General features: G+C 57.3%; 53 protein-coding genes and 1 pseudogene (2 of these 54 running past the window's edge). 35 read left to right on the top strand and 19 right to left on the bottom strand.

What is annotated here, in order from left to right:
• Window positions 1-1,345 carry the 3' portion of an aldehyde dehydrogenase family protein gene (locus tag DWA01_RS08510; protein WP_114285412.1) on the top strand. 143 nt of this gene lie to the left of the window's left edge, so only the last 1,345 of its 1,488 coding nucleotides appear in the window; its start codon lies beyond the left edge, outside the window; it ends in the stop codon at window positions 1,343-1,345.
• A 122-nt stretch (window positions 1,346-1,467) separates the two neighbouring features.
• Here the strand turns inward: DWA01_RS08510 and DWA01_RS08505 are convergent, their stop codons facing one another.
• Window positions 1,468-2,364: a LysR substrate-binding domain-containing protein gene (locus DWA01_RS08505; protein WP_114285411.1), complete on the bottom strand. Its 897-nt coding sequence runs from the start codon at window positions 2,362-2,364 to the stop codon at window positions 1,468-1,470.
• A gap of 136 nt (window positions 2,365-2,500) precedes the next feature.
• Here DWA01_RS08505 and DWA01_RS08500 point away from each other — a divergent pair, with 136 nt between their 5' ends.
• Together DWA01_RS08500 and DWA01_RS08495 are read left to right on the top strand one after the other, a co-directional pair.
• Window positions 2,501-3,478: an NAD(P)-dependent oxidoreductase gene (locus DWA01_RS08500; RefSeq protein ID WP_114285410.1), complete on the top strand. Its 978-nt coding sequence runs from the start codon at window positions 2,501-2,503 to the stop codon at window positions 3,476-3,478.
• A 304-nt stretch (window positions 3,479-3,782) separates the two neighbouring features.
• Window positions 3,783-4,991 carry a mandelate racemase/muconate lactonizing enzyme family protein gene (locus DWA01_RS08495; protein ID WP_114285409.1) on the top strand — a complete coding sequence of 403 codons (1,209 nt, stop codon included), beginning with the start codon at window positions 3,783-3,785 and terminating at the stop codon, window positions 4,989-4,991.
• Window positions 4,992-5,351: 360 nt separating this feature from the next.
• Here the strand turns inward: DWA01_RS08495 and DWA01_RS08490 are convergent, their stop codons facing one another.
• Together DWA01_RS08490 and DWA01_RS08485 are read right to left on the bottom strand one after the other, a co-directional pair.
• Complete coding sequence (locus DWA01_RS08490; RefSeq protein WP_114285408.1) at window positions 5,352-6,041, bottom strand: GntR family transcriptional regulator; 690 nt, start codon at window positions 6,039-6,041, stop codon at window positions 5,352-5,354.
• Window positions 6,042-6,047: 6 nt separating this feature from the next.
• The gene (locus tag DWA01_RS08485; RefSeq protein ID WP_235008478.1) at window positions 6,048-8,951 is read right to left on the bottom strand and encodes an FAD-binding and (Fe-S)-binding domain-containing protein; all 2,904 of its coding nucleotides are present in this window, start codon (window positions 8,949-8,951) and stop codon (window positions 6,048-6,050) included.
• Between the two features lie 144 nt (window positions 8,952-9,095).
• Between DWA01_RS08485 and DWA01_RS08480 the strand changes: the two genes are divergently transcribed.
• From DWA01_RS08480 to DWA01_RS08420, 14 genes are all read left to right on the top strand, one after another.
• Complete coding sequence (locus DWA01_RS08480) at window positions 9,096-10,283, top strand: pyridoxal-phosphate-dependent aminotransferase family protein (RefSeq protein ID WP_114285429.1); 1,188 nt, start codon at window positions 9,096-9,098, stop codon at window positions 10,281-10,283.
• Window positions 10,284-10,323: 40 nt separating this feature from the next.
• Entirely contained in the window at window positions 10,324-11,307 is a 984-nt protein-coding gene (locus DWA01_RS08475; RefSeq protein ID WP_114285407.1) for a TRAP transporter substrate-binding protein, read from the top strand.
• Between the two features lie 126 nt (window positions 11,308-11,433).
• Window positions 11,434-12,000 carry a TRAP transporter small permease gene (locus tag DWA01_RS08470; protein WP_235008477.1) on the top strand — a complete coding sequence of 189 codons (567 nt, stop codon included), beginning with the start codon at window positions 11,434-11,436 and terminating at the stop codon, window positions 11,998-12,000.
• Window positions 12,000-13,280 carry a TRAP transporter large permease gene (locus tag DWA01_RS08465; protein ID WP_114285405.1) on the top strand — a complete coding sequence of 427 codons (1,281 nt, stop codon included), beginning with the start codon at window positions 12,000-12,002 and terminating at the stop codon, window positions 13,278-13,280. The genes DWA01_RS08470 and DWA01_RS08465 overlap by 1 nt, the downstream gene beginning before the upstream one ends.
• Window positions 13,277-14,062 (top strand): enoyl-CoA hydratase/isomerase family protein, encoded by a 786-nt coding sequence (locus DWA01_RS08460; RefSeq protein WP_114285404.1) that lies wholly within the window; start codon window positions 13,277-13,279, stop codon window positions 14,060-14,062. The genes DWA01_RS08465 and DWA01_RS08460 overlap by 4 nt, the downstream gene beginning before the upstream one ends.
• 63 nt (window positions 14,063-14,125) lie before the next feature.
• Window positions 14,126-14,551: a GlcG/HbpS family heme-binding protein gene (locus DWA01_RS08455; RefSeq protein WP_114285403.1), complete on the top strand. Its 426-nt coding sequence runs from the start codon at window positions 14,126-14,128 to the stop codon at window positions 14,549-14,551.
• 194 nt (window positions 14,552-14,745) lie between these two features.
• On the top strand, window positions 14,746-15,669 hold the full coding sequence (locus DWA01_RS08450; protein WP_114285402.1) for a LysR family transcriptional regulator: 924 nt from the start codon (window positions 14,746-14,748) through the stop codon (window positions 15,667-15,669).
• 274 nt (window positions 15,670-15,943) lie between these two features.
• Window positions 15,944-16,048: a twin-arginine translocation signal domain-containing protein gene (locus DWA01_RS23495; RefSeq protein WP_235008476.1), complete on the top strand. Its 105-nt coding sequence runs from the start codon at window positions 15,944-15,946 to the stop codon at window positions 16,046-16,048.
• A gap of 3 nt (window positions 16,049-16,051) precedes the next feature.
• Entirely contained in the window at window positions 16,052-17,038 is a 987-nt protein-coding gene (locus DWA01_RS08445; RefSeq protein ID WP_235008475.1) for a TRAP transporter substrate-binding protein, read from the top strand.
• An 83-nt stretch (window positions 17,039-17,121) separates the two neighbouring features.
• Window positions 17,122-17,673 (top strand): TRAP transporter small permease subunit, encoded by a 552-nt coding sequence (locus tag DWA01_RS08440; RefSeq protein WP_114285401.1) that lies wholly within the window; start codon window positions 17,122-17,124, stop codon window positions 17,671-17,673.
• A 61-nt stretch (window positions 17,674-17,734) separates the two neighbouring features.
• Complete coding sequence (locus DWA01_RS08435) at window positions 17,735-19,099, top strand: TRAP transporter large permease (RefSeq protein ID WP_114285400.1); 1,365 nt, start codon at window positions 17,735-17,737, stop codon at window positions 19,097-19,099.
• Window positions 19,096-20,436, top strand: coding sequence for an amidase (locus DWA01_RS08430; RefSeq protein ID WP_114285399.1), 1,341 nt, complete (start codon window positions 19,096-19,098; stop codon window positions 20,434-20,436). Before DWA01_RS08435 ends, DWA01_RS08430 begins: the two co-directional genes overlap by 4 nt.
• A gap of 18 nt (window positions 20,437-20,454) precedes the next feature.
• Window positions 20,455-20,649, top strand: a complete 195-nt coding sequence (locus tag DWA01_RS08425) for a hypothetical protein (RefSeq protein ID WP_114285398.1) — start codon at window positions 20,455-20,457, stop codon at window positions 20,647-20,649.
• Window positions 20,646-21,608, top strand: a complete 963-nt coding sequence (locus DWA01_RS08420; RefSeq protein ID WP_114285397.1) for a 2-hydroxyacid dehydrogenase — start codon at window positions 20,646-20,648, stop codon at window positions 21,606-21,608. The genes DWA01_RS08425 and DWA01_RS08420 overlap by 4 nt, the downstream gene beginning before the upstream one ends.
• A gap of 182 nt (window positions 21,609-21,790) precedes the next feature.
• Here the strand turns inward: DWA01_RS08420 and DWA01_RS08415 are convergent, their stop codons facing one another.
• Complete coding sequence (locus DWA01_RS08415; RefSeq protein ID WP_160115983.1) at window positions 21,791-22,654, bottom strand: NmrA family NAD(P)-binding protein; 864 nt, start codon at window positions 22,652-22,654, stop codon at window positions 21,791-21,793.
• 163 nt (window positions 22,655-22,817) lie between these two features.
• On the opposite strand from DWA01_RS08415, the gene DWA01_RS08410 reads away from it, so the two are divergent.
• The gene (locus DWA01_RS08410) at window positions 22,818-23,714 is read left to right on the top strand and encodes a LysR family transcriptional regulator (protein WP_114285395.1); all 897 of its coding nucleotides are present in this window, start codon (window positions 22,818-22,820) and stop codon (window positions 23,712-23,714) included.
• Window positions 23,715-23,986: 272 nt separating this feature from the next.
• Entirely contained in the window at window positions 23,987-24,895 is a 909-nt protein-coding gene (locus DWA01_RS08405; protein ID WP_235008474.1) for a DMT family transporter, read from the top strand.
• 69 nt (window positions 24,896-24,964) lie between these two features.
• Here the strand turns inward: DWA01_RS08405 and DWA01_RS08400 are convergent, their stop codons facing one another.
• Window positions 24,965-26,095, bottom strand: coding sequence for a Gfo/Idh/MocA family protein (locus DWA01_RS08400; protein WP_114285394.1), 1,131 nt, complete (start codon window positions 26,093-26,095; stop codon window positions 24,965-24,967).
• A 10-nt stretch (window positions 26,096-26,105) separates the two neighbouring features.
• Window positions 26,106-26,816 (bottom strand): GntR family transcriptional regulator, encoded by a 711-nt coding sequence (locus tag DWA01_RS08395; RefSeq protein ID WP_114285393.1) that lies wholly within the window; start codon window positions 26,814-26,816, stop codon window positions 26,106-26,108.
• Between the two features lie 101 nt (window positions 26,817-26,917).
• On the opposite strand from DWA01_RS08395, the gene DWA01_RS08390 reads away from it, so the two are divergent.
• Genes DWA01_RS08390 through DWA01_RS08365 form a run of 6 tightly spaced genes read left to right on the top strand, consistent with a single transcriptional unit; the run spans window position 26,918 to window position 32,492 of the window.
• The gene (locus DWA01_RS08390) at window positions 26,918-28,072 is read left to right on the top strand and encodes an LLM class flavin-dependent oxidoreductase (protein ID WP_114285392.1); all 1,155 of its coding nucleotides are present in this window, start codon (window positions 26,918-26,920) and stop codon (window positions 28,070-28,072) included.
• The gene (locus DWA01_RS08385) at window positions 28,072-28,962 is read left to right on the top strand and encodes an aldo/keto reductase (protein WP_114285391.1); all 891 of its coding nucleotides are present in this window, start codon (window positions 28,072-28,074) and stop codon (window positions 28,960-28,962) included. Before DWA01_RS08390 ends, DWA01_RS08385 begins: the two co-directional genes overlap by 1 nt.
• Window positions 28,962-29,477: a flavin reductase family protein gene (locus DWA01_RS08380; RefSeq protein ID WP_114285390.1), complete on the top strand. Its 516-nt coding sequence runs from the start codon at window positions 28,962-28,964 to the stop codon at window positions 29,475-29,477. The genes DWA01_RS08385 and DWA01_RS08380 overlap by 1 nt, the downstream gene beginning before the upstream one ends.
• Window positions 29,478-29,524: 47 nt before the next feature.
• Window positions 29,525-30,118, top strand: coding sequence for a TRAP transporter small permease (locus DWA01_RS08375; protein ID WP_114285389.1), 594 nt, complete (start codon window positions 29,525-29,527; stop codon window positions 30,116-30,118).
• A complete protein-coding gene (locus DWA01_RS08370; protein WP_114285388.1) occupies window positions 30,118-31,407 on the top strand; it encodes a TRAP transporter large permease in 1,290 nt (429 codons plus the stop codon). Before DWA01_RS08375 ends, DWA01_RS08370 begins: the two co-directional genes overlap by 1 nt.
• Window positions 31,408-31,433: 26 nt before the next feature.
• Window positions 31,434-32,492 (top strand): TRAP transporter substrate-binding protein, encoded by a 1,059-nt coding sequence (locus tag DWA01_RS08365; RefSeq protein ID WP_114285387.1) that lies wholly within the window; start codon window positions 31,434-31,436, stop codon window positions 32,490-32,492.
• A gap of 101 nt (window positions 32,493-32,593) precedes the next feature.
• Here DWA01_RS08365 and DWA01_RS08360 read toward each other — a convergent pair whose 3' ends face one another.
• The gene (locus tag DWA01_RS08360) at window positions 32,594-33,064 is read right to left on the bottom strand and encodes a tetratricopeptide repeat protein (protein ID WP_114285386.1); all 471 of its coding nucleotides are present in this window, start codon (window positions 33,062-33,064) and stop codon (window positions 32,594-32,596) included.
• A gap of 30 nt (window positions 33,065-33,094) precedes the next feature.
• Here DWA01_RS08360 and DWA01_RS08355 point away from each other — a divergent pair, with 30 nt between their 5' ends.
• Window positions 33,095-34,387 (top strand): cytochrome-c peroxidase, encoded by a 1,293-nt coding sequence (locus tag DWA01_RS08355; protein ID WP_114285385.1) that lies wholly within the window; start codon window positions 33,095-33,097, stop codon window positions 34,385-34,387.
• Window positions 34,388-34,467: 80 nt separating this feature from the next.
• Here the strand turns inward: DWA01_RS08355 and DWA01_RS08350 are convergent, their stop codons facing one another.
• The gene (locus DWA01_RS08350) at window positions 34,468-36,834 is read right to left on the bottom strand and encodes a PIG-L family deacetylase (RefSeq protein WP_114285384.1); all 2,367 of its coding nucleotides are present in this window, start codon (window positions 36,832-36,834) and stop codon (window positions 34,468-34,470) included.
• A gap of 26 nt (window positions 36,835-36,860) precedes the next feature.
• On the bottom strand, window positions 36,861-38,030 hold the full coding sequence (locus tag DWA01_RS08345; protein WP_114285383.1) for an ROK family transcriptional regulator: 1,170 nt from the start codon (window positions 38,028-38,030) through the stop codon (window positions 36,861-36,863).
• A gap of 128 nt (window positions 38,031-38,158) precedes the next feature.
• Between DWA01_RS08345 and DWA01_RS08340 the strand changes: the two genes are divergently transcribed.
• The 6 genes from DWA01_RS08340 (at window position 38,159) to DWA01_RS08315 (ending at window position 44,690) form a co-directional block, all read left to right on the top strand.
• The gene (locus tag DWA01_RS08340) at window positions 38,159-39,424 is read left to right on the top strand and encodes an extracellular solute-binding protein (RefSeq protein WP_235008473.1); all 1,266 of its coding nucleotides are present in this window, start codon (window positions 38,159-38,161) and stop codon (window positions 39,422-39,424) included.
• Window positions 39,425-39,495: 71 nt separating this feature from the next.
• The gene (locus DWA01_RS08335) at window positions 39,496-40,389 is read left to right on the top strand and encodes a carbohydrate ABC transporter permease (protein ID WP_114285382.1); all 894 of its coding nucleotides are present in this window, start codon (window positions 39,496-39,498) and stop codon (window positions 40,387-40,389) included.
• Between the two features lies 1 nt (window position 40,390).
• Window positions 40,391-41,269 carry a carbohydrate ABC transporter permease gene (locus DWA01_RS08330; protein ID WP_114285381.1) on the top strand — a complete coding sequence of 293 codons (879 nt, stop codon included), beginning with the start codon at window positions 40,391-40,393 and terminating at the stop codon, window positions 41,267-41,269.
• Window positions 41,266-42,750 carry an argininosuccinate lyase gene (gene argH, locus DWA01_RS08325; protein WP_114285380.1) on the top strand — a complete coding sequence of 495 codons (1,485 nt, stop codon included), beginning with the start codon at window positions 41,266-41,268 and terminating at the stop codon, window positions 42,748-42,750. The genes DWA01_RS08330 and argH overlap by 4 nt, the downstream gene beginning before the upstream one ends.
• A 3-nt stretch (window positions 42,751-42,753) precedes the next feature.
• The gene (locus DWA01_RS08320; RefSeq protein ID WP_114285379.1) at window positions 42,754-43,809 is read left to right on the top strand and encodes an ABC transporter ATP-binding protein; all 1,056 of its coding nucleotides are present in this window, start codon (window positions 42,754-42,756) and stop codon (window positions 43,807-43,809) included.
• Window positions 43,806-44,690 (top strand): carbohydrate kinase family protein, encoded by an 885-nt coding sequence (locus DWA01_RS08315; protein ID WP_114285378.1) that lies wholly within the window; start codon window positions 43,806-43,808, stop codon window positions 44,688-44,690. The genes DWA01_RS08320 and DWA01_RS08315 overlap by 4 nt, the downstream gene beginning before the upstream one ends.
• A gap of 119 nt (window positions 44,691-44,809) precedes the next feature.
• On the opposite strand, the gene DWA01_RS08310 is transcribed toward DWA01_RS08315, so the two are convergent.
• Entirely contained in the window at window positions 44,810-45,991 is a 1,182-nt protein-coding gene (locus tag DWA01_RS08310) for a phytanoyl-CoA dioxygenase family protein (RefSeq protein WP_114285377.1), read from the bottom strand.
• A gap of 13 nt (window positions 45,992-46,004) precedes the next feature.
• Here DWA01_RS08310 and DWA01_RS23940 point away from each other — a divergent pair.
• Window positions 46,005-46,154 (top strand): annotated as a pseudogene (locus tag DWA01_RS23940) (helix-turn-helix domain-containing protein); the annotation flags it as partial.
• A 237-nt stretch (window positions 46,155-46,391) separates the two neighbouring features.
• On the top strand, window positions 46,392-47,099 hold the full coding sequence (locus DWA01_RS08305; RefSeq protein WP_235008480.1) for a substrate-binding domain-containing protein: 708 nt from the start codon (window positions 46,392-46,394) through the stop codon (window positions 47,097-47,099).
• 237 nt (window positions 47,100-47,336) lie between these two features.
• On the opposite strand, the gene DWA01_RS08300 is transcribed toward DWA01_RS08305, so the two are convergent.
• The 4 genes from DWA01_RS08300 to DWA01_RS08285 are packed head-to-tail and all read right to left on the bottom strand — an operon-like array spanning window position 47,337 to window position 51,594.
• On the bottom strand, window positions 47,337-48,083 hold the full coding sequence (locus DWA01_RS08300) for a maleate cis-trans isomerase family protein (RefSeq protein WP_114285375.1): 747 nt from the start codon (window positions 48,081-48,083) through the stop codon (window positions 47,337-47,339).
• Window positions 48,084-48,094: 11 nt separating this feature from the next.
• Complete coding sequence (locus DWA01_RS08295; protein ID WP_114285426.1) at window positions 48,095-49,261, bottom strand: M24 family metallopeptidase; 1,167 nt, start codon at window positions 49,259-49,261, stop codon at window positions 48,095-48,097.
• Complete coding sequence (locus DWA01_RS08290; protein WP_114285374.1) at window positions 49,254-50,444, bottom strand: diaminopropionate ammonia-lyase; 1,191 nt, start codon at window positions 50,442-50,444, stop codon at window positions 49,254-49,256. Before DWA01_RS08290 ends, DWA01_RS08295 begins: the two co-directional genes overlap by 8 nt.
• Before the next feature lie 4 nt (window positions 50,445-50,448).
• The gene (locus DWA01_RS08285) at window positions 50,449-51,594 is read right to left on the bottom strand and encodes an amidohydrolase (protein ID WP_114285373.1); all 1,146 of its coding nucleotides are present in this window, start codon (window positions 51,592-51,594) and stop codon (window positions 50,449-50,451) included.
• Between the two features lie 121 nt (window positions 51,595-51,715).
• Here DWA01_RS08285 and DWA01_RS08280 point away from each other — a divergent pair, with 121 nt between their 5' ends.
• A complete protein-coding gene (locus DWA01_RS08280; RefSeq protein WP_114285425.1) occupies window positions 51,716-52,165 on the top strand; it encodes an Lrp/AsnC family transcriptional regulator in 450 nt (149 codons plus the stop codon).
• A 131-nt stretch (window positions 52,166-52,296) separates the two neighbouring features.
• On the opposite strand, the gene phoB is transcribed toward DWA01_RS08280, so the two are convergent.
• The 5 genes from phoB to pstC form a co-directional block, all read right to left on the bottom strand.
• Window positions 52,297-52,992 (bottom strand): phosphate regulon transcriptional regulator PhoB, encoded by a 696-nt coding sequence (gene phoB, locus DWA01_RS08275; RefSeq protein ID WP_114285372.1) that lies wholly within the window; start codon window positions 52,990-52,992, stop codon window positions 52,297-52,299.
• A gap of 69 nt (window positions 52,993-53,061) precedes the next feature.
• Window positions 53,062-53,733 carry a phosphate signaling complex protein PhoU gene (gene phoU / locus DWA01_RS08270; protein ID WP_114285371.1) on the bottom strand — a complete coding sequence of 224 codons (672 nt, stop codon included), beginning with the start codon at window positions 53,731-53,733 and terminating at the stop codon, window positions 53,062-53,064.
• Between the two features lie 8 nt (window positions 53,734-53,741).
• Window positions 53,742-54,503 carry a phosphate ABC transporter ATP-binding protein PstB gene (pstB, locus tag DWA01_RS08265; protein WP_114285370.1) on the bottom strand — a complete coding sequence of 254 codons (762 nt, stop codon included), beginning with the start codon at window positions 54,501-54,503 and terminating at the stop codon, window positions 53,742-53,744.
• 2 nt (window positions 54,504-54,505) lie between these two features.
• Window positions 54,506-55,765: a phosphate ABC transporter permease PstA gene (pstA, locus tag DWA01_RS08260; protein ID WP_114285369.1), complete on the bottom strand. Its 1,260-nt coding sequence runs from the start codon at window positions 55,763-55,765 to the stop codon at window positions 54,506-54,508.
• Window positions 55,758-56,373, bottom strand: the 3' portion of a protein-coding gene (gene pstC, locus DWA01_RS08255; RefSeq protein ID WP_114285368.1) for a phosphate ABC transporter permease subunit PstC. It continues 335 nt past the right edge of the window; 616 of the gene's 951 nt are visible here — the last part of the coding sequence; the start codon falls outside the window, past its right edge — the gene reads right to left on this strand; it ends in the stop codon at window positions 55,758-55,760. The genes pstA and pstC overlap by 8 nt, the downstream gene beginning before the upstream one ends.

Genomic DNA, 56,373 nt, shown 5'->3' with positions numbered 1-56,373 from the left:
CTTTGGCGAGTTTGCGCTGGGAACTGCGGCTGATATGGACAAGGCCATCGGCGTTGCGGAGAAAGGCGCGGCGCACTGGCGCGGCGTCAAACCAGCAGAACGTTGCCGTATCCTGAACGAGGTGGCGCGGGTCCTGCGGGCCAATGCAGAGCGGCTGGCGTTTCTGGAATGTGTGGATTCCGGCAAAACCCTTGCCGAAGCCGAAGGTGATGTGGCCGGTTCCGCGCGGCTGTTTGAATATTATGCCGGTGCTGCAGACAAGCTGGACGGGCGTTCCGTCAATCTGGGGTCCTCGCATACTGCGTTTACCATGCGCGAACCTGTGGGTGTGACCGGCCACATCATTCCGTGGAACTATCCGACCTCCACTTTTGCACGTGGTGTAGCCCCGGCACTGGCGGCGGGCTGTTCTGTGGTGGCGAAACCAGCGGAAACCACCCCCTATACAGCATTGGTCATGGCGGCGCTGTTGTCAGAAGCCGGCGTGCCGGATGGGGTGGTCAATGTGGTTACAGGACTGGGGAGCCAGGCCGGCGCCGCGATGGTCTCTGATCCGCGGGTCAAACAACTGACATTTACCGGCTCGGTCGGCACCGGAGTCGCTGTCGCTCAGGCCGCGGCACCGAATGTGACGCGGCTGACGCTTGAACTGGGCGGAAAATCCCCGCTGATCGCCTTTGAAGACTGCGATGTAGCTGCCGCGATAGATGGGGCGTTCTGGGCAATCTTTTCCAATGCGGGACAAATCTGTTCCGCCGGTTCGCGGTTGCTGGTGCACCGGAACATCCGCGATGAAGTGCTTGAGGGCCTGGTTGCCAGGGCGCGGGCCATTCAGGTTGGCCACGGGCTGCGTAATCCCGACATGGGCGCGATCAATTCGGACCTGCATCTTGCACGTATTCAGTCCCATCTGGACTCTGCCAAAGCGCGCGGATGCGATATCCTGACCGGCGGCAATGCCACCACCGATCCCGCAACGGGCAAGGGCTGGTTCTTTGAGCCCACAATCATCGCCGATCTTGCGTCTGACGACCCGGCTGTGCAGCAGGAAATTTTTGGTCCCGTTCTCTCAGTACAGGTCTTTGACAGTGAAGAAGATGCGGTCCGGTTGGCGAATGGCACCGAATTTGGTCTGGTCGCCGGCGTCTATACAAGAGATGTCGGACGCGCGATGCGGATGGCCTCTGCCCTTGATTGCGGCCAGGTGACCATCAATGACTATTGGGCGGGTGGCGTTGAACTGCCCTTTGGCGGCAACGGGAAATCCGGATATGGCCGTGAAAAAGGCTGGGAAGGGCTGGATGCTTATACCAAAGTCAAGAGCATCACCCTCAGCAACACGTGATTGCCGCTCAACGCGTTCGAAGCACCGTCGCTGGCTCCGGAATGCTCCGGGGCCAGCTATAATTCCGGCACAGATAAAGCAGTGCGGTAATACTTCCCGTGAAGTATCTGATATTGATTTATTTAACTGGTTTGCTTTGTTTCTTTTAACCGGACGCGCAGCCAGGACTTAAAAAGCTCAACCTCGGGCTTCACCGGGCCGCGGCCAATCACATCGGTGATGTAATGCGCCTGTGGAAACGCAATCGGGGGGCCGGCGATCGCCACCGGACAACCGCGCCTCACGGCGCTTTGTGCAAAACGGGTCAAAAATGTTGCATAGCCACCATCGGCCGCGACCAGTTCAAAAGCGGCGGCGGTGGTATCAACCCAACAGCGGATATTGGCCTCTTTTATCTGCACCCCCCGCGCAGACAGATATCGCTCCCAATTGTCTTCATAGCCCAGAATATGGATCAGATTTCCACCAGGAAGATCCGCCGGCGATTTGATGTTCTCCGCTGCAGAACGCGCACAGACTGGCACAATGGTTTCCTCTGAAAGCTTTTCAATATTCATGCCGGGCCAGTCGCCGTAGCCCAGCCGCAGGTCGATATCCACATCTTCATCCGCAATTGAGTCCGCCCAGATCCGCGAAATGAGCCGGATGTTAATTGCCGGGTGTTTGTCGAGGAAATCCGGCAACAAGGGCGCGAGCCACAGGGTCACCGTGGAGATCGGCGCTTTGACCGTAATCGTGTGTTTGGTTGTGGATCCGAACAGGCCGGTGGTTGACATATTGATATCATCCAGCGCCCTGCGGACGGAGCCGACATAGGCTTCGCCCATTTCGCTCAGCGCCAGCCGGCGTGGCTGACGCAGGAACAGTTTGCAGCCCAGGCTCGCTTCGAGTGATTTGATATGAAGACTGACGGCGGTCTGGGTCAGCCCTAGTTCGCGGCCGGCTGCGGTGAAGTTAAGCAGGCGGGCAGCAGATTCAAATGTGCGCAGCCAGGTCAGATTTGGGAGACGATGTTTCATCGGGTTAGGCCATAATATTTTTGACCATTAAGCAATAGTTTTATCGTTTTTCTTTTCGAGCTCTACGCGCCAAACTTAGCAATTATCATACCGGAGGAAACACCGGCGGAGCAAAACGGACACGGGGGATAATCACATGAAAATCGGATTTATCGGGCTTGGCAATGTCGGCGCCAAACTGGCCGGATCAGTTTTACGCAATGGTTATGACTTGACTGTCCGTGATCTGGACCGCAAGGCCGCACAACCGTTTTTGGACAGGGGCGCAGAGTGGGCTGACAGCCCGAAAAAAATGGCTGAGGCCTGTGACATGATCATCACCTGCCTGCCGTCTCCAGCAGCATGTTCCGCGGTGATGGAAGCCGGAGACGGCCTGCTGACGGGCCTGTCTGCGGGCAAAATCTGGGCAGAAATGTCCACCACAGACGAAAGCGAGGTCCGCCGTATCGCAGCCAGGGTCCGCGCCACAGGGGCGGAGGCGATTGATTGCCCGGTCTCGGGCGGATGCCACCGCGCGGCCACCGGAAACATCTCAATTTTTGCGGGTTGTAACCGCGAAACGTTTGACCGCGCACTGCCAGTGCTCAAAGCCATGGGGCGACGCATCCTGCACACCGGCGACGTCGGCAGCGCATCGGTTCTGAAAGTTGTGACCAACTATCTGGCGACCGCCAATCTGGTGACGCTGAGTGAAGCCCTGGTGACCTCCAAGGCCGCCGGAATGGATCTGAACACCACATTTGAAGCCATCCGCATCTCGTCAGGCAATTCTTTTGTCCATGAAACCGAAAGCCAGGTGATCCTGAACGGGTCTCGCGACATTAATTTCACCATGGACCTTGTGGTCAAAGACATCACCCTGTTTCAGGAGGTGGCTGACCGTGCAGGTGTGCCGCTGGAAGTCTCGCCGGTGCTGAAATCTATCTTTGAAGATGGCGAAAAACGTTACGGGTCGCGTGAATTGTCTCCCAACATCATCCGCCGTCTGGAAGAAGCAACCAATCTCGACATTCTCGCCCCCGGGTTTCCGGATGAGATGCAGGATGATGAGGTCGAAGAGCCGGGCTATGAAGTCATACCGCCCGGTTCTGCCCACGCAGGCGCGGCCCGATAGCGGCCGTAACCGGAGCTGGAGATCCGTATGATAATCCCTTCAAAAGTGGCGCACTTGACCCGGATCATCCGTGCGCTGGCGAGGGCTCAACCGGTAGCCGGGTCTCAACTGGCGGAGCAGGTGGGCGGGGCCAGGGCTGTTGCCCGGTGCTTTCGTCATATGGCGCATGACGACGCCAGAAAATTTGTGACAAACGCCGGTCGGGTGCTCTTTTCGTGCGTACATCCATCTGACATGATCCACCGAACCAGGGGGCGACGCGGATGATCCGGCGCGCCACTTCAGGAACAACAGGGAAGTTGCTATGAAACTTCAATCCATTGAGACATTTGTTGTCGGCAACCCACCGCCGCGCCACGGCGGGCGCTATTTTATATTTGTGAAACTGCAGACGGCCTGCGGCATTACCGGCCTGGGTGAAATCTATGGCGCGACCTTCGGGGCGCATCTGATGGCGGAAATGGCCAAAGATACCTTCGCACGCTATTTTGCCGGAAATGATCCGCATCACATCGAGAAAATGTGGCGCATGACCTATGGCGGCGGTTTTACCCAGCGCCCTGACGTCACCGTCGCGGGCATTTTTAGTGGTCTGGAAATGGCGTGCTGGGATATCATTGGCAAAGCCGCTGACAAACCCGTTTATGAGCTGATGGGGGGTAAGGTTTCTGACCGCTTGCGCAGCTATACCTATCTCTATCCGGCCGAGGGCGATGTTTATCCCGACCCGACACGTCCCAATGTCTATAATGATCCCGACATGGCGGCCGAGGCTGCGTTGCAGGTGGTGGAACAGGGTTTCACCGCCGTCAAATTTGATCCGGCCGGACCCTACACGATTTTTGACGGACACCAGCCCCGGATGGAAGATCTGGACCGTTGCGAGCTGTTTTGCAAACGGATCCGCGAAGCCGTCGGCACGCGCGCTGATTTGCTCATCGGCACCCATGGTCAATTCACCGTCTCTGGTGCCAAGCGGCTGGCACGCCGGCTGGAAAAATACGATCCGCTCTGGTTTGAAGAGCCGGTGCCGCCGGAAAACCCAGCCGATATGGCGCAGGTTGCCAGCTTCACCTCGATTCCTGTCGCCACCGGGGAGCGGCTGTGCACCAAACACGAATTTGCCCGCGTCCTTGAAGCCGGTGCTGCGTCCATCCTTCAAATGAACCTGGGCCGGGTAGGGGGTCTGCTGGAAGCCAAAAAAATCGCCTCCATGGCGGAAACGCGGTCCGTACAGATCGCACCGCACCTTTATTGCGGACCCATTGTCGCCGCTGCGAATATTCAGATCGCAACCTGCAGTCCCAATTTCCTGATCCTTGAATCTATCGGAAAATTTGACGGGCCCTGGGGATCTTTTCTTAAAACGCAAATCCGGTGGGAGGACGGTTATGCCATTCCGCCGTCCGCGCCGGGGCTGGGCATTGAGCTTAATGAGGATGTGGTGCGTGCACACCCTTATACGGACGATGCACTGCACCTGGACATGTCGCACCAACATGTAACACCTTGAACCAAGCTGGTGACAAACGCGGGCGTCTGGAGAGCCGCTGAATTTTCAGCCGTGACAGTCGCCCGGTGATCTTGTCGACTGCAGGCAGGTGTCCCCTTCTGCGGTTCGTGCATCAGACGTCGGTTTTCTGTGCTGAAGTCTTTAAAACGGGGGCAGTTCTCTCGCTACGACGTCAAAATAAAATCGCATATCGCCGCCGGTCTCGCTGTGGTGATTTTTGATTACTGCACCTGACCGGGAACCAGTTCGGAAATCTCAGCAATAGCCGGAAGAGCGGGCAAAGAGGTCGTGCAATTCAGGTCAAAACTTCCGGATTCTTATTTCCGGTGCAGCCATGAGCGGTCATGTGCAGCTGATTGTTCACAGCTCCTGGTCGGTTTGCGTCGTGCTCAGCCATCGAAGCACCGAGTCTTGTTTGTTTTTCATGTGTTCCACCAACACTGCACTCAGGCTTTGACCGTCGCGGGCTTCCAGGGTCTTGATGATCTGTTCATGCTCGCTGACGGCATTTGCCCAACGTTCTTCGGACATGTTGGCAATATAGCGCGCCCGTTGCATACGCGCTGACAGGGTCTGACAGGATTTGGTCAGGGTGTCGTTTCTGGCGGCCAGAAGAATGGCGCGATGTATTTTCTGGTTGCTTTCGAAATACGCCGCAAGATCGCGCGCACGATAGCTTTGCAGCATATCCTCATGGAGCGCGCGCACCTCGCGGATTTCAGCATCAGTGATGTATTTGCAGGCCAGCTCGCCTGACAAGGCCTCCAGCACGCCGAGGATCGGAAAGACTTCTTTGACCTCGTTTGTCGTGACTGTGGTGACCCAGGCGCCCCGGTTGGGCTCCAGCCGCACCAGGCCTTCGGACGCCAACACTTTAAGCGCTTCACGCATTGGCGTGCGCGATACCTGAAACCTCTCGCACAGATCCTTTTCAGGCACTTTGCGTCCGGGCACCAGCTGGCTGTCAATGATCAGAGGCCGTATACGCTCCACCAGTTCCAGGTGAAGAGATTTTCTTTCGATCATATTCGCTTCGGTTTTTTCCATCATATCGCTTCAAAGGTCCTGCATCAGAGCCATTTCCAAAAGACGTGCCACGTGGATCGCTTCGCGCTCGGTAGTATCGCCGATCTGGTGCCGGCAAGATGTGCCGTCAGCGACGATTATTGCGTCTGCATTAGCGCCGCGGACAGCTGGCAGCAACTCAAGTTCGCCCATTTTCAGAGATGTTTCGTAAGTTTCGGCACCATAGCCAAAAGAACCCGCCATACCACAACAACTCGTTTCAATTTTCTCGACCACCGTATCCGGCAACAGATCCAGAACCTGTTCAATCGCCGGCATCACCCCCATCGCCTTTTGGTGGCAATGACCATGTAAAATCACTTTATTCGCCGGAGATTTCAAGGGGAGGTTAAAAGCTGGATTATCCTTCTGATCGGCGATGTATTCCTCAAACATACGCGCATGTCTGGCCAGTTGCTCGGTTTCTTTGCCCGGCAGCAGCGCCGGGATTTCATCGCGCAGTGTCAGCAGGCAGCTTGGTTCAAGCCCGATGATTGGCAAGCCTTGTTCCACATAGGGCATCAAAGCCTCCACCAGTCGCTGTGCCTCGGCCCTGGCCTCCTTGACCAGGCCCACAGACAGAAATGTGCGCCCGCAACACAAGGGGCGCCCGCCATCTGCGGGCTTTGCGATCTGCAGAGAGACCCCCGCCGTCTGCAAAACCCGGATCGCCGAGCGCAGGTTTTCTGGCTCAAAATAGCGGTTGAAGCTGTCTGCAAACAGCACGGCCTGCGGTGCAGAACTCTGGCGCAACTCCCGGTTTTTAAAAGGTTTAGCGCTCCATATCGGCAGATCCCGTTGCGCGGTGAACCCGGTGCCTTTTTCCAGCACCCGGGCCAGACCAGGGATCCGGTTGCGCAGGTTCATTAAAAACGGAACCCGGGAGGCAAAACTCGCATAACGCGGCAAATAACCGACCAGCCGGTCATGCAGGCCAATGCCATTTTTCTGTGCCCGTGCGGACAGAACCTCGATTTTCATGCGTGCCATGTCGACACCGGTCGGGCACTCATGTTTGCAGCCTTTGCACGACACACACAGTTTCATGGTTTCCGCCATGTCATCCGAGCTCAGTGCATCAACGCCTAACTGCCCGGATATGGCCAGACGCAACGTGTTGGCGCGCCCCCGGGTGAGATCTTTTTCTTTGCGCGTGACGCGAAATGAGGGGCACATAACGCCGCCCTTCAATTTGCGACAGGCGCCATTGTTGTTGCACATCTCAACCGCGCCCTGAAAACCTCCGCCGCCGCCGGTCCAGGCGGACCAGTCCAGTTCGGTTTTCATATCGGCAACAGCATAGTCCGGCCCATAGCGAAACAGCCGCCGGTCGTCCATTTTCGGGGGAGAGACGATTTTGCCGGGGTTAAAGAGGTCTTTTGGGTCAAAGTGTTGTTTTACCTCACCAAAACTGGCAACCATGCGGGCGCCAAACATTTTTCCGTGAAACTCTGAACGGACAATACCGTCGCCATGCTCCCCGGAATGGGACCCTTTGTAACGTGCCACCAGGTCAAAACACTCTTCGGCGATCGCCCGCATGGTTTTCACGTCCTGGTCCAGTTTGAGGTTCAGAACCGGGCGCACATGCAAACACCCCACCGAGGCATGTGCGTACCATGTGCCCCTGGTGCCATGTTTTTCAAAAATTTCGGTCAAACCAGAGGTGTATTCGGCCAGGTCCGGCAGTTCCACCGCGCAGTCTTCCACAAAGGACACCGGTTTTCCGGCGGCTTTCATCGACATCATGATATTGAGGCCGGACTTGCGAAGTTCCGCGATTTGATTTTGCAATACCGGGTCACTTACCGGGGTTACGCCGCCCCATTTGTCTCCAGTGGCGGACCATGAGTATCCCAGATCACCCATCATCTCATCCAGTTGGCGCAGTTTCAGAGCGTTTTGCGCCGCGTCTTCCTCCGCAAACTCAACCAGTAAAAGCGCCTGGGGATCGCCAGTCACGAAAGTCTCAATGGTCTTGCGAAACATCGGGATGTCCCGCGCCAGAGAAATCATGGTCGAATCCACCAGTTCAACGCCCAGCGGTTTCAGCGTGACAAGATGCTGTGCCGCCTCCATCGCCTGATAGAATGTGGGGAAATGACAAACGCCCATGACTTTGTCTGAGATCAAGGGCCAGAGTTTGAGTTCGATAGCGGTGGAGTAGGCCAGTGTGCCCTCAGATCCGACCAGCAAATGCGCCAGATTGTTGGGCGCCGCGTCAGGGACCAGCGCGTCAATATTATAGCCACCGACCCGGCGCATGACCTTGGGAAACCGCGCATCAATCTCGTCTTTTTCGCGCGCACCCAGCGCAAACAAGTCCTTGGACAATTGGCTGTACTGTTGGTTTTGATCCTTTTGCGCCAGGCCAAAGCGATGCTGGCTGCCATCCGCCAGAAACGCGTCAATCGACAGCACATTGTCACGCATCATCCCATAACGCAGCGAGCGGCCACCGCAGGAATTGTTGCCCGCCATGCCGCCTATGGTCGCGCGGGACGCTGTTGACACATCGACCGGAAACCAAAGCCCATGGGGCTTTAACGCCCGGTTCAAGTCGTCCAGCACAATACCCGGACGCACCAAACATCTTTTGCCTTCAACATCCAACTCCAGGATTTCGTTGAAATACTGGGTATTATCCAGAACCAGTGCGGTGTTCACTGTCTGGCCGCACTGGGAAGTCCCACCGCCACGCGCAAGGATCGAAACGCCTTGTTCACGCGCAATATCGATGGCGGCGCTGATGTCGTCTTCGGATTTCGGCGACAGTACTCCGAGTGGCATCATTTGGTAAATGGAAGCGTCGGTCGCATATCTGCCGCGTGAATACGGATCAAACAACAGGTCGCCCTGAACACGTTTGGAAAGGATTTGAGCAAGGTCTGACAATTTTTCGCCCTGTTGATGATGTATCGGAATTTTTTGTTGACTTAATTATGAATTCAAAATTACATCTCCACAATGGTAAAGTTCAGCTGGTCTCCTTCAGTGGCCGGCAGAGCGAAGAAATATAAAGACCAAGAGGATATTTTTATGAGACGTGCCGGACTTCATTTCCTGCAAATCCCGGGCCCGAGCGCGGTACCTGACCGCATATTAAAGGCGATATCGCGGCAGACCATCGACCACAGGGGACCCGATTTTGCAGAGGTTGGACTGCGGGCGCTGACTGGTCTGAAAACGATCTTTAAGACCAGCGAGCATGTGGTGATTTATCCTGCGTCAGGAACCGGCGCCTGGGAAGCGGCTCTGGTGAACGTATTGTCCCCGGGCGACCGTGTCCTGATGTCTGAGACCGGCCATTTTGCCACCCTGTGGAAAACGATTGCGGAGAAACTCGGGCTCAAGGCAGAGTTTATTGCCGGTGACTGGCGCGGCGGTGCTGATCCCGACCTGATTGAGGCCCGTCTGTCTGAAGACACCGAGCACAAGATCAAAGCCGTCTGTGTTGTCCACAACGAAACCTCGACAGGGTCAGTGTCACCGATCGCCGCGGTCCGCAAAGCAATCGACGCTGCCAATCACCCGGCGCTGCTCATGGTCGATACAATTTCTGGCCTGGCATCGCTGGATTACCGCCATGACGAATGGGGGGTGGATGTAACCATTTCCGGCTCGCAAAAGGGGCTGATGCTGCCACCGGGCCTGTCGTTTAACGCCATCAGTGCCAAAGCAATGGCGGCGAACAAGTCCGCGAAACTGCAAAGGTCCTATTGGGACTGGGCGGATATGGTCGGCCCCAATGAAAAGGGCTATTTTCCCTATACGCCAAGCACAAACCTACTTTATGGCCTGAACGAAGCCGTGGATATGCTGCACGAAGAAGGGCTCGGAAACGTCTTTGCACGCCATGCGCGCCACGGCAAAGCCACCCGCGCCGCCGTGCGGGCCTGGGGGTTGGATGTGCTCTGCGCAAAACAGGGCCAGGAAAGCGGTGTGTTGACCGCCGTGGTCATGCCTGAGGGCCACAGCGCCGACAACTTCCGGTCTGTGACATTGCAGCATTTTAACATTTCACTGGGCAACGGGTTGTCAAAAGTTGCCGACAAAGTCTTTCGCATCGGCCATTTGGGCGACTTCAATGACCTGATGCTGCTGGCCACTCTGGCCGGCGTCGAAATGGGCCTGAAAAGGGCCAATATCCCCCACAACGCTGGGGGCGTGAGCGCAGCCATGGAACTGCTTCACCAGGTAGATCAGTCGCAGGTTCAGGCAGAGTGAGGCGTATTTAACAAAGTAAATCCACTGGGAGGAAATAAGCATGAAATTTATAAAAACACTGCTCACCGCGACCGCATTGGCAGGGCTTGCCAGCGGCGCCTATGCCGGGTCCGATCTGAAACTGAAATTTGGCCATGTGGGCGCGCCAGGTTCCTTGTTCGAAGCAAGCGTGGACTATTTTGCCCAATGCGCCAACGCGTCGCTTGAGGGCCAGGTGGATGTTCAGACCTTTGGATCCTCGCAGCTTGGCAAGGACAAAGAACTGCTGCAGAAGCTCAAACTGGGCCAGGTCGACTTTGCGCTGCCATCGTCAGTAATGTCGTCAGTCGACGATGTTTTTGGCATTTTTGAAATGCCCTATATCATCTCGGACCGCGACCATATGCGCCGGGTGCAGGGCGCGTTGATGCCTGAGTTTCAGGCCGCCGCCGAAGCGAAGGGCTATTTCATTCTGGGCCTGGCTGAAAACGGGTTCCGCAATATCACCAACAATACCCGGCCCATCAACGTGCCGGCCGATTTGCAGGGGATTAAACTGCGCACACCGAACGGGGTATGGCGCCTGAAAATGTTCCAGGAATACGGTGCGAACCCGACACCAATGGCGTTCTCGGACGTGTTCACAGCTTTGCAGACCGGTGTGATTGATGGTCAGGAGAATCCTTATGCGCAAATCGCATCGGCGAAATTCCAGGAAGTGCAGACCTATCTTTCGATCACCCGGCATGTCTACACACCTGCCTATATTCTTGCGTCCAAAAAGTATTTTTCCAAGCTGCCAGCGGACGTTCAGGCGGGTTTGATCGACTGCGCGGGGGAAACTCAGGACTTCACATACGAGAAAGCGGCCCAGCTTGAAGAGGAGTTGCTGGACGTGATCAAAGCGGCGGGTGTCCAGGTGAATGAGGCGGATAAAGCGGCCTTCATTGAGGCCTCTGCGCCGATTTACAAAGCCTTTGCGGACGAAGTTGAAGGCGGTCAGGAAATGATCGACCTTGTGCTCGGTCTGGCCGACGCCAGCTGAATTACTTTGGGTGGCAAGTCGCACTTGCCACCCGATTTTACCGCCCTTTGACCTGATTTCGACGCGTTGGGTTCAAACGGAATTTTCAGATATTTGATACAACATCTTCGAAAAGACAGGCCCAACATGGAACGACACTCAATGTCCTTGCTGCCCCGTATAGTCGGTGTGCTGGGTAAGATCCTCGAATGGATAACCATATCACTTATGGTGCTTTTGACCCTGACCGTAACGCTCGCCGTCATTGCGCGGCTCATGGGGCAAAGTTTTTCCTGGTATGATGAGGTGGCGGCAATCATGCTGGCCTGGATTACCTATTACGGCTCTGCACTTGCGGCCCTGAACCGCCGCCATATTGGCTTTGACACGGTGATGCTGGCACTGCCGGTTAAGTACCGCATGGCGGCATTGCTTTTGGGCGAAGCCATTGTACTGGTCTTTTTTATCCTGATGGCCCGCGCCGGATTTCAGGTGCTTGAAGTGCTGGCCGGTGACCGGCTTATTTCGCTGACCTGGGTGCCGGTTCAGCTGACCCAATCCGTCATTCCCATCGGCGCTTTGCTTTTTATTCTGTGTCAGATCCTCAGCCTGCCTGACTACTGGAAGATGTCCCGTGCCGGGATATCGCTGGAACATGCTGAAATTGAAGAAGAAGTCGAAGCCGAGCTTGAAAAAAACAAGGATCTTGTCTGATGCTTATGGCTGCTATTTTCGTCGCGCTTCTGCTGATGATCTCTATTAATGTTCCAATTGCAGTGGCGCTGGCAATGGCTGGTGTAATCGGCCTGCTGGCGACCGAAGGCACCGACAGTCTGGTGACCATTGCGCTGGATATGTACGACGGATCCACCAAGTTCTCACTCATCGCAATTCCGATGTTTGTGCTGGCTGGCGCCATTATGAACGCCGGTGGCATCACTGACCGGCTGATCAATTTCGTGACCTCTCTGATTGGCTTCATTCGTGGTGGTCTGGCGATGGTCAACATCGGTGTTTCGTTGTTTTTTGCCGAGATATCCGGTTCTGCCGTGGCCGATGTCGCTGCCATGGGCTCGATCCTGATCCCACAGATGAAAAAGCGCGGTTACAGCAAAGAGTTTTCCGCCGCAGTGACGTCATCGTCCGCCTCTCTGGCCATCATTATCCCGCCCTCCATTCCGATGATCCTCTATGCGGCCTCGGCCAACACCTCGGTTGAGCAACTGTTTGTCGCCGGGGTGGTGCCGGGTCTCATGGGGGCAGGCGGTCTCATGGGCGTCGCTTATTTCTTTGCGCGACGTTATAATTTTCCGACTGAAGACGCGTTCAATATCCCGCGGATACGCGAGACCTTTGTGGATGCGCTGCCGGCTTTTACCCTGCCGGTGATCATCCTGGGCGGAATATTCGGCGGGTTTGTGACCGCCACCGAAGCCGCAGGGCTTGCCGTTCTGGCCGCTGTTGTTGTCTCCGCCTGGTATCGCAACATCAACTGGAAGCACCTGAGAACAGCGATGCTGGACGGCGGCATGCAAACAGCGGTGGTGATGTTGCTGGTTGCGGCATCTGTTCTCATGGGTGGGTTTCTGACCCGGGCCCAGATCCCGCAGCAACTGGCCGAAAGCATTCTTTCGATCACGACGCAGCAATGGGCAATCCTTCTGATCCTGAATTTCTTCTTTCTGATCATTGGATTTTTCCTGCATTCCGCCGCCGCTATTATTCTGGTGATCCCGATTGTAATCCCACTGATCAACGCTGCAGGCATCGACCCGGTGCATTTTGGTCTGGTTGTCACGCTGAACCTTGCCATCGGGCAGCAGACGCCCCCTGTGGCCTCTGTTCTGATCACGGCTTGTTCGGTGGCACGCGCCAATATCTGGGAAGTCTCCAAGGTCAATATATGGTTTGTCGGCGTGCTTCTGTTTGTGTTGATGATCTCTACCTATGTGCCTGCAGTGCCGATGTTCCTGGTGGAGTATTTTTACCGATGACAGGCAACTTAGGCGACTTAAACAGTGAAATGCGAAACGGGATACTCTGGATCACATTTGAACGTCCGGAGGCCCGGAATGCGCTGACATTTGAGATGTATAACGCGCTTGCGGAACTCTGTAGCGGAGTGAAAACCGACGGATCAGTGAAGGCTGTTGTTATCTCAGGCGCGGGCGGCAAAGCGTTTGCGGCAGGCACCGACATGACGCAGTTTCGCGGGTTTAAAACCGCGCAGGACGCGCTGGAGTATGAGGCGCAGATTGACCATGTTCTTGACGCGGTGGAGCGCTGTCCGCTGCCCACCATTGCAGCGATCAATGGCGCTTGTACCGGTGGCGGCGCGTCAATCGCGGCCGCCTGTGATCTGCGTATCGCTTCAGTCAGTCTGAAATTCGGCTTTCCAATCGCCCGGACCCTGGGAAATTGCCTGGCAGCCGGCAATCTCGCCCGTCTGTCGGAGCTGATCGGGGCAGGGCGGGTGCGCGAAATGATTTTTACTGCCCGGCTTATTGGCGCGGATGAAGCGCTGGCCACGGGTCTGGTCAGTGAAGTGCTGACTGATGAGCCGGCTCTGTTGTCCCGCGCCGCAGAACTGGCCGCCCATGTTGGCGCCATGGCGCCTTTGACCCTGCGCGCAACAAAAGAGGCCATGCGCCGCAACCGGGCGGCGCTTAAGGTCGAATATGCGGATCTGATAACCTCTTGTTGCATGAGCGCAGACTTCCGCATCGGCATGGAGGCTTTTCTGGCCAAAACGCAACCGGAGTGGACCGGAAAATGAGATTTTTGTCCGGTGACTTGTCGCACATGCGTGTCATCCGAACCCCCTGAAGGAGGAGCACCCTTGGAACTGGATTTACAGACGGCGCAGAGCATCATTTCGCAGGCCCTGGCCTGGCGCAAGAAAACGGCTATGAAACCACTGACTGTGGCCGTGCTGGACAAGGGCGGGTTTTTGATAGCGCTTGCTCGCGAAGACGGTGTCAGCAATTTGCGCCCGGAAATTGCCCAGGGAAAAGCACGCGGGGCCATCGGCATGGGCCTGGGCTCACGCGCGCTTTTCAACCGGGCGCAAACGGAACCTGGTTTCATTCAGGCAATGAACAGCATCGCAGCCGGGTCGCTGGTGCCGGCCCCTGGCGGCGTTCTGGTCAAATCAGGAGGCAAGATCATTGGGGCTGTCGGGATCACCGGTGACACCTCTGACAATGACGAAGCTTGTGCAGTAGCTGCTATTGAAGCGCTCGGTTTCACCGCCGATGGCGGTTGATTTCAGCGACCGGAAATAACCTGTTTGGTCGCGAAAGTGCCCAGGCGGGCTGAAGGCTCTTCAGCCCGGGTCCGGAGTGCGCAGGCCTGAACTTAGAAGCGCACAGGACAGGGCGCAATTTATCAAATTACTTTACGTGACACCCATACAAACGTTTTTAAGCAGATCTCTTATTTGGCAGAAAAGAGTCAATTGTGAAAAAAACAGACCCATATTCCATCGATTTTGCTGCCTTGCGTACTTTACGGGCCGTATATGAGTGCCGTTCTTTTTCATTAGCGGCCGAGCGACTTGATCTTGGCCAGTCGACCATCAGCTATACCATTGACCGCCTGCGCACCGTGTTTGGCGATCCGTTATTTGTGCGTCAGGGCAGCGGCATCGTGGCCACTGACCGCTGTATTTCGATTGTCGGCGCAGCGGGTGGGATGCTTGAGGAGTTTACCGGGTTAATTGAGCCGCCCGTCTTTGACCCAGCCACCTCAACTGCCAGCGTCAGCATTGCCAGCAATTACTATGAACGTGCGACCTTATTGCCATTGTTGCTCAAAACTCTGCGCCAGAAAGCTCCTGGCATTCATCTCAATATGGTGCAGTCCCTGACCGAGGGGGAACAAAGTCTCAGACGCGGCGACAGCGACATATTGCTGAGTCCGATGACCATCAAGGAGAGTGGTTTTTTCAAACGAAGCCTGTTCACCGACCACTATGTCTGCATCATGTGCAAGCAAAATCCTTTGGCAAGCCAGACCATGACTGAACAGCGTTATGTTAATGCCAATCACGCGCTGGTGACTTACGGTGACAACTGGCGGTCTTTCTATCTTGTTGAATTAGAAGGAAAAGGTCTGGAATTGAACAGATCGATAAGCATACCAAGCCCTGCAGATATCGGTATGTTGCTGGCCGGAACGGATATGATTTCGACCGTTCCAAGCAGAATTGCTGACAAATTGAGTGGCGATATTATCAGTGTGGCATGTCCGTTCCCGGCCCCGTTTAACCTGGATATGTACTGGACATCACGCACACATGAGTCGGCCATGTTGGTGTGGTTGCGCAAGCAGATTGCCCGCAATGCAGCGGAGCTGGCGAGTCAGCAACAAATCAGCATCTAAATTCCAGATCGTCATTATCAGTTTCGTCGAGTTGATCGATGTTGTCCGCCTGAGTTAGGTTTTCAGCACGGATGTTGGGGAGGACCGTCCAGGGCAGCTGATCAATATTCAGCAGTGAAATATTACCAATTATTAATATTCGGATTTTTGAGGACCTGGGGGCTCACGCTGATCTGAGGGGGAACTTTTGACGGGACTGAAAATCCCCCGCCATCGGGACCATAAACCTCTGACACCCAAGACATAATGTCTGTTAATTCCATGGGAGGAACACATGACAATACCTTTGAACCGCAGAAATTTCTTGCGCGGCAGCGCGGCGATTGGCGCCGCTTCTCTGGCAACACCAGCGCTTGCGGCAAATCACACCACAACATAGAAAATGCAGGCGGCCTGGGGCGGCGGTATTTTCCTTGAAAACGCCCAGTCCTATGTGGACCGCGTTCACGCTATGGCCGGCAATGCGCTTAAGATCGATCTGTTGAGCGTCGACTCTGTTGTCAAGACATCCCAGATGCAGGACGCGGTTCACCGCGGTGTTCTGGATGCGGCCCATTACGTGCCGGCCTACTGGTACTCCAAATCCAAGGCCGCTTCGCTGTTTGGCACCGGACCTTGTTATGGCTGGTCCTCGCAGGAAGTTCTGGGCTGGGTCAACTACGGCGGTGGCCAGGAGTTGTTTGACGAATTGATGGCCACCCTGGGCCTGAATGTTGTGTCCTTTTTCAACTCACCGATGCCGGCGCAGCCGCTTGGCTGGTTCAAAGAGCAAATCAAGGACGTGTCCCAGTTGAAAGGTCTGAAATACCGGACCGTTGGTCTGGCTGCAGACGTTCTTCTGGAAATGGGCATGTCAGTTGTGCAACTTCCCGGCGGTGAGATTCAGCCAGCAATGAAGTCCGGTCTGATCGATGCAGCCGAGTTCAACAACCCGACTTCGGACCGTGACTTTGGGATGCAGGATGTGTCCAAGGACTATCATCTTGCTTCGTTCCACCAGTCGCAGGAATTCTTCGAGATCACCTTCAACAAGAAGAAATACGAGGCTCTGCCGGAGGAACTTCAGGCGATTCTGAAATTCGCCTCAGAGGCCGAGAATTCCAACTTCTACTGGAACAATACCAAACGGTACGCCGATGATCTGACCACCCTGCGCGATGAACAGGGCGTCAGAGTTCACCGGACACCGGACAATGTCATGACGGCCCAGCTTTTCGCCTGGGATGTGGTGGTTGACCGCATTTCCGCAGAGGACGATTTCTTTGCCCGCGTGATCGAAAGCCAGAAGGTCTATGCCAAGAATGTCATGGGCTATCTGAACCTGAACCAGCCGGATTACAAGCTGGCTTACAACCACTATTTCGGTTGATCCGGGACAACGACTGAGCAGGCGTGAGGGCCCATCTGTGTGGGCCCTCATCTATGTGACACCAGCAACGAAACGGAGCAGACGTGACAAAATTCGTACATGCAATCGAAGGGCTGAGCCTGTGGGTGGGACGTGCCTTTGGCTGGTGTATCCTGATCCTGACCCTGTCGGTCGCCTATGAAGTGTTCGTGCGCTACGTGTTAAATTCGCCGACGGTCTGGGCCTTTGACATGATGGTGCAGATGTATGGCGCCCTGTTTCTGATGGCGGGCCCTTATGCCCTGGCCCAGGACACTCATGTGCGCGGCGACGTGCTGTACCGGCTGTTTTCAGTCCGTTGGCAGGCGCGGGTGGATTTCACCCTCTATCTGCTCTTCTTCTTTCCCGGCATGATGGCTCTGTTTTGGTACGGCTGGGAAATCGCCTCTGACAGCTGGCGTTATAAAGAAGTGAGCTGGAACAGCCCGGCGCGGATCCAGATCTATTTCTTTAAAACCCTGATCCCGCTGGCGGGTGCTCTGATGTTGCTTCAGGGCCTGGCCGAGTTGATACGGTGTTGGAAAGCGATGCGGACCGGGGTCTGGCTGGAGCGTCTTGATGACGTGAAAGAGACCGAAGACCTGTTGATGGAATAGCACCAGCCCGCCCGCAAAACCGGCGGACGACGGACCAAAGCGCTCTCAGAAAGAAATTAATATGACAAACCCTGAAGTCGCCATTTTTATGCTTGGCTTGTTTATCGTGCTGGTAATGCTTGGCTTTCCCATCGCTTTTACCCTGATCGCCATGGGCGTAGGGTTTGGGTATTACGCTTATTATCAGGGCGGTATCGAGACCTTCTCTGATCTCTTCAGCAACAACATATTCTATCTCCTGAACCAGAATACTTATTCGGTGATGGAAAATGATACGCTCGTCGCGATCCCGCTGTTCCTGTTCATGGGCTACGTGGTCGAGCGCGCCAATATCGTAAACCGGCTGTTTTATTCACTTTACATGGCGGCGCGCAATTTACCGGGATCGCTGGCCATTGCGGCTTTGCTGACCTGTGCGGTGTTTTCTACGGCTTCGGGCATAGTCGGCGCGGTGGTGACACTGATGGGGCTGCTGGCCTATCCGGCGATGGCAAGCGCCAATTATAACCGCAGTTTTGCCTCAGGCGTTATCTGTGCCGGCGGCACACTGGGGATTCTGATCCCGCCTTCAATCATGCTGATCGTTTATTCCGCGATCGGCAACCTGTCGCCCCTGCGGCTCTATGCGGCGGCGGTGTTTCCGGGGATGTTGCTGGCATCGCTGTATATCGTCTACGTGATCGTGCGGGTGTTGATAACGCCGTCACTGGCGCCCAAGCCAAACCTGGAAGACATACCACCAGCCAAAAAGATCTACCTCGACCTTCTGGTCTCTTTTGTGCCGTTGACCGTTCTTATTGCGCTGGTGCTGGGATCCATTCTAGGCGGCCTGGCCACCCCGGCCGAAGCGGCAGCGATGGGGGCCATGGGCGGCATGGTTCTGGCGGTGATCTACCGATCATTTTCTTGGACCAAACTTAAGGAAAGCGTGTTCCTGACTGCCAAGGCCACGGCGATGGTGTGCTGGCTGTTTGTCGGCTCCTGGACCTTCGCCTCTGTGTTCTCTTATCTGGGTGGTGAATCGCTGATCTCGGAGTGGGTTATTGGCATGGATCTGGAACCCTGGCAGTTTCTGGTCCTGGCGCAGCTGATCATCTTCTTCCTGGGCTGGCCGCTGGAATGGTCGGAAATCCTGATCATCTTCGTGCCGATTTTCCTGCCGCTGCTGGAACCGTTCGGCGTCAACCCCTACTTCTTTGCCATGTTGGTGGCGCTGAACCTGCAAACCTCTTTTCTGACACCTCCGATGGCGATGTCGGCCTATTACCTGAAAGGGGTGTTGAAGAAGCAGATCGAACTGGTAGAGATTTTCAGGGGGATCATGCCCTACCTGGGGATTGTGATCCTGACCATGGTATTGATGTATCAGTTCCCGGGCATCGCCCTGTGGTTGCCTGACTACCTGTTCGGAGTATACGTGCCATGAAGAACGCGCCTCATCTTTTGTCCGCCACTGACGCGGCCCGTGAAATTCGTGAAGGGCGGTTAAGTTCTGTCGATCTGGTGGGCGCTTGCCTCGCGCAGATCGACAAGACCGAGCCCGGGCTGGGTGCCTGGGCCTGGCTGGACCGCGAAGGCGCGCTCGCGCAGGCGGCCCGGATGGACGATATCCGCCGCTCAGGCCGTGCCATCGGCGCTTTGCACGGGGTGCCTGTGGGGTTGAAAGACATCATCGACACAAGAAACATGCCCACCCAGCGTGGCACGCCAATTTTTGCCGGCCGCCAGCCCGCGGCAGATGCGGCAATTGTTGAGCGCCTGGTCGAAGCAGGTGCGGTGATGCTTGGCAAGACGGTCACCACTGAACTGGCATTTCTTCACCCCAGCGAGACCCGCAATCCGCACAATGCCGATCACAGCCCCGGCGGCTCCTCCAGTGGCTCGGCGGCGGCGGTGGCCGCGCATCAGGTGCCGCTGGCAATTGGTACCCAGACCAACGGGTCGGTGATCCGGCCGGCTTCCTTCTGCGGCGTCTACGGGTTTAAACCAAGCCGCGGCATGATCTCGCGGCGGGGCATATTGCAAACCTCCGTGTCGCTGGACCAGGTCGGCTGTTTTGCCCGCAGCCTGGAAGATGCAGCGCTGCTGTCTGACGTGATCAGCGGCTATGACCCGACTGACCCGCTCTGCTTTGCCCGGCCACGCCCCTCCGCACATGACGGCTGCGGCCAGCAAGTGCCAGTCGAGCCCGATTTCGCCTGGTTCAATCTGCCGTTCAACGACCGGCTGACAGAAGCAACACAAGAGGGGCTCTCTGCCGTCAAGGAAACTCTGGGCACACATCTGCTGCGCCTGGACCCGGCGGCGCAACTGGCGGATCTGGTGGCGGTGCAGGGGACCATCCACGAATTTGAAATCTGTCAGCATCTCGCTGCGACATTTGACGCCCATTGGGATCAGATCAGCCCCACGCTGCAGCCCATCGTCACCCGTGGCCGTCAGATCAGCCAGGCGCAATACGAGGACGCAATGGCGGTCAAAACTTCGGCGGAGGCCTTTTTTGCCGAATTTTTCCAGGAATTTGATGCAATTATTGCCCCGGCCGCCGCTGGGGAGGCACCGCTGTTTGGCACCGGCACCGGTGATCCGATATTCTGCACCTTGTGGACGCTGGCCGGTCTGCCCAGCGTCACCATTCCGCTTCTGGTTGGCGAAACCGGGCTGCCGGTCGGGGTGCAGCTGATCGGGCCCGCTGAGCGCGATGATCAGCTGATGCGCACTGCCGCATGGTTTCAAACACATGTTGCGGCTGCGGCCGCCTGAATCAGGAAAGACTGACAGATGTCATATTTAACAAAACTCATTGTGGGGCTGATCGGCACCGGAATTATGGTCACCTTCATTAGTGGGCTGTCCTACAGTATCTCGACCGGGTTCGCCGGGTTTTCGGGCGGGCTGCCCTTCATGATTATCGCGATAGCTGTGCTGAGCCTGGTGGTCTATGACTTCTGGGACGAATGCGTGCGCCGCAAATGAGTGCGAAACCCAGCCTTTGGATCAGCCGCAAACTGTCGGACGCAACGATTAAGCGGGCGCGACGCGATTATGAGGTGATCCTGAATGAGGCCGACGGTCTGAGCAGTGATGCGGACATCGTCGCGATGAGCGCCAGGGTCGATGCGGTTATTCCCTGCCACTCGGAACATTTCAGCGCAGATGTTGCTGCGCGCCTCGACCCCCGGCTGAAAATCATCGCCAACCATTCGGTTGGGGTCGACCATTGCGACCTGCCAGCGCTGGCGGCGCGTGGCATTGCAGTGACCAATACGCCCGATGTGCTTTCTGATGCCACTGCGGAGATTGCGATGTTGCTGATGCTGGGAGCGGCCAGACGTGCGATTGAGGGCGACACGCTGGTGCGCGCGGGCAACTGGGATGTCTGGAGCCCGTCTTTCATGGTTGGCAAACAGGTGACAGGGGCCCGTCTCGGCATCATTGGTATGGGCCGTGTGGGGCAGGCCTTTGCCCGCAAGGCGCGTGGGTTTGACATGGAGGTGCATTATTACAATCGCAGCGAGTTGAGCCCTGAGCAAGCCGGAGGCGCGACGTATCACGCTTCGGTAGAAAGCCTGTTGCACGTGGCCGATTTCCTCTCGCTGCACTGCCCGGCCACACCCGAGACCACGGGGCTGATGAATGGCGGACGGTTTGCACTTTTGCCCAAGGGCGCGGTGATGGTCAACACGGCCCGTGGTGCACTGGTTGACGAGGGGGCCCTGATTGCCGCCCTTGAAAGCGGTCAGATTGCAGCGGCGGGTCTGGACTGTTTTGAAACCGAGCCAGGCGGCAACCCGGTTTTGGCGCAGTATCAGAACGTCTTCATGCTGCCTCATATCGGCAGCGCCACCACACAAACCCGTGACGCCATGGGGTTCCGGGCGCTGGACAACCTGGACGCTTTTTTTGCCGGGCAACGCCCCAGAGACTTGCTATGACATAGTGGGCTAAAGGGGGGCGCGGCCAACAACTTTCTGTTGTTTGCTGTGGGCCGCGTCCGCACAATCACTTTGAATCTTTGCCACGTTAAATATGTGTGCCTTGCCCGCGCAGTGCCGTCCCTCCGTGTCCGCAATAAGGGCACTGGGCAGTGCTGGAATTGCCAGACCAAGGCCGTGTTTTACATGCTGGGCGCAAAGTCGGCGGCAAACTGATCGATGCTGATCGCTTTCACGCCGGTGATCTGCTCAAAATCCGGGCTTACCGGATGTTCGCCCACGTCAACCCAGCGTTTGAACAGGGTCATGACAGTGTCGATGGTCCAGTCTGGCAGGCCCGCTGCAGACAAGCCCGCTTTCTGATCCTCATAGGACAGGCTGACATAGCTGATCTGCTGGTCCAGCGCTTTTGAAAATGACGTCGCAACATCGTAAAAGCTGATCGTGTCCGGGCCGGTGATATAGTGGATCCGGTTGTTGAAGTCGTCCGACGTCAGGCACAGATATGCTGCCAGTGCGATGTCGCGCGTGTCGACCATCGGGATGCGCGTTTCCCCGAGGTATTGCGCAAACATCTTCTGGTCCTGCATAAAGGCCGCATGCATCTGCGGGATATTTTGCATGAAATAATGCGGCCTCAGGATGACATAAGCAATACTGCTTGCCATCAGATACTCATCCGCCTCTGCATGCTGCTCATAAAGCGCCATGCCTTTGCTTGCACGGGCGGGTTCAGCCGAGAGGCGCACGATCTTGCGCACACCGGTGGACACTGCCAGGTCGATCACGCGCTTGTGCAGTTCCAGCATTTCCGGAGCCGGGCTGCTGACAAGAAAGAGCGTGTCCACGTCCGCCAGCGCGGCCTCAATACCAGGCCAGTCTCCCAGAGCGCCACGCAGGGTGGGGATGCCCCGGGCGGCCAGCCGGGCTTCGCTTTGATCGTTGCGCACCAGCACGCGGTAGCTCTGGTCGCTTTCTTGCAACAGATCAACAAGCGGCGCCCCTGTATTGCCAGTCCCGCCGATGACAAGGATTTCGTTTTTCATGTTTTCTCTCCGTAAATTCCCGCCACAAGGGCGTAATGTTTCGTCTGAAAGTGGTATAGCCTGTTCAATATTGCCTCGAAACTGGCTATAACTGCGCGTAACTGTTCCGTTTTTGCACCGCGTGCAGGGCGCGGAATGAACTGGCACTTCAAAAGGTGAGCACATGAAAGTCTTTGAATGGGACGACCTGCGCAAATTTCTTGCGATCCTGCGCGGGCGGTCTGTCCGGGCCGCGTCAAAGTTGTTGAACGTCAGCCATTCAACGGTGTCGCGACGGCTTCAGGCGATGGAAGAGCAACTTGGCATCAAGCTGTTCATCCGCCAGCCGGAAGGCTTTGTGCTGACCGAAGTCGGCGAAGCGATGGTAGAGCGGGCCGAACGGGTGGAAAGCGAGATCCTCAGTCTGGAGCGGGAAGTATTTGGCCGGGATGCGCTGTTGTCGGGCCCGGTGCGCATTTCGGCACCGCCTCTGCTGGCGCAGCATTTGCTGATGCCAATCCTTGCCAGGTTTTCCGAACTCTACCCTCAGATCGAAATCGAAATAGACGCGACATTCGATGTTGCGGATCTCAGGCGGCGCAACGCGGATATCGCGATCCGGTTTCAGACCCGGCCCGACGAAAGTCTGGTAGCCCACCGGTTGCCTGACTTTGGCAACGCGATCTACGCCAGCCCTGAATACATCAACAAACACTGTCTGACCGGCACCGATCCCGACGGCCGGTGGATCGCGCTGGGCAGCAAGGAAGTGCTGGCACATTGGCGCCAGGAAACGCCATATGCCGGCTGCAAAGTCCAGCACATCGTCTCAGACATGCTGGCGCAGCTCAATGCGGTGAAGGCCGGCCTGGGATTTGCCTATCTCATGTGTTTTCTGGCCGACAGCGAGCCGGGGCTGGAGCGACTTCCGGGCGCGGGCCCAGAAAAGACGATACCCGCCTGGGCGCTGACCCATCCGGATGTGATTGCGACCGAACGCGTCCGGGTCTGTGTCCGGTATCTGGTTGATGCGATTTTTGAGCGCGAGCAAGTGATCGGCGGCAAAGGACTTGTCCGATAATACAGTGAGGCGCTGGAGCGGGGCACCAGGTCTTTGCAAGCTGGGATGTGGCACCGACAGAAAACCCGGGACTGCGTTTGCAGACACTGGCCGGCAGAAATGGTGCTGTGTCGCGTCAACCGAGAACTGGTCAAGCGGGCACGTGTTGCATTGCTATGCGTTGGGACCTGGGCGCGGCGGGTTTGTGAACGTATGCGCAAGAATCGGGTCGTGCTGATCTGATCCTCGTTTAAGAAGGCATAGGAAACCTAAACGACAGGAAAACCGTTTCTATGATTGATCGCATATCCGGCCTTATGTTGCTGGCATTGGCAGCCGTTTGGGGCGGCTCTTTCTTCTTTGCCGAAATCGCGCTGCAAGAGGTGCCGCCGCTGACCGTAACGCTTTTTCGCGTATTTTTGGCTGTTCCGGTCCTGTTGCTTGTGGTCCTCTGGCGTGGTGTCAGCATTCCGGTGTCCCTGCGCACCTGGGGTGCCTACCTCGTCATGGGAGCGCTAAACAATGCAATTCCTTTCTCGCTGATCTTCTGGGGGCAAACAACAATCGACAGCAGCCTGGCGTCCATTCTCAATGGCACAACCGCTGTTTTTGGTGCGGTCGTTGCGGGACTGTTGCTGGCAGATGAGCCGCTACTGCCGCGAAAAATTGCCGGAGCCGTTATGGGGGTACTCGGGGTTTCTGTGATCATGGGGTTTGACGCGCTCACTCAGCTCGACGCCAAGAACCTGGCCCAGCTCGCCGTTTTGGGCGCAGCCCTGTCTTATGCATTCGCGAGCGTCTGGGGAAAGATCACCCTTGCCGGAAACGCTCCGGAAATGAATGCACTCGGAATGCTCACCGGAAGCACTGTTCTGATGATGCCAATCGCAATCTGGTCGGACGGAATGCCAGTGCTGAACCTGTCCGCCGGGGTGTGGGTATCGATTTTTTCTCTGTCGATCCTGTCCACGGCAGTAGCCTACCTGCTATATTTTGCCATACTGGTGCGTGCCGGATCGGCCAATCTTATGCTGGTCACCCTGTTGATCCCGCCATTCGCCATCGGGCTTGGCGTCGCATTCCTTGGTGAACGTCTGGGGCCTGAAGCCTGGGCTGGCTTTGGCCTGATTGCACTGGGTCTGGTGATTACCGACGGGCGTACCCTGGCTCATGTCGGCAAGCTGAGGAAAAGCCAGAGTTAGACTGGTTCATTGGCCTGGACTTTGGTCCGGGCTTACCCAGGCTGGAGCGACAGAGAAAACCCGACACTGTCACTCCGGTGGAAACAACGGAAATAAGCCCTCTGCACCGACAGTCACTGCCTGACCTGTTCGAGCGGATTCTTGCGCGGCCATACCCATAGCAACGGCTTTCCAGCCGTCGTCAAAGGACACGTCTGGTGCGGCCTTTTCGCCGCGGACAAGTGCCAAAAACCCTTCATGCTGGTAAAAGGTTGATCCATTGTGATCTCCGGCGTCCAACAAGGCCTCGTCCACGGGGATGTCGCGCGCCGCCGGTCCTTTGGGCGACCTTGGGCTGAGGATCAACTGCGGGGCAGGGGCTGCGCCCAGGTGCTCCGGCCAGAAACGACCCGGACCGGGCACAAGCGCCTCGATCTTGCCCAGTGGCCCCATAGCGGATACCTCTTCCTGATATTGCGCTCCCTCAGCAAACATGCAGAGTTCCAGCATCGCCCGCGACCCGTTGGCGAAGTCAACGATCACATAACCATTGTCCAGGATGTCGGGGGTTTGCCCGTTGTAAGTTTCATCCAGATGGTTCACCGATTGAGCGGCCGTTGCCATGACCCGTACTGGTTCGGATCGCATCACCAGACGCATCAGGTCGAAGAAGTGGCAGCATTTCTCGACAAAAGTGCCGCCGGTATTGCTGTTGAACCGGTTCCAGTCACCGACCTTTTCCAGAAACGGAAACCGGTGTTCGCGGATGGTCAGCATTTTGACGCCCCCCGTCGCTGCCCTGGCTTCCACTAAAAAGGCTGCAATTGGCGGCATATAGCGGTATTCCATCGCCACCCAGACCGGGGCGGGGTAACCGCTGCGGAAAGCTTCAAGGCGAGCTGTTGCTTCCGGATCCGTGAACAGAGGTTTTTCAACCAGGATTGGCAAAGGACGTTTTGCTTTGATTTCCTCAAGCTGCCCGACATGGCAATAATTTGGGCTGACGATCAGCAGACAATCGAGTTCCGCAACATCAAGAAGCTCTGAAACAGACGCAACCAGCTGCGCGCCGGGGGCCAGGGCAAGCGCTTTGGCTGCCATATCTGCATCCGGTTCGTAGATCGCTGCAACCCGGGTTTGTGGCAACAGAGCGATATTGCGAAGATGCTCCTGGCCCATCATGCCACAACCGATGATGCCGTAGTTTATTGTGTTGGACATGCCCAAATCCTTACTTCAGACGCTGCACGTACAGCGCCTTATTCGTATCAAACCAGGTGCGGGAATATTCGACGGGACCGGGTTTGTCGGCCCAACTCATCCGTTCTATATATCCGGTGACAGTCCCGGGGCGCAGCGGAAATGACCCGGGCGCCCAATCGGGCACAGCACCAATGCCAACGCGGTCCTCGGCGCGGGCGATCCAGAAGCCAAGCTGCTTCTGATAGTAGTGATACAGCGAATCTGACAACGACTCAGCCCGCACCTCGCCGGCATCAGAATCGAGCCAGATCTCTTCGACTGCGATAATTGTATCATTGAGATAGCGCAGTCTGCGAATGCGCGCCGCGGTGTCAGATGTGCCGAATTTGGGCAGGTCCGCGGGTTTTTTAAGGGTTTCAAGATCCAGAATGTCAGCCCTTGGCAGGCCGCCGCCGGACAAGAGTTCCAGCCTGAACATGGCATAAACACTGTCTTCAATATTGCCGTGCCGGATGTAGTTTCCGGAGCCCTGGATCCGTTCCAGCAACCCCTGTTTCGTTAGCTCTGCCAATGATTTACGCAGAGTACCTACCGAGATCTCCAGTCTCTCAGCCATCTCACGTTCCGGCGGCAACCGCTCGCCGTCCATCAACCGACCTGCGGCAATGTCACGGATCAGGAACTCGCTGATCTGCACGTATTTTGGAAGCGCATTCGGGTTCTGTGTAGGAGGGGTCATAACGTCGTCAGCCTGTCGAAGAAATAATTGATACATCATTGATCTACATTATTGAGGATGCTAGGCAAGTTAAAAGTGAATGCAACCGCGGGAGAATATCGATGACCATCGTTCCAGTGACATCGGCCGATCTGGACGCCGCGGAGGTCTCGTGGTTTGCCGCGCTCTGCTCGGACGACTATCAATTTCTGGGCGTTCCTGACGGCGATTTGCGTGCCTCGTGGGATCATTGCTCGGACATCGTAAAGACCGCAGAGGCGCAGGGGTTTCGCAATATACTTTGTCCGTCCTCGTATCAGGTGGGGCAGGACACGCTGTCTTTTGTCGCCGGCTGTGCGCCGATCACTGACAAGATCAACCTGCTTGCCGCCGTGCGATGCGGCGAAATGCAGCCCATCATGCTGGCCCGCACAATTGCGACCCTGGATCATATGCTGAAGGGGCGCTTGACGGTCAATATTATCAGCTCCGATTTCCCCGGGGAAAAAGCCGACAGCGCGTTTCGCTATCAGCGCTCCCGCGAAGTTGTCGAAATTCTCAAGCAAGCCTGGACCCAGGACGAAATCAATCACAAGGGCGAGGTCTACGATTTTCAGGGCCTGACCACGGATCCTGTGAAACCCTACCAGACCGGCGGGCCACTGCTCTATTTTGGCGGCTATTCACCTTCGGCGCTGGAGCTGTGCGGCGAGCATTGCGACGTCTACCTCATGTGGCCTGAAAAGGTTGATGAACTTGCCGGTCGCATGAAAGCGGTCCATGCCGTGGCCGAGAAATATGACCGCACGCTGGACTACGGCCTGCGTGTGCACATGATCGTGCGCGACACCGAAAAAGAAGCGCAGGAATACGCCGACTACATCGTCTCCAAACTGGACGATGACTATGGTCGTGCGATCCGCGAGCGCGCATTGGATGCCACCTCACTTGGCGTCAGTCATCAGTCCAAAAATCGCGATATTGCCGATGAGTACGGTTATATTGAACCCAACCTCTGGACCGGTGTTGGCCGGGCCCGGTCTGGTTGCGGTGCGGCGCTGGTCGGCTCTACCGACCAGGTGATGTCCAAAATTGAGACCTATCAGAAAATGGGCATGCGGGCGTTCATCTTCTCAGGCTACCCGCATCTGGAAGAAGCCAAACACTTCGGCGCCCGCATCCTGCCAAATTTGAAAACTTGTTCGCTGCCGCATGAATACGGTCGCGTCCCTGCTGACACGCCCGCCACACCGCTGGGCAATGGAGTGCGCCGTTAATGGAACGTATTACCTTTTCTTCTGATCTGACACTCAGCCGCTTGATCTATGGCATGTGGCGTCTGGGCGATGATACCGACACCTCGCCAGCGCATGTCGAGGCCAAGATACAAAGCTGTCTGGATCAGGGTATTACCAGTTTTGATCAGGCGGATATCTATGGTGGTTACGCCGCAGAAGCGGTGCTGGGCGGTGCCCTGCGCGCCAATCCGGCACTGCGTAACCGGATGGAAATCATCACCAAATGCGATATCGTCGCCCCGGCAGGCCGCTATGCGGATACTCGGGTCAAACACTATGACACGTCGCGCGCCCATATCGAAAAGTCGGTGGAACATTCACTGCAGGACATGGCGATTGATCACATCGATGTGTTACTGATCCACCGGCCTGATCCGTTGATGGATCATCATGAAACTGGCGCTGCACTGGATGATCTGGTGACAAGCGGCAAAGTGCGGACCGTGGGTGTGTCCAACTTCAAACCCTGGGACTGGGAATTGCTGCAATCGGGCATGAAGACGCCGCTCGTCAGCAACCAGATTGAAATCAGCCTTGGGGAAATCGCATCTTTCACCAATGGTGATCTGGCGTTTCATCAACGCCAGGGGCACCCGGTTATGGCATGGTCGCCCCTTGGTGGCGGCACGTTGATCGGGGCCGAAGGCCAGATGGGTGCGGTTCTTGATGAGATTGCTGCGGAGAATGGTGTGGACCGGAGCGCGGTGGCGATTGCCTGGCTTCTGGCGCATCCGGCAAATCTGATGCCGGTGCTTGGCACCAACAATCTGGAGCGCATCGGGCGCATATCCGACGCACTCAAAGTCCGGATCGACCGGGTCACCTGGTACCGTCTTTACGAGGCGGCACTGGGACGCGAGGTCGCCTGATGCCAGACGGGTCGATGGATATGCCGGTGGCTTTTGCACCTGAACCGAGCAACACGCGCCAGTTGCGCGATGCGTTTGGCCGCTTTGCAACCGGGGTAACGGTGGTGACAGCCGCAAGTGCAGACGGGCCGGTCGGCATTGCCGCCAACAGTTTTTCGTCGATTTCGCTGGATCCGGCTCTGGTACTTTGGGCCCCGGCAAAAACATCACGCCGCTTCCCATATTTTGAAGCGGCAGAGCATTATGCTATCCATGTACTGAGTGCCGAGCAGGCAGAACTGTGCCAGGGTTTCGCCCAAAACGCCCACGCTTTTGACAGCATTCCGCACACCGTCAACGAACATGGTGTGCCGCTGATTGACGATTGTCTGGCACGGTTCGAATGCACAAAAACAGCGAGCTACGACGGCGGAGACCACCTGATTGTGGTCGGAGAAGTCGACCGGGCCGAAATGCGAGATGGCGATGCACTGACATTCTACTCCGGAAAATACGGGCTGGCCGCGCAACCATAATCACAGATTGGGGCAGGGGCGCCCCATGCCACAACCGGGAGGGTTAAATGGGAGGACTACTGGCGGTGCTGGCACCGATCAGCTTCGTGAATGAGCAACTGTTGAAGCTCGGGCGCGCGATTGGCATTCTGGCCGTCGCGCTGATGGTTATGGCCATTCTGGTGCAGGTGTTCTTTCGCTATATCCTGAACAATGCACTGCCCTGGCCGGACGAAGCCGCGCGGTTCTGCATGATGTGGATGACCGGGCTGATGGCACCCACCGCATTTCGCCGGGGAGGGTTTGTTTCGATCGAAATGTTGCTGACCGCTCTGCCGCGCGTTCTGGGTCAGGTGCTGACGCTGTTTCTGCTGTCCTTGTCTCTGCTGGTTCTGGTTGTTGCAGTGAAAATTGGCTGGGGCGAAGTCACCGGTTTTGGTGGTCGCTTTACGACAGCGTCCCTCTATGTCCCAACGTCTTTTAGCTTTGATGAATGGTTGCGGGTTCCCCGCTCATGGATGATGGCCTCGCTGCTCGTTGGAGTGACCCTCCTGGTCATGGTGAATGTTGAACTGATGCTGCGCGCCTTTGTAAGCCTGCTTGGTGGCGCAGATCGGCTGCCGGCCATTTTTGTCCCTTCAGTCGCGGCAGGAGCTGACTAATGCTGATTTGGTTCCTTCCTGTGTTTCTGACCTTTCTGATGATCGGTCTTCCGGTATTCTTTGGCCTGTTGGCCGCGCCGGGTATCCTGTTGTATCTGAACGGCCAGGAACGCGACATCACACTGCTTTACCGTAATGTTTACAACGGTATGGACAGCTTTCCTCTCATGGCGATCCCGTTTTTCATGCTTGCAGGTGAGCTGATGAACAAGGGCGGCATTACCATGCGTCTGGTGGAATTTGCCCAGGCATTGATGGGGCATTTCCGCGGCGGGCTTGCGCATGTGAACATCTTGTCCTCGATGCTGTTTGCCGGGCTGTCCGGATCTGCTGTAGCCGATACGTCTGCTCTTGGATCTATGCTGATCCCGGCGATGGAGAAACAGGGCTACAGCCGTAAATTCTCCGCCGCGATCACGGCCGCAAGCTCGGTCATTGGCCCGATTATTCCGCCCTCAGGCATCATGATTATATATGCCTATGTGATGGGCGAAAGCGTGGCTGCTCTGTTTCTGGCCGGTATTGTGCCGGGCATCCTGGTCGGCGTTGGCCTGATGCTGGTGGTGAAAGTCATGGCCGACAAGTATGACTTTCCGGTTGCCAGCAGGAAATACACCTGGCCCGAACGCCGGAAGGCCTCATTAAAGGCGTTTTTTCCGCTGCTCACCCCGGTGATCATTCTGGGCGGCATCCTCGCCGGTGTTTTTACCCCGACCGAAGCCGCGGCCGTAGCCGTTGCCTATGCGTTGTTCATCGGTTTCTTTGTCTTGCGGACGCTTACCCTGGGTGAAATCCCCGGTATTCTCAGCCGGGCGGGTCTGATATCTTCCGTTGTTTTGCTGCTGGTTGGCGCTGCGATGGCGTTTAAGACCGTCGTCAGTCTGAGCCATGCGCCGGAACAGCTTGCAACGTTTATTCTGTCCCTGTCCGACAATCCGCTGGTGCTGCTGTTTTTGATCAACCTGCTGCTGTTCGTGGTCGGCATGTTTTTGGACGCAGGGCCTGCGATCATCATTCTGGGTCCGATCCTGGGCCCGATCTTTATCGATCTTGGTGTCGATCCGATCCACTTCGCCATCATTATGAGCGTCAACCTGACCGTCGGTCTGGCCACGCCGCCTATGGGGCTGGTGCTGTTTGTTGCTTCGGCGGTGTCCGGCGAACGGGTCGAGGCCATTGCCCGCGCCATTCTGCCATTTCTGGCGGTGGAAGTGCTGGTGATTTTTCTGATCACCTATGTCCCCGCCATTTCCATGACAATCCCGCGTCTGACCGGGTTTGCCAACTAGTATGAGTATAAAGGGAGGAACCAACTATGATTAAGACGACCCTCAAAACGCTGACCGTAGCGGCCATTGTGGCCGGCTCCGCTCTCAGCGCCGCAGCTGCCGAATATACCATTCGTGCAACGGCCAATTCCAATGAAAATGACGAAGACTATGACGGTCTCATCGTGTTCAAAAACTATGTTGAATCCGCGTCAAACGGGGCCATCGAAGTGGAGCTGTTCATCGGCACGCAACTGTGTTCGAACGGCGCTGAATGTTTGCAGGGTGTCGCCGACGGCACCATTGATGTCTACATCTCGACCTCGGGCGGGGCCTCCGGGATTTTCCCTTATGTACAGGTTCTGGATCTTCCGTATCTGATGGCCGACGACCGGATTGCGGAAAACGTTTTGTCCGGCGATTTCACCCGCAAGATGCGTGAAATGGCGTTGGCTGATTCAGGCGGGGCGATCCGTTTGATGACCATCGGCAACACCGGTGGCTGGCGCAACTTTGCCAACACCAAACGCCGCGTTGCCGAGCCTGCAGACATGGAAGGTCTCAAAATCCGCACCGTGGTGGCCGATCTGCCGCAGGAACTGGTCAAATCGCTCGGCGCCTCGCCAACGCCGATCCCGTGGCCTGAACTGTTCACATCGTTCCAGACCGGTGTGGTTGAAGGCTCCAAAAACGGCATCACCGATATCATGGGTATGAAATTCCCTGATGCGGGTCTGCAATATGTCACGCTGGACGGCCATGCCTACATGGGCGCGCTGTGGTGGATGTCGAACGAAAAGTTCCTGGCAATGCCAGAAGACATGCGCGGTGTTGTAGTGGACGGGTTCTATGCGCTGCAGCAAGCGACTTTCGCCTCTCCCAAACGTAAATCGATCCAAGCCTATCAGGATTTTGTTGCAGGAGGTGGTGACCTCTATGTGCCAACTCCGGCGCAGAAAGCCGCTTTCGCTGACGCGGCCACACCTGTTTATGACTGGTTCAAAGGCAATGTGACTAATGGCGAAGAAATCTTCACTGCATTGACCGACGCTGTTGCCGCGGCTGAAGCTGAAGTCGGCGCTGCCCGCGCTGCTGATCTGAATTAATTACTCCTGGGGGGGACGCAATTCTCCCCCAGGTACCGTGCCGAAGCAATGCCGCAGGCGGATTCGGTTTGCCTGCGGTGGCGCACAATCAGTAGTTCGTTTCAGCGAAACGGGTACATCCACACTTTGTAATCATTGACCAGGATATGCGACTTATCAATTTCCTCCTGGGTCATCTTTTTGACCACTTCTTCCAGCGAAATGGCGGCGTCCGGGTCGCCTCCAATGGCGCTGAGCGTGTACCACATATAGGCGCGGACCAGATCCGGTGCCGGCATGCCACGCCCGACTTCATAATACCAACCGACACCCGATTGCGCCCCCGGATGCCCCTTCATGGCGCTGCGCAGATACCATTCAAATGCGCGCTGGTCGTCCCGTTGCACGCCCAGTCCCATCGCATACATCACACCAATAAGCTCTTCAGCATCGGCATTGCCCGAGCGGGCCGCTGGCCAAAGTTCACTATACGCCTCGGTGAATTTACCGGCCTCCATCAGGTCGCGCGCCTCTTCGATCTCGGCAAAAGCGGGCGTCAGGCTCAGGCACAAAGCCAACAGGGTGTAGCGCATTTTTCTGGTCTCCGCGTTCTTCTGGGGGTCATGATCATCGCAGGTGGTCCCGCCGGGGCCACTGAGTTTCCGCCGCCACTCAGGGCAGAGGATTTTCTTGAATTTGACCGCAATCAAGCGGCCCTTGGACAGCTGTTATTCTATGATAAAATTCTGTCCGGGAACAGAAATATTAGCTGTTCCACTTGCCATCATCCGAAATTTGGCACCGGAGACGGCCTGTCCCTTGGCATAGGTGAAGGCGGTGTTGGCCTGGGGCCTGAACGCAGCGCCGGCAGTGGCGAAAGTCGCATTCGAAAGCGGATCCCCCGCAACGCCCCCGGATTGTGGAATCTGGGCGCGCGGGAGGTGGATACCCTGTTTCATGACGGTCGCCTGTCCCGGTCAGACAGCTATGAAAACGGCTTTAATTCACCAGCAGAGGAGTGGTTGCCGCAGGGTTTTAATTCGATCCTGGCCGCTCAGGCCGTTTTTCCGCTGGTGGCCCAGTTTGAAATGGCCGGAAATCCGAAAGAAAACGAGATTTCCGGGGCGCTGCATGACCGCATCGACGCCGGCTGGCCCATCCTGGCGAAACGCGTTCGTGTCATCCCAGAGTATGGCGGCCTGTTTGTCGACGCGTTCGACAATATCGACGCTGCCGAACAGGTGACCATTGTTGAAATTGCCAATGCGCTTGCGGCTTTCATGGCCACCGAATGGCAAAGTATCGACAGCCCGTTTGACCAATTGCTGAATGGCGACGACAGCGCCTTGTCCACTGCGCAAATGCGTGGCGCCGACATTTTTTACGGGCGTGGGAATTGTGAACAATGCCATTCCGGAAAACTGATGAGCGATCAGCGGTTCTATGCAATTGGAGTGCCGCCCTTTGGGCCTGGGCGGACCCGCAGATTTGATCCGATGGCGCGCGACGTCGGGCGCATGGGTGAAAGCGATGCCCTGGAAGACGCCTACCGGTTCCGCACGCCAATGCTGCGCAATGTGGCTTTGACGGCGCCTTATGGTCACAACGGCGCCTATCCGAGCCTTGAAGGCATTATCCGCCAGCATCTTGACCCTGACCGTGCACTGGCCGCCTGGCGACCGGAGAACGCTGCGCTGCCAGTGGTCCCCTGGCTGAGCGCAATCGATTTCATCATCTGGCAAGACAAGCGCGAAATGGCGCGCCAAATGAGCGCCCGGGATATTGGCGATGTCGATCTGGCGGACAAAGACATTCTGGACCTGGTCGACTTTCTGGGGAGCCTGACCGGCAGTTCCGTTCAGAACCCGCCCATGGGTCAACCCACCAAAGTGCCAAGCGGTCTGCCGGTTGATTAGGGATCGCCGTGACTGCTTCGAGCGCCCTGCCTCAGAGCTCCCGGGTTTTATACCGCGTTGCTGGCGAAACCATACTGCGCTTACTTCTCTTCATTTCGGCGGGCCAAAAGGTTGGCCATGATCCGGAAGGCACCGGGGGTCAGTTTTTCCATCTGGTGGTGCAGGATCAGGGACGTATGCACATGCCGGCCCTTGCCGATATCCGCGACAAGTAACGCCCCGTGCAGCGGCTGTTCTTCCGGGTCCGCCATGGACAGTACCGGCACATAGGCGGGATCCCAGCTTTTAGCGAAATAAAGCCCGCGCTCCTTGTGCCAGCCGCGCCAGTCGGCGCTGCCGATCTGGTTGGGCGTTGTCATCAGCGGGTTGTCGGGCTGCAGGATATTGACCGCTGAATTTTCATCCGTTACCCGCCACCGCAGTGAGGGCTGGCCGATTTCAAGATACCTGGGCGGCACAGTCTCGGGGTCCCAGTTGTCCCAGGGCCGGTGGTAAAGCGTGATCAGGGTGCCGCCCTGTGCGCACCAGTTATGCAGCCTGGCCATCTGGTTTTGCAGCCCCTTGCGGAACTTCATCGCAAATATACCAATGACCAGCGTGTCAAATGATGCCAGTTTCGTGTCGCTTATGAGTTCCGCATCGCTGAGCGTGCTGACATTTACGCCCAGACGGTCGAGCCAGTGGTCGACGCGGTCGTTGCCGCCGCCAATATAACCAACACGAACCTCCGGAAGGGTGGCGTTGACCACCTGGACCTGAACCTCTGCCGGGCTGGCTATCGCGCGGGGTGCTATATGTGCATGGTCGATTTTGCGCAGCTGCTGTGCCGGTAGCCCGTCGAGCAACAGCGTCAGCGAATAGCGGCCCTCGGCGACATCTGCGGGCGCTGTGACCCGGAACCCGGTATCAGTGCGAACCGCCTGCCAATTGTCCGGCAAAACCAGCGCAGTCCGGGCCGTGACCGGGAACATGTCGGTCAGCGATATATCCAGACTCCGGTTTGAACTGGCTGCGTTCAGGACGTCTTTGTCCGGTGATAAGGTGGCACAACGTAACGGCAGTACAATGGGCGGCGTCTCAAATGCCACCCGCCTCCCGGAGCTGACACCATGTGTGTTCACCGTCACCAACAGGCAGGGTTCGCGTGGGCTGTCTGGCAAATAGACAGCAGGGTAGGGATCGCTCAACTGGACGTCCAGGTCTGTCTGCAGTCTGTCACCATTCTGGGACCAGCCCTGTGGCAGCACGGTGGAAAGCTTCACATCACTCGCCGTACCGCGCCGCAGTTCAGTGCTCATCTGCAAAGCGTCGCCGGCGTGCACGTGATCCTGGTCCAGGCGGGCGATAACCTCAATGCCCGCTGCCACAGCAATCAGACCGGCGAGTTGGGTTTCTTTGCGTGTCAGCTTGTGCAGAACCTCATCCCGGGCATCATCAGGACAGTCGTGAATGGCCTTTTGCACATGTGCGAGCGCGGCGGATGCATGTCGCAGCATCACCGGGCTGTCCGGAAAGGCCGAGCGGGCAGCAACAATCCGGCTCTGTGCATTATGGAGGCTGGCGCTGATCTCCGGCACTTTGAGGTCCGCCAGTGTGCGTGCCAGTCCGGAGTGCAGATCAGTATCCGGACCCGCCACATGGCTCTTCGCCAGATGCAGTGGCCAGTCCTGTTCTTCGCCGGCAGCGACCCAGCGCCCCATCGCCTGTGTCAGATGAAACGCGCGGCTTTGCTGGCCAATACGTGCGAAACTCCAGCCACTGTACTGCTCAAGCCCACTGGCCGCGATCACCAGGGTGGCGGGCGGTGGCGGCACTTCATCGTCATAGGCCTGACCTGCGCCGGAAAAAGCCGGAAGATAGAGTTTTTTAACCCGCCAGGGCGGCATCGTGCTGTCATCATATGCAGGATCGGCGGCCAGAGACATGACTTCAAACGCGGCCTGTGTCATGGCACGATGGTGGCCATGTTGCCCTGGAACGTCCAGAAATGTCGGGCACATAATGTCAGGCCGCTCTGTTCTGACAATATCGACAAAGCGTTTCAACAGTCGGGCGTGGCCCCATTTTGTAAGGGTTTCGACCCCGGACCTGGAAAAGCCGAAGTCAAATATGCTGTCCGCCGGGCTTTCGCAATGCCAGTACATCCGCATGTTCAGTATATCGCAGGCCCGTTCCATTTCGGCGGTGCGCAAGGTGCCCAGGGCCTCGCTGGTCTCTGTTCCGATGTCGTTCTGGCCACCTTCGCCCCGGGTCGAGCAGGCATAACTGAGATCAAACCCATCGCGCCACGACAGCGCCGCCAGCATTTCCGATTTTTCATCGTCGGGGTGGGCGCCGGTGCTCATAAATGAAATGACACTTTGCAACGGCATGAGTGCGCGCCAGAGTTGCAGAATCTGTGGTGTCATGCGCTCGTCTGTTATGCGCTCAAGATCGGTCAGGGGCATATGCGTTCCAATGGCTTGGGCGGTGATCAGTGAGTGGCGGCGTGTGGTGTAAGACGGCTGTTAAGAATAAGCGCCGCAGCGCCCAGGGTCGCGACAAGCCGGCCGGAGGCGCCGCATTGAAGCCGCGGTAGCGGGTTGTCAGAGCGCCTGGACACTGAAGCGTTGTTCAGGGACACATTGCGCACAAGATGCCGCAGCACCGCGTCTGGCATCGCTCCGCCCAGGATCGTGGTCTGCGGGTCGAAAACGTTCTCGATAATTTGCATGGCGTGGCCTAACGCATCTGACGCGCTGCCCAGCCAGGTCATCAGCTCCGGGTCGGATGTAGCATAAAGCTTTTCAATTTTTTCGAAGTCAATATTGCTGTGGCCGGACATTTCCAACTGGTGCCGGACCGACATTCTGCTCAGCCGGGTCTCGAGCGGCGCTGACCCCAGCGGGGTTGGAACCGGGATATGGCCGATTTCGCCAGCGTTGCCAAAAGCTCCGCGCACCAAGTGCCCCTGGCTCACAAGCCCCAGGCCAAGCCCGGTGCCAAAATAAAGGTATGCAAAGCTGCCAAGCCCATGGGCGCAACCGGAAATGCGTTCCGCCATCGCGGCAGCATTGGCGTCATTGCTGACCTCAACCGGAAGGCCCAGGGCGTTCTGGAACAGCTCTGCAGGGTTCACATTCTGCCATTCCGGCAGTTCGGTTTCACGCCCGGACAGTCCCGTTGCGCCAAAGGGGCCAGGCATAACGATACCGGCGCCCAGCATCCGGTCTTTTGCGGCTGGGACCTCCGTCAACGCCGCATCCCGCAGGCGCGTCACTTCCAGAATGACGTCTTCGGGCCGCGCACTTTTAAGCACGGAGCGCCGGGTGAACACAGCCTTGCCTGTCAGGTCCAGCAGCACCGCAAAAATAACATTCGGGCGTACTTCAATGCCAAGTGCGAAACCGCCCTCCGGTTTGATGCCATATTGAACAGCAGGCAGACCACGTCCGGCTGATCGGGCACCTTTTTCGACCAGCATCCCGTCCTGCAGCAGGTCAGCGATAATATTGCTGACGGCCTGAACACTCAGGTCCAGAGCGCGGGCCAGTTCTGCCCGCCCCAGCTCGCCGGCATGGTGAATCTGGCCAAGAACGGCGGTGCGGTTGCGGGAACGGGAGCGTTCGGCATTGCTGCCTTGATGGGGGGGCGATGATGTCATGGATCAGGATTAATTCAAATGAGTTGATAGTTCAAGTTATTTGAGTTAATACCGTTTGCAGAACAGCGAAAAGCTGCACGGTATCCGGTATTTTGCGGAACCAGACATCAACAACTCGGAGAAAGCTCATGATGAAGAACCTCAAGGGACTGGCACTCGCCGGTCTGACCGCGTCCTCAGCTCTTTTTGCGACTTCTGCGCTTGCAGCAGAGCCGGTGGAAATCGAGTACTGGCAATATTTTTTTGATGCACGTGTCACTGCAATGGAGCAGTTGATTGAAGGGTTCGAAGCGGAAAACCCCGACATCACCGTTAAAATGACCCATTTTCCTTATGCGGACTACCGCACCAAAGTTGCCGCAGCTATTCCGGCCGGCGAAGGCCCCGATGTTGTGCAACTGTTTTATGGCTGGCTGAACGACTACATTGCTGCCGGTCTGATCCAGCCATTGCCCGTCGATACCTTTGCGCCGTCTGACATTGACCGTGACTTTTTCCCGATGGTTCAGGCGATGAAAAAGGATGGTGCATATTATGCGCTGCCGACGGCGGTGCGCAGCCTGGCGCTGTTTTACAATCAGCGCCTGTTTGACGAAGCCGGTATCGAAGCACCGCCCGCCAACCTGGATGAACTGGTTGAGATCGCGCAAAAGCTGACCAAACGTGACGGCGCCGGCAATATCACTCAGGTGGGCATTACCACTGGTATGACGGCGCAGGATCACCACTGGTTTCGCGAGGTTCTGGTGCGCCAGTTCGGCGGCACACCCTATGATGAAGACTACAAGGTTGTAGGATATAACAGTGAAGCAGGCGCCGCGGCGCTGAAATTCTATACCGATCTGGAAAAAGAATATGGCGTGACCGCGTCGGGCTTTATGGACGAGCCCCAGGCCGCGTTCAAAGCCGGTCGTGCCGGCATGCACATTGACGGTTCGTTCCGCATTGGCTCTCTGAATGCGATCAGAGGGTTGAAATGGGGCGTTGCAGAACTGCCGACCGCCGTGGATGGGACCAAGTCCAATTATTCGTCTTATTGGGTGAACGCGGTGACGTCAAAAGCGGAGGGTGAGAAATATGAGGCCGCGCTCAAGTTCATGTCCTATATTACCTCTGATGACGCGATGCAGATCTGGCTTGATGTTGTAGGCGAATTACCGGCAAAACCCTCTGTGGGGATGACAGAAGCGAACGCAAATGATCCGGTTTTCGGCCCGTTTATCAAAGGTCTGGCTTATGCCCGCACCACGATATTTGCCAATGAAAGTTCCCAGCGTCAGGTGCTTGTGGATATGGTGGCCCGCACCGATCTTGAAGGTCAGTCCGTCGCGGAAAGTCTGGCCATTGCTGCTGAGGCTGAGCAAAAAATCCTCGATACATACTACTCTAAGTAACAGCTTCGCCCCGGGACGGTACCCCGGGGCGACGTTCCCTGAATGTTATTCCCTGATCTGAACGGACCACCATGGCTTTATATCGCAATCTGAGCATTCGGCAGAAACAGATTGTCTGGGCCTGGACCTTTCTGGCCGTGCCGGTGGTGTTTTATGTGGTGATCCGGTTCTATCCGACCGGGACGGCTATTATGATTTCCTTTCAGGAATGGAATCTGCTGGGAGCCCGGACCTGGACGGGGTTTGACAACTACATCAAGCTCTGGAACGACCCGGTGTTCTGGAAGGTGTTCCGCAATACGTTTGCGTATTTGCTGATCGGGACACCCCTGTCTTTGGTGCTGTCCTTTCTGATCGCTTACCATCTCGACCAGGTGCGATTTATGCACGGATTTATGCGGATGCTGTATTTCCTTCCGTTCATGACCAGCGCGGTTGCAATGGCCTGGGTGTGGCGTTGGTTTTATCAGGCGGTTCCGATCGGTCTGTTCAATAATATTCTCGCTGGTTTCGGCATCGCACAGATTGAATTTCTGAATTCCACCACCAACGCTCTGCCCGCTGTTCTGGCGCCGGCGGTCTGGGCCGGTCTGGGGTTTCAGGTGATCATTTTCATGGCCGGGATCCGCGCCATCCCAACCTCATATTATGAAGCAGCCCGCATCGATGGGGTCGGCTGGTGGACCATACTGACCCAGATCACGCTGCCGCTTCTGCGTCCGACGATTGTTTTTATCGTGGTGTTCTCCTCCATCGGGTTTCTGCGCATTTTTGACCATGTTTTTAACATGACCACCAATAATCCGGGCGGACCGCTGAACGCCACCAAACCGATGGTACTGATGATTTATGACACCGCATTCAATAGTTTCGACATGGGCTATGCCGCCGCACAAACCGTGGTGTTGTTCACCATTCTACTCTGCGTCAGCCTGATCCAGCTGCGCCTGCTGAGGAGCACTTGATATGAGCAGCGCAGAAGCCGTCCGCGCGACGTCGTCCGCCTTGTTGGACAAAAAATTTGCCCCGGCCAATCGCAATATGGCTCAGACCTTGCGCTGGCTGGTGCTTTTTGCGGGCGGTGTGCTGATGGTGATGCCGATCGCCTATATGATCTCGACCTCGCTCAAATGGCCGCATGAGGTCTATAATGTGAACCTGATCCCGGATGAACCCACACTCGACAACTACTTGTTCGTGCTGGAAGACGGGCGTTTTTACATGTGGTTCATCAATTCCGGCATCATCGCCACACTGACCACGATATCAAACCTGCTGTTTGACAGCCTGGTTGGCTACACCCTGTGCAAATTCCGTTTTCCCGGGCGCACACTTGTATTCGTCGCGATCCTGTCCACCCTGATGATCCCCACAGAAATGCTGGTGATCCCGTGGTATCTGATGAGCCAGTCCTTTGGCTGGCTGGACAGCTACTGGGGCATTATGTTCCCGGGGCTGATGACTGGGTTTGGCACCTTCCTAATGAAACAGTTTTTTGAATCGGTGCCGGATGATTTTATCGAGGCCGCGCGTATAGACGGGCTGAACGAGTTGCAGATCTGGTGGACGGTGGCCATGCCGCTGGTCAAACCGGCGCTGGCAGCACTGGCGATCTTTGTCTTTCTTGGCAACTGGACCGCGTTCCTGTGGCCGCTGATCGTGACCAATTCGACCGAAATGTACACCATCCCGGTCGGCTTGTCGGGCTTTGGCGACGAAGCTGATGTCGCCTGGGAGCTGATCATGACCGGCGCCGCAATTTCGACCATTCCGACCTTGATTGTGTTTTTAATCTTCCAGCGCTTCATCATTCGCGGCGTGGTTATGGCGGGGCTTAAAGGATGACTGACAAAAGTGTGTTTCCTGATCCCGTCTATAAGGACACGGTGCTTGCGCCTCTGTTTGAAGGGGTGAAGAGGAACTATGCCGCGTCTATGGGTGCGCTGAACCAGGCGCATCTGGTGATGTTGGTTGAGACCGGGATACTGAGGCCAGGGCAGGGGCGGGACATCGCCAATGCGTTGACGGCCATAGAAGCCAATACAGATATCAGCGCTTTGACCTATACCGGTGAATATGAGGATTATTTCTTCCTGGTCGAGGCGGAACTCCGGACCCGGCTGGGCGATCTGGGCGGCGCGCTGCACACGGCGCGATCGCGCAACGATATGGATCATACGCTGTTCAAACTGGCGCTGCAGAGACGGGCGGAACACATGCTGTCCCAGATGACCCGGCTGACTGCTGCGCTGATTGAAAAGGCACAGATTGAGTCTGAAACGCTGATTGTCGCCTATACCCACGGGCAACCGGCGCAACCCACCACCTTTGGTCATTATCTTGCGGCCATGATCGAGGTGCTGCTCCGGGATGCCGACAGGCTCAGCGCAGCGATTGACGGTTTGGATCATTGCCCGATGGGGGCGGCGGCAATCACCACCTCGGGCTTTCCGGTCAATCGCGAGCGGGTGGCAGAATTGCTGGGGTTTTCCGGCCCGCTGGTGAATTCGTATGGCTGCATCGCCAGTGTCGACTACATCACCGGGCTTTATTCGGCGGTAAAGCTGGTCTTCCTTCACCTGGGACGGGTGGTGCAGGACATGGCGTTCTGGTCGTCCTTTGAGGTGGCACAGCTCTATGTGCCCAATGCGCTGGTACAGGTCAGCTCGATCATGCCGCAAAAGCGCAATCCGGTTCCGATTGAACATATGCGCCACATGGCGTCGGTCACGGTCGGGCGCTGCGATATGATCGTGAACACGATGCACAATACGCCCTTCACCGATATGAACGACAGCGAAGGCGAAGTGCAGCAAGCGGGTTATGCGGCTTTCGATAGCGGCGGGCGTGTTCTGGAACTGATGGCCTCATTTCTGCCTGCCTGCAGTATCAACGGGGACCGGGTGTCTCAGATCACCGACGCCGCCTGTATTACCATTACCGAACTGGCAGATACTCTGGTGCGCGATGAGGGGCTCAGCTTCCGGCAAGCGCATGAGATTGCCGCGCATACCGCACGGACCGTTATCGCGCGGGCCTGTGCTTTGGGGCAGGGCTATGAGGATTTCGCGGCGGCATTCGTGGCCGAAACGGGACGGGAAACCCAATTGACGCAGACTGCGTTTCAACTGGCGGTCTCGGCCGACACTTTTGTTGCGCGGCGTGACCGCACCGGCGGGCCGGCACCTGCGGCTTTGAAACACGCTTTGCACGCCAGCAGCGCGGGCCTTGAGCATCTGCTCGCCCGACAGTGCACCCGTGAAACCCGTCGCACTGCCGCCGCTGCAGATCTGCAGACCGCCTTCAACACTCTTACGGAGCTCTGACCTATGGCCAATCTCGCCCTGCGCAACCTGGTAAAAACCTATGGCCAGACTGAGGTGCTCCACAGCATCAGTCTTGACGTTGAAGACGGTGAATTTGTTGTCTTTGTCGGCCCGTCCGGCTGCGGGAAATCGACCACGCTCCGGCTGATTGCCGGTCTCGAGGAAGTCTCCTCGGGTGCGATCATGATTGGGGACCGTGAGGTTAACAATCTTGAGCCAAAAGAACGTGACATCGCCATGGTGTTTCAGAACTATGCGATTTACCCGCATATGACGGTGAAAAAGAACATCGCCTTTGGCCTGCGCTCGTCCAAGGCCTCAAAGGTCGACAAAGAGGCAAGGATTCAGGAAGTGGCTGGTATCCTCGATATGGTGGAGCTGCTGGACCGCAAACCCTCGCAGCTTTCCGGCGGGCAACGCCAACGCGTGGCCATCGGAAGGGCGATGGTGCGCGACCCGGCAGTGTTCCTGTTTGACGAACCACTGTCAAATCTGGACGCTCAGTTGCGTACCCAGATGCGGCTGGAAATCAAAAAACTGCATCAACGGGTCGGAAATACCATCGTATTTGTTACCCACGACCAGGTTGAAGCGATGACCATGGCGGATCGTATTGTTGTTATGAAAGACGGACATATTCAACAGGTTGGCACCCCGGAAGAGGTTTATCACAGCCCGGCTAATTCGTTTGTGGCGCGTTTCATTGGTGCCCCGTCGATGAACCTGCTGCCAGCAGAGCTGAGCGCTGAGGGGCTGACCCTGGCGGGCAAAGTCCTGGATGCCGGACGTTGGGCTGCGTCTCCCGTTGGCAAGGTCCTGCTGGGGGTTCGTCCCAATGACCTGTATATTGATGAGATCCGCCCGCTTTTTGAGGGCCGCGTCAGCCTCAGAGAACCGCTGGGATCAGAAACACTAATCTACGTCGAGACAGAACATGGTGAAGTTATTGCCAGAGCCGATGGCCGCATGCCGCCAGAAGTCGGTGCAACCATTGGTCTCGGGGCGCGCACAGAGGATCTGCATCTGTTTGATGCCGCCAGTGGCGTGTCGCTGTCATGAGCAAAGATGCCGCAGGTCCTGAAATTATTTGCGCCGGGCGGCTGTATTGCGACCTGATTTTCGCCCCTGTTCCCCGCATGCCGACGCTGGGCACCGAAGTGTTTGCGGATCACCTGACACTCTGTGCCGGAGGCGGCGCTTTCATCACCGCAGCAACTTTGCAAGCGCTGGGCTGTCCGGCGTCTCTGATGGCGATGCTTCCCGCAGCGCCGTTCGACGCCATCGTTCAACGCGACATCGAAACCTGCGGCGTCAATCCCCGGCTGAGCAAAGCGGTCCAGGCAGGGGCCAGTCCGCAGATCACTGTGGCCATCGGCGACAACACCGACCGGGCGTTTCTCAGCCACCGCTCTGGGGATGCCATGCCGCCGATCACGGCCGCAGCGCTGTCTGGTGCGCGCCATCTGCACATCGGAGAGCTGCGCAGCCTGACAGAACATCCGGAGTTGATTGCGCTGGCGCGGGATGCCGGTCTGAGCATTTCGCTGGATTGCGGCTGGGACGACGAGGTCATGCAGGGGCAAGTCGGGGTCAGTTCACTGATTGCCGCCGTGGATGTATTTTTCCCGAATGAAACGGAGTTTGACCGGCTGATCGCGCTGGGCCTGCCGGAGAAGCTTGCAAAGCTGACCGTGGTGAAATGCGGTGCTTCAGGTGCCCGTGCGCTCGGCCCAAAGGGGTGGCAGACTGCGGTATCAAAACCGGTCGACGTTGTTGACGCAACCGGCGCCGGCGATTCCTTTATTGGCGGTTTCTTGTCGGTTTGGTTGGAAAATGGCCCCCTCGCGCGCTGTCTTGAACGCGGCAACCAATGCGGCCGGCTTGCGGTGCAGGCCAAAGGTGGCGCCGGTGCATTTAACGCCTGGCGCGCACTGGCGTAGCGCCCTGAGATTTACCGGATTTTGGTGAGACTTATTTCGGTGCCACGCGAAAACAGCGGTTCCCGCGCAGAATTAATCTGCGCGGCCATTGCCGGTTCCGCAGAGACGGCAGCGCTTTCTCAGGCCCTTTTACGCTCCTCTTGTGCCGTAAGCTCTCGGCTGAAGGCATGCTCCGACCATCCGGCGTGCACCGCCTTGTGCAGCAGGGCCTGTTGTGTTTCCGGTGCAAGCCCTCCAACCGGAGGGTCGAGGTCCAGATTGGTCGGGAATGAATACCCTTCTGCACTCGCAGCAATGACAGCCTGCAAGCGGCTTTCCGAAAGCGCGCCGCTCTCAAAGGCCTTCCGGATGTGCGGATAAAGGATCTGACACATCTTTTTGCGGTTGACGGTCTCCATCGCGCGTCCAAAGGGTGATGAGATCTGCAGCAAATTGACAAAGCGGTGAATGTCCTCGCTGTCGTTGGCTCCGGCGGCGTGGAACAAAGCCGGGCTGAAAAATATCGCGTCCCCCTTTTTGAGGGGCAGTTGAATGTGATGTTGTTCAAAATGCGCGCGAAAGTCCACACGCCGCCAGGCGGCATATCCTGAACGGAATTGCTGCGAAAATGGCAAAAGTCTGGTTGGCCCGCTCTCAACCGGCATGTCGCAATGCGCTATGCCGCCCTGCAGCGTCATCAGCGGCGACAGGTCATGCACATGCGCCGGATAGGTGGCGCTGATTCCTGCGCTCTGAAATCCCAGATGGTAGTCCCGGTGTGCCAGCTGCGCGCCGCCGCCCGGATGCACCAGGTTCACCTGCGCAGTCATTTGGTAATTCGGGCCAAGCCAGGCTTCGCACATGGTGTCGATTGCAGGGTTGGCGAAGTATTGAACGAATGTTTCCGGCGCGTGCTCGCAAAGTTTTTGCAGCGAATTCCAGACCCGGTCGTTTTTCCCGGCGGCCGCAAAATGATCCGCCCCGCCGCCTGGGGCTTCTTTTTCCCGCGCGATAATATCTTCATAGACCTTCGTTGCCGCGTCGATAGCAGACGTGTCGTCATAGGCGTTTTTCAGAACCAGTACTCCGGCACTGTGTTGCAGGATATCCGCCCATTCGGCCATGATTTGATAGCGAAACTCCTGATCGGAAAACCTGGGCCGCAGCACATCTATGTCATAGACAGGTACGTTTTTTTCAACAGATGCGGCGAACCGCAGAGTGGAGCCATCGAGTGTCTGTGACGTGAGCGCCTTAAACGCCTCAAGATCGCAGTAATCTGCTGCGTAATAGCCGGGACGCCGGGCATCAGTGCTGTTCATTTCTCATCTCCTTATGTCCTGCGGTGAACCTACCAGAAGAACTGCTTGTACCGGCGGCGCATTCACATCAATAATCCATCAAATGACTCATCGCTTTCCAATCAAAGAAATTGCCCTTCAAGCCGGGCTCGGCACCGCAACAGTTGACCGTGTGCTCAATGACCGCCCAAACGTAAGCCCGCAGACCCGTCAGCGCGTGCACGCAGCGATCGCAGAGTTGAAAGGGCAGGAAACACAGTTGTCCGCACGGGGGCGGCGTTTGTTCATCGATTTTGTGGTCGAGGCGCCAAACCGCTTTACAGATGAAATAAAACACGCCGCCGAGACCATCTTGCCCACCTTGGGCGCCGGTGTTTTTCGACCCCGGTTCATTTTTCAGGAGGTTATGACGGAAGATGATGTGCTGGCAATATTGCGCCGCATTGGCAAACGCGGCAGCCATGGCGTCTGTCTCAAAGCCCGCGATCTGCCACGCATTTGTGATGCGGTGAACGCATTGACGGCCGCCGGAATTCCCGTTGTCACTCTCGCGACGGACATTCCGAATTCGTCAAGAACGGCCTATGTGGGCCTGGACAATGCCAATGCCGGCCGCACAGCCGCTTACCTGATGGCGAAATTTCTGGGTGGGCAGGCGGGCACGGTGCTGACAACCAAAAGCCAGCACGCTTTTTTCGGCGAGGAAGAACGCGATTCTGGCTTCAGAGAGGTCATGAAACGTGATTGTCCGGATGTGGAGCTGATCGACGCCAGTGGCGGCGCGGGGGTGCCCTGGCACATGATAAACCACGTCGCGGAAATGGTTTCTGACGTCAAGGACCTGAAAGGCGTCTATTCCATGGGCGGCGGCAATGAGGCGATCCTGCAGATTTTGGCGGATCAGGGCCACAGGCCTCAGGTCTTCATCGCGCATGATCTCGATAAAGAAAACAAACGCTTGCTGGAACAGGGGGTGCTGACATTTGTGCTTTATCATGAGCTCCGTGCCGATATCCGGAACGCGTTTCTGGCATTTGCACAGTACCACAGGCTGATGCAACTGGATGAAACCCCGCACGTCTCCGATATTCAGATCGTGACGCCGTTCAACCCGCCTCATTTTTCATAACGGCGATGCAAACCGGGCAGTTTTATCACATGTATTGGCACCGATTTCATGGCATTGGCGATTGGCCAGCAAGCTGCAGCACATGCCAGTGTATGGCCGCAAACCGGGCAGGCGGGCCTCGCAAACCGAAACGATAGCGACATCAGTCCCGTGCCCAGGCGTCGCTCTGTTTGTGGAAGTGGGCGTCGATCACTGAGTGCCTTAGTCCGACGCAATCCGGCCAGATGCCGGCAAACGTCAGGATCTGCTGAACAGTCGGCCAAAGGCGGGCAGTGCATCGTCGATACCGCTCAGCCGCAGCATGTGCCAGGCCAGAGCCTGGTTGCTCGATATCACCGCCACGCCGGTGAGCGCTTCGATCTCGGGAATGATGCGCAGGCAGCGCAGATTGGTGCAGGAAATCACCAGGGCATCACAGGGTGCCGCACTGGCCACACGTACTGCCGCCGCCATGATGGCCTGCTCGGTAATCCGCGCTACCACCCGGTCATTTCCCTCTTCAAAAGACCCGAATCCGCCGATGTCAAAACCCGCCTGTTCCAGCGCGCTCTGCATTTGTTGTGATACTTCAGGCACATAGGGCGTGATAAAACCCAATCGCTTTGCGTCCAGGCCTCGTGCTGCGGCAATAATGGCCGCAAGCGGGTCGGTAACCCGGGCGTTTGGAAATACCGATTGTACGGCGCGGGCGACGTTTTCCGATCCGATGACCGTGGAGGCCGAGGTGCAGCCATACCCAATCACGTCGAACGCCAGCGACGGCGGCAGCAGCCGGACTGAGGCGGGCAGGTCGCGCGCCATCCGGCTGAGGGTATCAGGGTTAATTTCAGACACCATGGGAATGCGGCTGTGATAGAGCGCGACCCCGTCCAGATCCGTCATCCGGGCGAATTCGGGCTCCAGCGTCTCGTCGGTCTCCAGAACGATCACCCCAAGCGTCGCGCGTGTGCCAATGCCACCGTCTGTATCGAAATCCAGTCTCATCACGTGCCCTTTCAGATCACCGGCAATTCGGGTGCAGCACGGCGGGTCAAAAGTTCAGCCCCGTTTGCCCGGATCACGATGTTTTCCTCATGTACCATGATATGTCCATCGCCATAAGCAAGCGAAGGCTCCAGCGTCAGCACCATGTTCTCTTCAATCACAGTCTCATCAAACGCCGCATGTGACGGCCATTCCGTCAATTGCATGCCCAGGCCGTGGCCCAACCGCCCCACATCTCCGCCCTGGTCGTCCATCTCGGAAATCACTGCCTGCATGACCTGAAATAACTCGCGACAGGTGGTGCCGGGGCGGGCTGAAGCAATGCCGGCTTCGGTCGCCCGCCACAAGACATCATAGGCGCGGCGCGACAGATCATCGGCGTGGCCCAATGCGAAATTGCGGTCAAAGTCGCAGAAATAACCATCCCAGGTGGCGCCGGTGTCCAGCATCAGGATGTCGCCCGGCTGAAGCGGGCGGCGCGAGGGTGGCGAGATTACATCAACATAGCCGCCCGGCCCGGCGCCGCCGACCAGATATGGCACGTCATCCGCGCCCTGCAGCAGCGCTTCGCGGCGAAAGTTGCGGAACACGTCCTCCAACGGCACGCCGTTCTTGGCAAATTCTGGCACGCCGGCGAATGTCTCTGAACCGATGGCGCAGATATGGCGCAGCTTTTCGATTTCTGCCGGGGATTTAACCATGCGCAGCGCGCGCACGATCCCTGTGGCATCCTCGATCTTCAGGCCTGGCAGCGCCGCAATCAATCTTTCATAATCACCAAGCGGCATGCGCAGCGCGGTTTCATGACCTTTCAGCACCCCGATCCGGGCACCTGCCTGCGCCAGAGGTGACAACAGGTCGCTCAACAGGCTCAGCCCATCGTCTTCGGGCCAGGGCGCGCTCCAGGTGCGGATATCGTCAATCCAGGTCTGGCGCATCAGCGCCGCACCGATTTCAGGGATGATTGCAATCGGTTTGCCTTCTGCCGGCAGGAACAGAAACCAGGGCCGGGTCGGGCTTTGCCAGAACAGAGTGTGGAAGCCGCTGAAATAGCGCACTTCTGCTTCGCTCATAAGCAAAATTCCGGACAGATCCTGCTCAGCCATAAGCGCCTGGGCCCGCGCCAGGCGGGTGGCAAACTCGGTGTCCGGAAAACCTCTTGCAGGTGCTTCACGCATCATCACGCCCCGCCATGATCTCAGCAAAGATCGCCGGGTCGGTGACTCCCTCGGACCCGATCAGCAGCACGCGTGACCCGGCATCAAGTCCAAGCTTTGCCGACAGCGCGGTATCCTGTCGCGCGGCGATCAGCGCGGCCAGCCCAGCCACCGCGCTTTCACCGGCCTCAACCACGGGGTCATTGCCCATGGGGCGGGCCAGCAGACGCACGGTCGGGGCGACGATCTGGTCCGGGATGGTCAGGAAATCTGAGGCCTGCTCAGCCAGGATCTCCCACGCCATTTCGGAAGGCTCGCCACAGGACAGACCTGCCATAATGGTTTCCTCAACGATTGTGACCGTTGTAGCTTTGCCTCTGCGGGCGCTCTCAATCAGGCAAGCGGCGCGCTCTGGCTCAACAATGATCACGCGCGGGGATTGCGCGCCCCAATACTGGCGCAGCGCTGCCGCGACCGAGGCCGCCAGGCCGCCAACACCGCCTTGCAGGAACACATGGGTTGGTGGCTGTGTCAGCGCGTCGCTGGCTTCGCGTGTCATGACGCCATAGCCCGCCATCACATCACGTGGTGGTTCGCTGTACCCAGGCCACGAGGTGTCAGACACCACAAACCAACCGTTGGCCTCGGCCTCTTGCCGCGCCAGTGCAACGGAAGCGTCATAATCGCCTTCAATACGCACGACATCGGCGCCAAGATCGCGCATCGCCTGGGCCCGGCCTTCGCTGACTTCCGCGTGGATATAGATCCGGCAGGGCGCACCAAATCGTTGACAGCCCCAGGCCAGAGACCGGCCGTGGTTGCCGTCGGTCGCTGAGACCAGGGTGATGCCGCCGCAAGCCTCGCGATGCTTGCCCATGCGGATATCGGCAAGCGCGACGTCCTGGCCCGACTGGCGCGACAACTCCCGCTGCAGAACCCGCAGCGCTGCATAAGAGCCGCCAAGTGCCTTGAAACTGCCCAGACCAAAGCGCGGACCTTCGTGTTTGTAATCGATGCGCGCGATGCCAAGCTTGGCGGCCAGATCCGCCAGAGCGATCAGCGGGGTCGGCGCATAGCCGTCCCAGGCGCTGATCTCAGTCACTGCAGCGTCAAAATCCTGTTGCGTCAGAACGCGATTGGCCGCGTCACCCGTCTGGAGGTTTCCGGGGGCGTAATCCAGCCTGGCAGTTGCAAATATATCCATCAGTTCAGTCCTTTCTCAGCGGGAGCCTGTCCCGGACCAATTGCGCCCAGAGGGCTGTTCCAATTGGCAATAATGCGTCGTTAAAATCGTAATCTGCCGCATGTAGCGGCTGCCCGTGGGCGCCATCGGTGCCATTACCCAGAAGCAGGAAACATCCGGGCACTGCAGCGCAAAAATGGGCGAAATCTTCGGAAAAGCTCATCGGCTGACAGTCCGGGATGGTGTCCAGCCCGATGGCGCGGGCGGCGCGGACCACTGCCTCGGTGGGGGCGTCGGCATTCATCGTCTCGATGAATTCGGTGTCGAAAGTGACCCCAATGCTGACACCATGAGCGGCGGCAATGCCGTTGGCGATCTGGCGCATGAAGCGCTCGATGGCCGCACGGTCCTGGCCGCCGCGCGCACGCGCATCGCCTTTGAGCGTAACATGCCCCGGAAGCACGTTGCGCTGCCCGTCGGTCAGAAACTCGGTCACCGAAACCACCGCGCCGGCGCCGGGCGCCAGTTTGCGTGATACAATGGTTTGCAAAGCCTGCACCAGTTCCGCCGCCACGGTGATCGCATCCACCCCGACCTGTGGCATCGAGGCGTGTCCGCCCTGGCCGGTGATGGCAATCTCAAACAGGCTCTCGCTGCTGCAGATCAGCCCCGGCCGTGTCAGGGCCTGACCCAGCGGCGCGCCGGGGAAATTGTGGATCGCATAGATTTCATCGACCGGAAACCGCTCCAGCACGCCTTCGTCAATCATCGCCTTCGCGCCCAGACCGTGCTCTTCGTTGGGCTGGAACAGGAATACTACAGTACCGTCAAAATCGGCATCCTTTGACAGGCGCTCCGCCGCGCCAAGCAGCATCGCCATATGACCATCATGGCCACAGGCATGCATCACGCCGTCGTTTTTTGAACGGTAGTCATGGCGCGTGGCCTCACGGATGGGCAGCGCGTCCATATCTGCGCGCAATGCGATCGCCCGGTTGCCATGCCCCGCCCGCAGTACGCCCACAATGCCGGCACCTTCATGCACCTCCAGGCCAAGCGCGCGCAATTGATCCGCCACCACCGCCCGGGTGCGGTCTTCCTGAAAACCCAGCTCAGGCCGGCGGTGTAAATCACGGCGCAATTCTGTCAGTCGTTGGTGAAACTCGTCCATCACGGCCCTCATACTAATTCGCTACACAGACTACAGGGATTGCAGGAGTATGGGCATTGAAAGCATCCGGTATGGAACGAAATTGATTGAAGTCATGCCAGTTTGCGATCAATTTCAGAACATGGATGACAAAGACCTTGAGATTCTGCGGCTGGTACAAAACAACGCCCGCCTGACCGCTGAAACGATCAGCCAGGATGTGGGCCTGTCGCCGCCTGCGGTTCAGAAACGTTTGAAAAAGCTGCGCGAAAGTGGCGTGATCGAGCGCGAGATCGCGGTGCTGTCTCCGGCGAAACTAAACCGCGAAATGACCGTTGTTGTCGAGGTGATCCTTGAACGTGAAAACCGCGCGCATCTGGATGCTTTCAAACGCAAAATGCGCAACGCCCCCTGTGTGCAGCAATGTTATTATACCACCGGAGAGGCCGATTTTTTACTGATCCTGGCGGTGCGTGACATCAAGGAATATGAGGAATTCACCGAGGCGCATTTCTTTGACGAATCCAACATCAGCCGGTTCAAGACTTCGGTGGTGATGGACCGTGTCAAAGTCTCGCTCGATGTGATTTGATTTTACCAGACCACCGGGGCTGCGACAGGGCACCGCAAAGCAGAGCGGCTCTAGCTGACGCCCGGGTATCGCCTCTCACACCAGCGGATGGCGACAGATCACTTGCGCGCCGATTGTGATCAGCAAGCCTGTCAGCCAGGCCCCATGGCGTAGCCAAACCCGCGTATGGTGCGGATCGGCCCCGGCGCGCCATCCGGGTGCAGGGCGCGTCTCAGACGACCGATGTGAACATCGACGGTGCGCGTCTCCAGATCGGCACTGATGCCCCAGACCATGTCCAGCAATTGTTCGCGGGAAAACACCCGTTCCGGACTTTGCATCAGAGCAACGAGAAGCCGGAACTCAGTTGGGCTTATCTGCACCAGAACGCCGTTGCTGTGCACTGTATGTTTTTCCAGATTTGCCTGGACTGCGCCAACGCTGAGGATGTTTTCCGTCACACTGGCGGTCGGGCGACGCAGCGCGGCACGTGCCCGTGCGATCAGCTCTTTGACCGAATAGGGCTTGGTCACATAATCGTCCGCGCCGCCGTCGAGCCCACGGATCTTGTCCTTTTCTTCGGACCGGGCCGTCAGCATGATTACCGGAATTTCGCGCGTTATCTTGTTGCGGCGCAGCTGGCGGCACACTTCAATCCCCGGCAACTCCGGCAACATCCAGTCCAGCAGGATCAGATCCGGCGGATCTTCTGTCGCCGCTTGCAGCCCTTCTTCTCCGTCGGTCGCAACGCGCACGTCAAACCCCTGGCGGGCAAAGTTGTAGCGCAAAATCTCGATCTGCGAGGGTTCGTCCTCAATGATCAGCAGTCGGGGGGTGACAAGGCTCACGCGGTTATTCTTTCATTGGAGACCATAAAGGGCAGACTTCAGACAGGCGCCCGGCGCAAGGCAATTCCCCTATGACGAGGCTTTCAGATCCTCGCCTGTGACAATCTGATGCACGTGGCGCGCCATATTTACAACGTGATCGCCCCCCCGTTCAAAATTCCGCGCCAGCAAGATCAACCGGACCAGGGCTTCCGCTTCGGCAGGGCTTTGTCTGATCGCCTGAAGCGCCGCTGCAAATACGGCCTTGTTTAGCCTGTCGACCTCTTTATCCGCTTCCCGGACCTCAGCGGCCAGTTTGATATCGCTGTGGCTGTAGGCGATCAGGGCCTGGGCCAGCATGGTCTGCAGCAGCACGCTCATCTCCTGCACCATGCGCATGACCTGCTCACCCGCGCCTGCGTCAGACAATTTGCGCGCCAGTTTCGCGGTGGATTTCGCGTGGTCGCCGATCCGCTCCAGCTCGCCGGCCATATTGATTGGCAAAATGGCCTGGCGCAGATCCAGAGCCACGGGCTGGCGCAGCGCAATCAGCCGTTCGGCACGATTGTGGATATCTTTGTTCATGCCGTTGATCCTGCGGTCCGTGGCGATCAGCCGGTCGACTTCGCTGGCGTCAAGTCTCTCCAGCGCGGCGGAAGCGTCTTTGATCTGTGAAATGACCAGCTTGCCCATCTCCAGAATACGGGTTTTGATTTTGCTCAGATCTTCGTCGAAGCGGGCGACGATATGTGCGTTTTTCATGAGTCGTCCTAGCCTGTGCGTCCGGTGATATAATTCTGGGTCTGCTCCTCGCGGGGCGTGGTGAACATCTGTGTTGTATCCCCGGCCTCGATCAGCCGGCCCAGATGAAAGAAAGCGGTGCGTTGTGAAATCCGCGCCGCCTGATGCATTGAATGGGTGACGATGACGATGCTGTAATCTTCGCGCAAACTGTCGATCAAATCCTCGATCACGGCGGTGGCGATGGGATCAAGAGCGGAGCAAGGTTCATCCATCAGGATCACTTTGGGCTGCACTGCGATTGTGCGGGCAATACACAGGCGCTGCTGTTGCCCCCCAGACAGGCTGTTGCCGGGCTGGTCCAGCCGGTTGGCAATCTCGTCCCACAACCCGGCGCTTTTCAGACTCCATTCCACCCGATCCTGTAATTCGCTTTTTGAGCTGGCCAGCCCGTGGATTTTCAAACCATATGCGACGTTGTCAAAGATCGATTTCGGGAACGGGTTGGGTTTTTGAAACACCATGCCGACCTGGGCGCGCAAGGCCACCACATCCACCGCCGTGTCATAGACCTGCTGGCCGCCGATTTGCAGTGAACCGTCAAAACGGCAGTTCGCAATCAGATCGTTCATGCGGTTAATCGTGCGCAGAAAGGTGGATTTCCCGCAGCCCGACGGGCCAATCAGCGCGGTGACCTTGTTGGCTTCGATATCCAGATCGATGTCAAAAAGCGCTTGTTTGTCGCCATAAAAGACGTTCATGCCGCGGGCGGCGATAAAAGGACGGGTCATTCTCAGAACCTTTGTTCAAGTTTGCGGCGCAACAGGATGGCGATCAGGTTCATGGCGATCAGAAAGATCAGCAGCACGATGATCGCCGCGGCGGTTTTTTCGGTGAAGGCCCGTTCCGGGCTGTCGGCCCACAGGAATATCTGTACGGGCAGGGCGGTGGCAGGTTCCAGGATCGACTGTGGCAGATCGACGATGAAGGCGACCATGCCGATCATCAGCAAGGGCGCCGTTTCTCCCAGCGCCTGCGCCATGCCGATGATGGCGCCGGTTAACATGCCCGGCATGGCCACCGGCAAAACGTGGTGAAAAACCGCTTGCACCGGCGTCGCCCCCAGCGCCAGCGCCGCTTCTTTGAAGGAGGGCGGCACCGAGCGAAGCGAGGCGCGCGCTGCAATGATGATGGTCGGCAGTGTCATCAGCGCCAGCACCATGCCCCCAACCAGAGGCGAGGAGCGCAGCAGGCCCATATAACCGAGAAAGATCGACAGACCCAGCAGGCCGAAAACAATCGAGGGCACCGCCGCCAGGTTGTTGATATTCACTTCAATCAGGTCGGAAATCCGGTTTTTCGGGGCGAATTCTTCCAGATAGATCGCTGCGCCGATGCCAATGGGAAAGGACAGGGAAAAACACACCGCCAGCGAAAACAAAGATCCGATCAGGGCGCTGAGAATACCGGCAATTTCCGGCTCGCGACTGTCGCCACCGGTCAGGAAGCCCCAGTTCAGCACCCGACGGATCTGCCCCGCCTGTTGCAACTCTTCGATCCAGGTGACCTCGGCATTCGAGATCCGGCGCCGGTTTTCCGGTAGGCTGGTGTCAATTTTGCCGCGCAGATACAGATCCAGGTCGTCCGAGGCGGTCAGCCAAAGTGTTTGAACGCCGCCCAGTAGTGCCGGATCATCCCGCACCTGGCGTTTGATCTCAAAACTGCCTTCGGGGCTGACCAGATTGTAGAGTTTCTTCTTTTGCCGGCGCGTGCTGACCTCAGGAAACTGCGCCCGCAACCCGGATTTCAATATCGCCCCAAAGCTGGCGCTTGTGATATCAGCAGGGTCAACCAAGCCCGACTTCAGATCCACCGCCACCGCAATCTGCGTCCGTCGGACAACACCCGCAGCATCGATGAGAATGGAGCCGGTCATAAAGACGAGGAAGGCCAGCGAGGTCAGGATTGCCAGACGCCCGGCCCACTGAAACCGCTGTTCCGCCCGGTGCCGCCTGGCCAGATCGAAACCGGCTTGTTTTGTGAGATTAATCATAGCGTTCCTGGTATTTCTTGACGATGCCCAATGCGACAATGTTGAGAACAAGCGTGATGATGAACAGCAGCAGCCCAAGCGCAAAGGCTGACAGGGTTTTTGCGCTGTCAAACTCCTGGTCTCCGGTCAGCAGCGCGACAATCTGCACCGTAATCGTAGTGACAGCGTCCAGCGGGTTCAGCGTAAGTTTCGCCGCCATACCCGCCGCCATCAAAACGATCATCGTCTCGCCAATGGCGCGGGATGCGGCCAGCAGTAATGCGCCGGCCATGCCGGGCAGGGCGGCGGGCAAAACGACCCGGCGGATGGTTTCGGAGCGGGTCGCGCCCAGACCCAGCGACGCATCCCGCAACGATTGCGGCACCGCGTTGATCACATCATCAGACAGTGAGGAAATCAGCGGTACAATCATCAGCCCCATGGCAATTCCGGCCGCCAGTGCGCTTTCGGAGGCGATCTCCAGGCCGAACTGGCCGCCGGTCATACGAATGAACGGGGCAATGGTCAGTGCCGCGAAAAACCCGTAAACGACCGTCGGAATGCCCGCGAGCACTTCAAGCGCCGGTTTGATCCAGCTCCGCGCCGCCTTGCCAGCATATTCGGACAGG

The sequence above is a fragment of the Candidatus Halocynthiibacter alkanivorans genome (assembly GCF_003333265.1).
In the GTDB taxonomy this organism is placed as follows: Bacteria; Pseudomonadota; Alphaproteobacteria; order Rhodobacterales; family Rhodobacteraceae; genus Halocyntiibacter_A; species Halocyntiibacter_A alkanivorans.
The sequence above is the reverse complement of the archived record's forward strand: the minus strand, read 5'-3'. Positions and strand labels throughout refer to the sequence as shown.

What these genes read in the sequence shown, in the direction of transcription:
- DWA01_RS08505 (WP_114285411.1), bottom strand. Translation starts at nt 2,364, where the DNA reads ATGAAACATCGTCTCCCAAATCTGACCTGGCTGCGCACATTTGAATCT.
- DWA01_RS08500 (WP_114285410.1), top strand. Translation starts at nt 2,501, where the DNA reads ATGAAAATCGGATTTATCGGGCTTGGCAATGTCGGCGCCAAACTGGCC.
- DWA01_RS08495 (WP_114285409.1), top strand. Translation starts at nt 3,783, where the DNA reads ATGAAACTTCAATCCATTGAGACATTTGTTGTCGGCAACCCACCGCCG.
- DWA01_RS08490 (WP_114285408.1), bottom strand. Translation starts at nt 6,041, where the DNA reads ATGATGGAAAAAACCGAAGCGAATATGATCGAAAGAAAATCTCTTCAC.
- DWA01_RS08480 (WP_114285429.1), top strand. Translation starts at nt 9,096, where the DNA reads ATGAGACGTGCCGGACTTCATTTCCTGCAAATCCCGGGCCCGAGCGCG.
- DWA01_RS08475 (WP_114285407.1), top strand. Translation starts at nt 10,324, where the DNA reads ATGAAATTTATAAAAACACTGCTCACCGCGACCGCATTGGCAGGGCTT.
- DWA01_RS08470 (WP_235008477.1), top strand. Translation starts at nt 11,434, where the DNA reads ATGGAACGACACTCAATGTCCTTGCTGCCCCGTATAGTCGGTGTGCTG.
- DWA01_RS08465 (WP_114285405.1), top strand. Translation starts at nt 12,000, where the DNA reads ATGCTTATGGCTGCTATTTTCGTCGCGCTTCTGCTGATGATCTCTATT.
- DWA01_RS08460 (WP_114285404.1), top strand. Translation starts at nt 13,277, where the DNA reads ATGACAGGCAACTTAGGCGACTTAAACAGTGAAATGCGAAACGGGATA.
- DWA01_RS23495 (WP_235008476.1), top strand. Translation starts at nt 15,944, where the DNA reads ATGACAATACCTTTGAACCGCAGAAATTTCTTGCGCGGCAGCGCGGCG.
- DWA01_RS08445 (WP_235008475.1), top strand. Translation starts at nt 16,052, where the DNA reads ATGCAGGCGGCCTGGGGCGGCGGTATTTTCCTTGAAAACGCCCAGTCC.
- DWA01_RS08435 (WP_114285400.1), top strand. Translation starts at nt 17,735, where the DNA reads ATGACAAACCCTGAAGTCGCCATTTTTATGCTTGGCTTGTTTATCGTG.
- DWA01_RS08430 (WP_114285399.1), top strand. Translation starts at nt 19,096, where the DNA reads ATGAAGAACGCGCCTCATCTTTTGTCCGCCACTGACGCGGCCCGTGAA.
- DWA01_RS08425 (WP_114285398.1), top strand. Translation starts at nt 20,455, where the DNA reads ATGTCATATTTAACAAAACTCATTGTGGGGCTGATCGGCACCGGAATT.
- DWA01_RS08420 (WP_114285397.1), top strand. Translation starts at nt 20,646, where the DNA reads ATGAGTGCGAAACCCAGCCTTTGGATCAGCCGCAAACTGTCGGACGCA.
- DWA01_RS08415 (WP_160115983.1), bottom strand. Translation starts at nt 22,654, where the DNA reads ATGAAAAACGAAATCCTTGTCATCGGCGGGACTGGCAATACAGGGGCG.
- DWA01_RS08410 (WP_114285395.1), top strand. Translation starts at nt 22,818, where the DNA reads ATGAAAGTCTTTGAATGGGACGACCTGCGCAAATTTCTTGCGATCCTG.
- DWA01_RS08405 (WP_235008474.1), top strand. Translation starts at nt 23,987, where the DNA reads ATGATTGATCGCATATCCGGCCTTATGTTGCTGGCATTGGCAGCCGTT.
- DWA01_RS08400 (WP_114285394.1), bottom strand. Translation starts at nt 26,095, where the DNA reads ATGTCCAACACAATAAACTACGGCATCATCGGTTGTGGCATGATGGGC.
- DWA01_RS08395 (WP_114285393.1), bottom strand. Translation starts at nt 26,816, where the DNA reads ATGACCCCTCCTACACAGAACCCGAATGCGCTTCCAAAATACGTGCAG.
- DWA01_RS08390 (WP_114285392.1), top strand. Translation starts at nt 26,918, where the DNA reads ATGACCATCGTTCCAGTGACATCGGCCGATCTGGACGCCGCGGAGGTC.
- DWA01_RS08385 (WP_114285391.1), top strand. Translation starts at nt 28,072, where the DNA reads ATGGAACGTATTACCTTTTCTTCTGATCTGACACTCAGCCGCTTGATC.
- DWA01_RS08380 (WP_114285390.1), top strand. Translation starts at nt 28,962, where the DNA reads ATGCCAGACGGGTCGATGGATATGCCGGTGGCTTTTGCACCTGAACCG.
- DWA01_RS08375 (WP_114285389.1), top strand. Translation starts at nt 29,525, where the DNA reads ATGGGAGGACTACTGGCGGTGCTGGCACCGATCAGCTTCGTGAATGAG.
- DWA01_RS08370 (WP_114285388.1), top strand. Translation starts at nt 30,118, where the DNA reads ATGCTGATTTGGTTCCTTCCTGTGTTTCTGACCTTTCTGATGATCGGT.
- DWA01_RS08365 (WP_114285387.1), top strand. Translation starts at nt 31,434, where the DNA reads ATGATTAAGACGACCCTCAAAACGCTGACCGTAGCGGCCATTGTGGCC.
- DWA01_RS08360 (WP_114285386.1), bottom strand. Translation starts at nt 33,064, where the DNA reads ATGCGCTACACCCTGTTGGCTTTGTGCCTGAGCCTGACGCCCGCTTTT.
- DWA01_RS08355 (WP_114285385.1), top strand. Translation starts at nt 33,095, where the DNA reads ATGATCATCGCAGGTGGTCCCGCCGGGGCCACTGAGTTTCCGCCGCCA.
- DWA01_RS08350 (WP_114285384.1), bottom strand. Translation starts at nt 36,834, where the DNA reads ATGCCCCTGACCGATCTTGAGCGCATAACAGACGAGCGCATGACACCA.
- DWA01_RS08345 (WP_114285383.1), bottom strand. Translation starts at nt 38,030, where the DNA reads ATGACATCATCGCCCCCCCATCAAGGCAGCAATGCCGAACGCTCCCGT.
- DWA01_RS08340 (WP_235008473.1), top strand. Translation starts at nt 38,159, where the DNA reads ATGATGAAGAACCTCAAGGGACTGGCACTCGCCGGTCTGACCGCGTCC.
- DWA01_RS08335 (WP_114285382.1), top strand. Translation starts at nt 39,496, where the DNA reads ATGGCTTTATATCGCAATCTGAGCATTCGGCAGAAACAGATTGTCTGG.
- DWA01_RS08330 (WP_114285381.1), top strand. Translation starts at nt 40,391, where the DNA reads ATGAGCAGCGCAGAAGCCGTCCGCGCGACGTCGTCCGCCTTGTTGGAC.
- argH (WP_114285380.1), top strand. Translation starts at nt 41,266, where the DNA reads ATGACTGACAAAAGTGTGTTTCCTGATCCCGTCTATAAGGACACGGTG.
- DWA01_RS08320 (WP_114285379.1), top strand. Translation starts at nt 42,754, where the DNA reads ATGGCCAATCTCGCCCTGCGCAACCTGGTAAAAACCTATGGCCAGACT.
- DWA01_RS08315 (WP_114285378.1), top strand. Translation starts at nt 43,806, where the DNA reads ATGAGCAAAGATGCCGCAGGTCCTGAAATTATTTGCGCCGGGCGGCTG.
- DWA01_RS08310 (WP_114285377.1), bottom strand. Translation starts at nt 45,991, where the DNA reads ATGAACAGCACTGATGCCCGGCGTCCCGGCTATTACGCAGCAGATTAC.
- DWA01_RS08300 (WP_114285375.1), bottom strand. Translation starts at nt 48,083, where the DNA reads ATGAGACTGGATTTCGATACAGACGGTGGCATTGGCACACGCGCGACG.
- DWA01_RS08295 (WP_114285426.1), bottom strand. Translation starts at nt 49,261, where the DNA reads ATGCGTGAAGCACCTGCAAGAGGTTTTCCGGACACCGAGTTTGCCACC.
- DWA01_RS08290 (WP_114285374.1), bottom strand. Translation starts at nt 50,444, where the DNA reads ATGGATATATTTGCAACTGCCAGGCTGGATTACGCCCCCGGAAACCTC.
- DWA01_RS08285 (WP_114285373.1), bottom strand. Translation starts at nt 51,594, where the DNA reads ATGGACGAGTTTCACCAACGACTGACAGAATTGCGCCGTGATTTACAC.
- DWA01_RS08280 (WP_114285425.1), top strand. Translation starts at nt 51,716, where the DNA reads ATGGATGACAAAGACCTTGAGATTCTGCGGCTGGTACAAAACAACGCC.
- phoU (WP_114285371.1), bottom strand. Translation starts at nt 53,733, where the DNA reads ATGAAAAACGCACATATCGTCGCCCGCTTCGACGAAGATCTGAGCAAA.
- pstB (WP_114285370.1), bottom strand. Translation starts at nt 54,503, where the DNA reads ATGACCCGTCCTTTTATCGCCGCCCGCGGCATGAACGTCTTTTATGGC.
- pstA (WP_114285369.1), bottom strand. Translation starts at nt 55,765, where the DNA reads ATGATTAATCTCACAAAACAAGCCGGTTTCGATCTGGCCAGGCGGCAC.